At 65.3% G+C, this 54,270-nt stretch carries 61 protein-coding genes and 1 pseudogene (2 of these 62 only partly in view); 29 read left to right on the top strand and 33 right to left on the bottom strand.

The window, feature by feature from the left end:
- Positions 1-230: the 5' portion of a PepSY domain-containing protein gene (locus tag G333_RS0101905; protein WP_018938253.1), read on the bottom strand. The gene continues 100 nt to the left of window position 1, outside the view; the window shows 230 of its 330 coding nt (coding positions 1-230); it begins with the start codon at positions 228-230; its stop codon lies beyond the left edge, outside the window.
- 95 nt (positions 231-325) lie between these two features.
- On the opposite strand from G333_RS0101905, the gene G333_RS0101910 reads away from it, so the two are divergent.
- On the top strand, positions 326-637 hold the full coding sequence (locus G333_RS0101910) for a DUF2288 family protein (RefSeq protein ID WP_019593424.1): 312 nt from the start codon (positions 326-328) through the stop codon (positions 635-637).
- Entirely contained in the window at positions 638-1,030 is a 393-nt protein-coding gene (locus G333_RS0101915) for a DUF3775 domain-containing protein (RefSeq protein WP_019627516.1), read from the top strand.
- 16 nt (positions 1,031-1,046) lie between these two features.
- Here the strand turns inward: G333_RS0101915 and G333_RS0101920 are convergent, their stop codons facing one another.
- The gene (locus G333_RS0101920; protein ID WP_081624487.1) at positions 1,047-1,355 is read right to left on the bottom strand and encodes a PilZ domain-containing protein; all 309 of its coding nucleotides are present in this window, start codon (positions 1,353-1,355) and stop codon (positions 1,047-1,049) included.
- Positions 1,356-1,579: 224 nt separating this feature from the next.
- On the opposite strand from G333_RS0101920, the gene G333_RS0101925 reads away from it, so the two are divergent.
- Entirely contained in the window at positions 1,580-1,891 is a 312-nt protein-coding gene (locus tag G333_RS0101925) for a hypothetical protein (RefSeq protein WP_019627518.1), read from the top strand.
- A gap of 17 nt (positions 1,892-1,908) precedes the next feature.
- Positions 1,909-3,204 carry an FCSD flavin-binding domain-containing protein gene (locus G333_RS0101930; protein WP_019627519.1) on the top strand — a complete coding sequence of 432 codons (1,296 nt, stop codon included), beginning with the start codon at positions 1,909-1,911 and terminating at the stop codon, positions 3,202-3,204.
- Positions 3,205-3,527: 323 nt separating this feature from the next.
- Here the strand turns inward: G333_RS0101930 and G333_RS0101935 are convergent, their stop codons facing one another.
- Entirely contained in the window at positions 3,528-3,728 is a 201-nt protein-coding gene (locus G333_RS0101935) for a YdcH family protein (protein WP_018168326.1), read from the bottom strand.
- Between the two features lie 141 nt (positions 3,729-3,869).
- On the opposite strand from G333_RS0101935, the gene G333_RS0101940 reads away from it, so the two are divergent.
- Positions 3,870-4,640, top strand: a complete 771-nt coding sequence (locus tag G333_RS0101940; protein ID WP_019568107.1) for a S9 family peptidase — start codon at positions 3,870-3,872, stop codon at positions 4,638-4,640.
- Positions 4,641-4,760: 120 nt separating this feature from the next.
- Here G333_RS0101940 and G333_RS0101945 read toward each other — a convergent pair whose 3' ends face one another.
- Positions 4,761-5,501 (bottom strand): ferredoxin--NADP reductase, encoded by a 741-nt coding sequence (locus G333_RS0101945; RefSeq protein WP_018952240.1) that lies wholly within the window; start codon positions 5,499-5,501, stop codon positions 4,761-4,763.
- A 115-nt stretch (positions 5,502-5,616) separates the two neighbouring features.
- Between G333_RS0101945 and G333_RS0101950 the strand changes: the two genes are divergently transcribed.
- Positions 5,617-6,198 (top strand): thioredoxin family protein, encoded by a 582-nt coding sequence (locus tag G333_RS0101950; protein ID WP_018952239.1) that lies wholly within the window; start codon positions 5,617-5,619, stop codon positions 6,196-6,198.
- A 175-nt stretch (positions 6,199-6,373) separates the two neighbouring features.
- Positions 6,374-6,904 carry a hypothetical protein gene (locus G333_RS0101955; RefSeq protein WP_018952238.1) on the top strand — a complete coding sequence of 177 codons (531 nt, stop codon included), beginning with the start codon at positions 6,374-6,376 and terminating at the stop codon, positions 6,902-6,904.
- A gap of 297 nt (positions 6,905-7,201) precedes the next feature.
- Here the strand turns inward: G333_RS0101955 and G333_RS0101960 are convergent, their stop codons facing one another.
- Positions 7,202-7,558, bottom strand: a complete 357-nt coding sequence (locus tag G333_RS0101960) for a hypothetical protein (protein ID WP_018168331.1) — start codon at positions 7,556-7,558, stop codon at positions 7,202-7,204.
- Between the two features lie 98 nt (positions 7,559-7,656).
- Here G333_RS0101960 and G333_RS0101965 point away from each other — a divergent pair, with 98 nt between their 5' ends.
- On the top strand, positions 7,657-7,863 hold the full coding sequence (locus G333_RS0101965) for a hypothetical protein (RefSeq protein WP_018144602.1): 207 nt from the start codon (positions 7,657-7,659) through the stop codon (positions 7,861-7,863).
- Between the two features lie 76 nt (positions 7,864-7,939).
- Here the strand turns inward: G333_RS0101965 and G333_RS0101970 are convergent, their stop codons facing one another.
- The 3 genes from G333_RS0101970 to nadA are packed head-to-tail and all read right to left on the bottom strand — an operon-like array spanning position 7,940 to position 9,723.
- A complete protein-coding gene (locus G333_RS0101970; protein ID WP_019627520.1) occupies positions 7,940-8,281 on the bottom strand; it encodes a DUF86 domain-containing protein in 342 nt (113 codons plus the stop codon).
- 4 nt (positions 8,282-8,285) lie between these two features.
- Positions 8,286-8,597: a nucleotidyltransferase family protein gene (locus tag G333_RS0101975; protein ID WP_019627521.1), complete on the bottom strand. Its 312-nt coding sequence runs from the start codon at positions 8,595-8,597 to the stop codon at positions 8,286-8,288.
- 43 nt (positions 8,598-8,640) lie between these two features.
- A complete protein-coding gene (gene nadA / locus G333_RS0101980; RefSeq protein WP_018144605.1) occupies positions 8,641-9,723 on the bottom strand; it encodes a quinolinate synthase NadA in 1,083 nt (360 codons plus the stop codon).
- Between the two features lie 134 nt (positions 9,724-9,857).
- On the opposite strand from nadA, the gene G333_RS0101985 reads away from it, so the two are divergent.
- Positions 9,858-10,289, top strand: coding sequence for a hypothetical protein (locus G333_RS0101985; RefSeq protein ID WP_018168333.1), 432 nt, complete (start codon positions 9,858-9,860; stop codon positions 10,287-10,289).
- Entirely contained in the window at positions 10,286-10,825 is a 540-nt protein-coding gene (locus tag G333_RS0101990; protein ID WP_019627522.1) for a protein disulfide oxidoreductase, read from the top strand. The genes G333_RS0101985 and G333_RS0101990 overlap by 4 nt, the downstream gene beginning before the upstream one ends.
- A gap of 59 nt (positions 10,826-10,884) precedes the next feature.
- Here G333_RS0101990 and G333_RS0101995 read toward each other — a convergent pair whose 3' ends face one another.
- Together G333_RS0101995 and G333_RS14535 are read right to left on the bottom strand one after the other, a co-directional pair.
- Entirely contained in the window at positions 10,885-11,184 is a 300-nt protein-coding gene (locus tag G333_RS0101995) for a HigA family addiction module antitoxin (protein WP_018144608.1), read from the bottom strand.
- Between the two features lie 379 nt (positions 11,185-11,563).
- Positions 11,564-11,773, bottom strand: a pseudogene (locus G333_RS14535) (type II toxin-antitoxin system RelE/ParE family toxin); the annotation flags it as partial.
- Between the two features lie 219 nt (positions 11,774-11,992).
- Here G333_RS14535 and G333_RS0102000 point away from each other — a divergent pair.
- Both G333_RS0102000 and G333_RS0102005 read left to right on the top strand, forming a co-directional pair.
- Positions 11,993-12,235, top strand: coding sequence for a type II toxin-antitoxin system Phd/YefM family antitoxin (locus G333_RS0102000; protein WP_019627523.1), 243 nt, complete (start codon positions 11,993-11,995; stop codon positions 12,233-12,235).
- Positions 12,235-12,615, top strand: a complete 381-nt coding sequence (locus tag G333_RS0102005; protein WP_018938263.1) for a type II toxin-antitoxin system VapC family toxin — start codon at positions 12,235-12,237, stop codon at positions 12,613-12,615. The genes G333_RS0102000 and G333_RS0102005 overlap by 1 nt, the downstream gene beginning before the upstream one ends.
- A gap of 109 nt (positions 12,616-12,724) precedes the next feature.
- Here the strand turns inward: G333_RS0102005 and G333_RS0102010 are convergent, their stop codons facing one another.
- The gene (locus tag G333_RS0102010) at positions 12,725-13,591 is read right to left on the bottom strand and encodes an SUMF1/EgtB/PvdO family nonheme iron enzyme (protein ID WP_019627524.1); all 867 of its coding nucleotides are present in this window, start codon (positions 13,589-13,591) and stop codon (positions 12,725-12,727) included.
- Between the two features lie 333 nt (positions 13,592-13,924).
- Between G333_RS0102010 and G333_RS0102015 the strand changes: the two genes are divergently transcribed.
- The 8 genes from G333_RS0102015 (at position 13,925) to G333_RS0102050 (ending at position 22,364) form a co-directional block, all read left to right on the top strand.
- Positions 13,925-14,449: a GspH/FimT family pseudopilin gene (locus G333_RS0102015; protein WP_017942645.1), complete on the top strand. Its 525-nt coding sequence runs from the start codon at positions 13,925-13,927 to the stop codon at positions 14,447-14,449.
- 158 nt (positions 14,450-14,607) lie between these two features.
- On the top strand, positions 14,608-15,141 hold the full coding sequence (locus tag G333_RS0102020; RefSeq protein ID WP_081624488.1) for a GspH/FimT family pseudopilin: 534 nt from the start codon (positions 14,608-14,610) through the stop codon (positions 15,139-15,141).
- Positions 15,138-15,605, top strand: coding sequence for a type IV pilus modification protein PilV (gene pilV, locus G333_RS0102025; protein WP_017942643.1), 468 nt, complete (start codon positions 15,138-15,140; stop codon positions 15,603-15,605). Before G333_RS0102020 ends, pilV begins: the two co-directional genes overlap by 4 nt.
- On the top strand, positions 15,602-16,636 hold the full coding sequence (locus tag G333_RS0102030; RefSeq protein ID WP_017942642.1) for a PilW family protein: 1,035 nt from the start codon (positions 15,602-15,604) through the stop codon (positions 16,634-16,636). Before pilV ends, G333_RS0102030 begins: the two co-directional genes overlap by 4 nt.
- Positions 16,633-17,211, top strand: a complete 579-nt coding sequence (locus tag G333_RS0102035) for a PilX N-terminal domain-containing pilus assembly protein (protein ID WP_019627526.1) — start codon at positions 16,633-16,635, stop codon at positions 17,209-17,211. The genes G333_RS0102030 and G333_RS0102035 overlap by 4 nt, the downstream gene beginning before the upstream one ends.
- A 31-nt stretch (positions 17,212-17,242) precedes the next feature.
- Positions 17,243-20,482: a pilus assembly protein gene (locus G333_RS0102040; protein ID WP_019627527.1), complete on the top strand. Its 3,240-nt coding sequence runs from the start codon at positions 17,243-17,245 to the stop codon at positions 20,480-20,482.
- Between the two features lie 73 nt (positions 20,483-20,555).
- A complete protein-coding gene (locus G333_RS0102045; protein ID WP_019627528.1) occupies positions 20,556-20,993 on the top strand; it encodes a type IV pilin protein in 438 nt (145 codons plus the stop codon).
- A 564-nt stretch (positions 20,994-21,557) separates the two neighbouring features.
- On the top strand, positions 21,558-22,364 hold the full coding sequence (locus G333_RS0102050) for an NF038132 family protein (protein ID WP_019568124.1): 807 nt from the start codon (positions 21,558-21,560) through the stop codon (positions 22,362-22,364).
- A gap of 376 nt (positions 22,365-22,740) precedes the next feature.
- Here G333_RS0102050 and typA read toward each other — a convergent pair whose 3' ends face one another.
- From typA to speA, 3 genes are all read right to left on the bottom strand, one after another.
- Entirely contained in the window at positions 22,741-24,558 is a 1,818-nt protein-coding gene (typA, locus tag G333_RS0102055; protein WP_018168341.1) for a translational GTPase TypA, read from the bottom strand.
- Positions 24,559-25,017: 459 nt separating this feature from the next.
- Positions 25,018-25,260, bottom strand: a complete 243-nt coding sequence (locus G333_RS0102060; RefSeq protein ID WP_018144623.1) for a YcgL domain-containing protein — start codon at positions 25,258-25,260, stop codon at positions 25,018-25,020.
- A gap of 4 nt (positions 25,261-25,264) precedes the next feature.
- Positions 25,265-27,169, bottom strand: a complete 1,905-nt coding sequence (gene speA, locus G333_RS0102065) for a biosynthetic arginine decarboxylase (protein WP_019627529.1) — start codon at positions 27,167-27,169, stop codon at positions 25,265-25,267.
- A 315-nt stretch (positions 27,170-27,484) separates the two neighbouring features.
- Here speA and speE point away from each other — a divergent pair, with 315 nt between their 5' ends.
- From speE to G333_RS0102085, 3 genes are all read left to right on the top strand, one after another.
- The gene (speE, locus tag G333_RS0102075; RefSeq protein WP_019627530.1) at positions 27,485-28,336 is read left to right on the top strand and encodes a polyamine aminopropyltransferase; all 852 of its coding nucleotides are present in this window, start codon (positions 27,485-27,487) and stop codon (positions 28,334-28,336) included.
- A 335-nt stretch (positions 28,337-28,671) separates the two neighbouring features.
- A complete protein-coding gene (locus G333_RS0102080) occupies positions 28,672-28,899 on the top strand; it encodes a ParD-like family protein (protein WP_018144627.1) in 228 nt (75 codons plus the stop codon).
- Positions 28,899-29,183 (top strand): type II toxin-antitoxin system RelE/ParE family toxin, encoded by a 285-nt coding sequence (locus G333_RS0102085; RefSeq protein ID WP_018176237.1) that lies wholly within the window; start codon positions 28,899-28,901, stop codon positions 29,181-29,183. Before G333_RS0102080 ends, G333_RS0102085 begins: the two co-directional genes overlap by 1 nt.
- A gap of 138 nt (positions 29,184-29,321) precedes the next feature.
- Here G333_RS0102085 and fetB read toward each other — a convergent pair whose 3' ends face one another.
- From fetB to folB, 6 genes are all read right to left on the bottom strand, one after another.
- Positions 29,322-30,128 (bottom strand): iron export ABC transporter permease subunit FetB, encoded by an 807-nt coding sequence (gene fetB / locus G333_RS0102090; RefSeq protein ID WP_018176238.1) that lies wholly within the window; start codon positions 30,126-30,128, stop codon positions 29,322-29,324.
- The gene (locus tag G333_RS0102095) at positions 30,119-30,739 is read right to left on the bottom strand and encodes an ATP-binding cassette domain-containing protein (protein WP_019627531.1); all 621 of its coding nucleotides are present in this window, start codon (positions 30,737-30,739) and stop codon (positions 30,119-30,121) included. The genes fetB and G333_RS0102095 overlap by 10 nt, the downstream gene beginning before the upstream one ends.
- Positions 30,740-31,071: 332 nt before the next feature.
- On the bottom strand, positions 31,072-32,325 hold the full coding sequence (locus G333_RS0102100) for an ammonium transporter (RefSeq protein ID WP_019627532.1): 1,254 nt from the start codon (positions 32,323-32,325) through the stop codon (positions 31,072-31,074).
- Positions 32,326-32,359: 34 nt separating this feature from the next.
- A complete protein-coding gene (locus G333_RS0102105; RefSeq protein ID WP_012981610.1) occupies positions 32,360-32,698 on the bottom strand; it encodes a P-II family nitrogen regulator in 339 nt (112 codons plus the stop codon).
- Between the two features lie 68 nt (positions 32,699-32,766).
- Positions 32,767-33,501 carry a TorF family putative porin gene (locus tag G333_RS0102110; protein WP_026340858.1) on the bottom strand — a complete coding sequence of 245 codons (735 nt, stop codon included), beginning with the start codon at positions 33,499-33,501 and terminating at the stop codon, positions 32,767-32,769.
- A gap of 280 nt (positions 33,502-33,781) precedes the next feature.
- On the bottom strand, positions 33,782-34,147 hold the full coding sequence (gene folB / locus G333_RS0102115) for a dihydroneopterin aldolase (protein WP_019627534.1): 366 nt from the start codon (positions 34,145-34,147) through the stop codon (positions 33,782-33,784).
- A 73-nt stretch (positions 34,148-34,220) separates the two neighbouring features.
- Between folB and G333_RS0102120 the strand changes: the two genes are divergently transcribed.
- Both G333_RS0102120 and G333_RS0102125 read left to right on the top strand, forming a co-directional pair.
- Positions 34,221-35,246, top strand: coding sequence for an amidoligase family protein (locus G333_RS0102120; protein WP_019627535.1), 1,026 nt, complete (start codon positions 34,221-34,223; stop codon positions 35,244-35,246).
- A gap of 49 nt (positions 35,247-35,295) precedes the next feature.
- Entirely contained in the window at positions 35,296-36,063 is a 768-nt protein-coding gene (locus tag G333_RS0102125; protein ID WP_019627536.1) for a gamma-glutamyl-gamma-aminobutyrate hydrolase family protein, read from the top strand.
- Between the two features lie 48 nt (positions 36,064-36,111).
- Here G333_RS0102125 and msrA read toward each other — a convergent pair whose 3' ends face one another.
- The 13 genes from msrA to def all read right to left on the bottom strand — a co-directional run bounded on the left by msrA (position 36,112) and on the right by def (position 50,607).
- Positions 36,112-36,744, bottom strand: coding sequence for a peptide-methionine (S)-S-oxide reductase MsrA (gene msrA / locus G333_RS0102130; RefSeq protein WP_019627537.1), 633 nt, complete (start codon positions 36,742-36,744; stop codon positions 36,112-36,114).
- Positions 36,745-36,755: 11 nt separating this feature from the next.
- A complete protein-coding gene (locus tag G333_RS0102135) occupies positions 36,756-37,916 on the bottom strand; it encodes a PQQ-dependent sugar dehydrogenase (protein ID WP_019627538.1) in 1,161 nt (386 codons plus the stop codon).
- 42 nt (positions 37,917-37,958) lie between these two features.
- Positions 37,959-38,786 (bottom strand): DNA-formamidopyrimidine glycosylase family protein, encoded by an 828-nt coding sequence (locus tag G333_RS0102140; RefSeq protein WP_018176244.1) that lies wholly within the window; start codon positions 38,784-38,786, stop codon positions 37,959-37,961.
- Between the two features lie 265 nt (positions 38,787-39,051).
- Complete coding sequence (locus G333_RS0102145; protein ID WP_019627539.1) at positions 39,052-40,044, bottom strand: lysophospholipid acyltransferase family protein; 993 nt, start codon at positions 40,042-40,044, stop codon at positions 39,052-39,054.
- Positions 40,041-40,400 carry a tetratricopeptide repeat protein gene (locus G333_RS0102150; protein ID WP_018144640.1) on the bottom strand — a complete coding sequence of 120 codons (360 nt, stop codon included), beginning with the start codon at positions 40,398-40,400 and terminating at the stop codon, positions 40,041-40,043. The genes G333_RS0102145 and G333_RS0102150 overlap by 4 nt, the downstream gene beginning before the upstream one ends.
- 40 nt (positions 40,401-40,440) lie before the next feature.
- Positions 40,441-41,895 (bottom strand): TrkH family potassium uptake protein, encoded by a 1,455-nt coding sequence (locus G333_RS0102155; RefSeq protein ID WP_018168356.1) that lies wholly within the window; start codon positions 41,893-41,895, stop codon positions 40,441-40,443.
- A gap of 13 nt (positions 41,896-41,908) precedes the next feature.
- Positions 41,909-43,288: a Trk system potassium transporter TrkA gene (trkA, locus tag G333_RS0102160; protein ID WP_018144642.1), complete on the bottom strand. Its 1,380-nt coding sequence runs from the start codon at positions 43,286-43,288 to the stop codon at positions 41,909-41,911.
- A gap of 23 nt (positions 43,289-43,311) precedes the next feature.
- Positions 43,312-44,691, bottom strand: a complete 1,380-nt coding sequence (locus G333_RS0102165) for a sigma-54 dependent transcriptional regulator (protein WP_018168357.1) — start codon at positions 44,689-44,691, stop codon at positions 43,312-43,314.
- Entirely contained in the window at positions 44,688-46,892 is a 2,205-nt protein-coding gene (locus G333_RS0102170) for an ATP-binding protein (RefSeq protein WP_018176246.1), read from the bottom strand. The genes G333_RS0102165 and G333_RS0102170 overlap by 4 nt, the downstream gene beginning before the upstream one ends.
- A gap of 280 nt (positions 46,893-47,172) precedes the next feature.
- On the bottom strand, positions 47,173-47,751 hold the full coding sequence (locus tag G333_RS0102175; RefSeq protein WP_018168358.1) for a DUF4390 domain-containing protein: 579 nt from the start codon (positions 47,749-47,751) through the stop codon (positions 47,173-47,175).
- Positions 47,751-49,109 (bottom strand): 16S rRNA (cytosine(967)-C(5))-methyltransferase RsmB, encoded by a 1,359-nt coding sequence (gene rsmB, locus G333_RS0102180; protein ID WP_018938924.1) that lies wholly within the window; start codon positions 49,107-49,109, stop codon positions 47,751-47,753. Before rsmB ends, G333_RS0102175 begins: the two co-directional genes overlap by 1 nt.
- Entirely contained in the window at positions 49,109-50,074 is a 966-nt protein-coding gene (fmt, locus tag G333_RS0102185) for a methionyl-tRNA formyltransferase (RefSeq protein ID WP_019627540.1), read from the bottom strand. Before fmt ends, rsmB begins: the two co-directional genes overlap by 1 nt.
- On the bottom strand, positions 50,074-50,607 hold the full coding sequence (gene def / locus G333_RS0102190) for a peptide deformylase (RefSeq protein ID WP_019568137.1): 534 nt from the start codon (positions 50,605-50,607) through the stop codon (positions 50,074-50,076). The genes fmt and def overlap by 1 nt, the downstream gene beginning before the upstream one ends.
- 142 nt (positions 50,608-50,749) lie before the next feature.
- Here def and G333_RS0102195 point away from each other — a divergent pair, with 142 nt between their 5' ends.
- The 4 genes from G333_RS0102195 to G333_RS0102210 form a co-directional block, all read left to right on the top strand.
- Complete coding sequence (locus G333_RS0102195) at positions 50,750-51,910, top strand: LysM peptidoglycan-binding domain-containing protein (RefSeq protein ID WP_018938921.1); 1,161 nt, start codon at positions 50,750-50,752, stop codon at positions 51,908-51,910.
- 21 nt (positions 51,911-51,931) lie between these two features.
- Positions 51,932-53,071 (top strand): DNA-processing protein DprA, encoded by a 1,140-nt coding sequence (gene dprA / locus G333_RS0102200; RefSeq protein ID WP_019627541.1) that lies wholly within the window; start codon positions 51,932-51,934, stop codon positions 53,069-53,071.
- Positions 53,068-53,553: a DUF494 family protein gene (locus G333_RS0102205; RefSeq protein WP_019627542.1), complete on the top strand. Its 486-nt coding sequence runs from the start codon at positions 53,068-53,070 to the stop codon at positions 53,551-53,553. The genes dprA and G333_RS0102205 overlap by 4 nt, the downstream gene beginning before the upstream one ends.
- A gap of 141 nt (positions 53,554-53,694) precedes the next feature.
- Positions 53,695-54,270, top strand: the start of a protein-coding gene (locus tag G333_RS0102210) for a DNA topoisomerase I (RefSeq protein WP_019627543.1). Its footprint extends 1,959 nt past the window's final position; 576 of the gene's 2,535 nt are visible here — the first part of the coding sequence; it begins with the start codon at positions 53,695-53,697; its stop codon lies beyond the right edge, outside the window.

Here is a 54,270-nt window from a genome sequence, read left to right on the forward strand (position 1 = left end):
TGGCTCACATCCTCGCGCGCGTGGAGCACCCGGCCGGGGTAGTGCGCCTCGATCTGGGCAACGGCCTCGTCGAGATCCCAGACGGCGGCCTCGGGGTCATCCGTGTTGAACTGGCCTTGCGCCGGAAGCGCCACGAAGAGCAGCGTCGCCAGCACCAGTGCGTGGCCCGCGCGGGGCCGCGTCAGGTCCCGCCCGCGGTGTCCGGGCTGGAGATCCGGCGTGGGTCGCATATCGGTGCATTCTCCGGACGCGTGCGTGGGCAGATGTTGAAGATACAAGGGTATCGGCCTAGCCTGAACGATATCTGAAACCGACTGGAACCGTCATGCACGAGGCCTCTGCCGAACAACCCGAAGTCCCACTGGAAGAACAGGCCGGCCCGCTGCCGTGGAAAGACCTGATGCCGCATTTCGCGCGCGGCGTGGTGATCCGCGTGGCGCCGGAGCTGGATCTGATCGAGGTCGCTCGCGCCATCCGCGACGATGCGACCCACCAGGTCAGCGAATGGCTGGCCAACGACCAGGTCGCGCGGGCCTCGGATGACGATGCCCGCCGCTGGGCCGCGAACGACCCGATCTTCACCGCGATCGTGGCCGCCCCCTGGGTCCTGGCCCAGGAACGGACGCCGGCCCACTAGATGGCCATCTCCCTCGGCATCACCGGCGAGACGATGGAGCGGTTAATCCAGGCCGCGCGGGAATTCCATGCCAAAGAGGATGTGGTCTTCCCGGATACCGGAAACGAGGGTAGCGACAACGACTGGGCGATGCAGATCCTGGCTGATCACGCCAGCGACCTGACCCTGCAGGAACTGGAGGGCACGCTGCGCGACCTGGGTCCGGACCAACAGGCGGAGCTGCAGGCCCTCAGCACCCTGGGGCGCGGGGATTACACGGCAGCAGACTGGGAGATCGCCCTGCAGGACGCGCAGGATGACTGGAGCCCGGACACCGTGAACTGGCTGCTGACCAATCCGCTGATCGCCGACGAATGGGCCGCAGGGCTGGAACAGATCGAGCGCGAGGCGTAACGCCCGTTCCCGGTGGCTATTCCAGCTCTTCGGGGTCAAAGCGCACCGCAATACCCCCGTCCATCACCCGCACCACCTGGGCCTTGACCCGCGGCGCCTCGCCGCCGTCCCCCAGCATGCCGAATACCTGCAGCATCAGTTCGTCGTCCGAGGCGAGCTTCATCAGGTGCCCCACGCAGGCATTTTCCGGGTCTTCCCACTCGAGGAAGGCCCCCCCGCCGGAGATATCGTTCGTGGTCAGGGTGACCGCATCCCCGCTCTCGCACTCGGCCACGACCTCGACCGTCATCGGGATCCTTGGATGACGACGTCGTTCTCCTGTCATGGCACTCCTCCTGGCGGCATATGCCTTTGCAATGCATCGAAAAGGCGTTTTTTCTGTGCTATACGAGGTTCATGATCGTTGGTTTTCGCGATCAGGCGCAACTACCGGGCTCGAACCCGGTGGCGTAATCACAACCCGGATCTTCACACCGGGCCAAAGGATGAAGGCAGTACGTCATAGCTGTCGCTCGCAAAAAGCCACTTCTTACGGAGGAGTCCGTTTCAATGAAGAAATCGCACTTGTACCTGGTGGGGCTTGTCGCCTCGCTGGCGATGGCGGGCACTGCTACCCAGGCCCTCGCCGACGACGAAATCACCCGGGGCCAGCTCATGGCCGCCTCCTGCAAGGCCTGCCACAACGCGGCCGCTGAAGATGATGGTGTGCTGAAACTGAACCGCATTCCTGCTGACGTCATCGTGAGCCAGATGAAGGCATTCCGCGACGGTGACCGCGACGCGACGATCATGGATCGTCACGCCAAGGGCTACACCGACGAGGAAATCGAATCGATGGCCGGCTACTTCAGCCGCTTCTGATCAGGGGGAAACGAATCATGCATGACTTTAATCGACGTAATTTCCTGAAGGTCGCGGGCATCAGCAGCGCCGCGGCCCTCACCGGTATCGGCTGTGCCGCCAATGGCATGCGCGGGGCCGAAAAGGCCCACATTGTGGTCGTCGGCGGCGGCTCCGGCGGCGCGACCACCGCGAAATACATCAAGCAGTTCTCGCCCGACATGCGCGTAACGCTGATCGAGCCCAACGCCACCTACTACACCTGCTACGGCAGTAACTGGGTGATCGGCGGCTTCGCTGGCATGGACGACATCGCCCAGGGCTACGACACCCTGCGCGATGAATACGGCATCGAGATCATCGAGGACCGCGTCACCGCGGTGGACGCCGATGCGCGCAGCGTGCGCCTGAGCGGAGGCGACCGCGTGAGCTACGACAAGCTCGTGATATCACCGGGCATCGACTTCCGCTACGACGACATGCCGGGCATCTCCGAGTCCGATGCCGAGCGCATCCCGCATGCCTGGAAGGCCGGTTCGCAGACCGAACTGCTGCGCTCCCAGCTGCAGGACATGCCGAACGGCGGCGTATTCGTCATGGTCGCCCCGCCCAACCCGTTCCGCTGCCCGCCGGGGCCGTACGAACGGGTATCGCTGGTCGCGAACTACTTCAAGCAGGAGAAGCCACGTTCCAAGATCATCATCCTCGACCCGAAGGATGGCTTCTCCAAGCAGGGCCTGTTCGAGGAAGGCTGGGCCGAGCATTATGGCGACATGATCGAGTGGCGGGCCGGCTCATCGGGCGGACGCGCCGAGGAGATCGACGTCTCCAACATGACCGTACTGGCCGACAGCGGCTTCGAACGCGTCCGCGCCGACGTGCTGAACTTCATCCCGGCCCAGCACGCCGGTCAGATCGCCCATGACGTCGGACTGACCGACGACGCCGGTTGGGTGCCGGTAGACCAGCTGACCTTCAAGTCGGAGATGGACGACAACATCTACGTCCTGGGGGATGCCAGCGTGGCGGGCGCCATGCCGAAGTCCGGCCACTCGGCCAACAACCAGGGCAAGATCGTGGCGGCCGCCATCGTCCGCGAACTGGCGGGGCAGGAGCCCATCAACCCCTCGTCCGCCAACACCTGCTACAGCCTGGTGACCCCCGATTACGCGGTCAGCGTAGCCGCGGTCTACCAGTACCAGGACGGTGCGATGGCCGGGGTATCCGGTGCCGGTGGGGTCAGCCCGTCGGGTGCCAGCACCAGCTTCCGTCGCCGCGAGGCGGAATACACCCGCGCCTGGTACAACGGCATCACCCACGACATCTGGGGCTAAACCCCGGAGTTCCACTATGGAACACACTCAAACGGCGCCTCCGGGCGCCGTTTTTTGTTGGCCACCACGAACACGAAGAAGGGCGATTTGCACCACAGAGGTCAGCAATGAAACCGGAGATGACATACAGGAAGGGTAGGATGCGGATGAGCGCAGCGAATCGCATCGGCTCTGCGGAACGGCCGGCCCCTGATGCGTTTCGCATGGCTCAACGCATCCTACCCGCTGCCCTTCTCCGTGACCTCTGTGCCCTCTGTGGTTCAACCGATCTTGACCCTGCCCTTCTTCGTGCCTTCATCCGCTTCGTGATGAATGCACCCGGGTCAGGCGTTGAGGTCGGGGATCAGGCGGCTGCGCAGGCGCTGGATAGAGTCCTTCAACTGCAGCTTGCGCTTCTTCAGGCGCTGAATGGCGAAGATGTCCGGTGCGGCCTGCTCGTGCATCACGCCGATCGCGGAATCCAGAGCCCGGTGCTCGGCCTCCAGCTCGGCCAGGCGTGCGCGAATCTGACTCTCGGTTTCCAAGCCGTCCCCCAGTGGTCCCGTGAAGTGGTGGCCGCATACCGGGAGACACCCCGCGTGGCCATTCGGATCATCAAACCCGTATGATCGCAGACCGTCCCCGGTGGGACCATAGCGAATACCATTCATCCGGAGCCCCCCCCGATGGCGACCCACAACACGCCGCTGACCATTCAGACCCCGCGCGGCGTCCGCCTCGGCGGCGTGATCGTCGCGCCCGAGGCGGATGCCATCCGCGGCCAGGCCTGCATTGCCCACTGTTTCGCCTGCTCCAAGGACTTCCCCGCCACGGTGCGCCTGGCGCGCGCCCTGGCCGCGGAAGGCATCGCCACCCTGCGCTTCGACTTCATGGGGCTGGGCGACTCCGAAGGGGAGTTTCGCGACAGCACGCTTGCAACCTACTGCGAGGATCTGCACTCCGCCATCGAGGCGCTGGAGACCTACACGGGGCGGCATACCAACCTGCTGATCGGCCATAGCTTCGGCGGCGCCATGGCGATCTATGTGGGGGCGCAGCGCGAGTCACTGGACGGCATCGTGACCATCGCCGCCCCCAGCCGCCCCGGCCATGTCGCCCACCTGTTCGGCGATACCGCGGAGGAGATTCGGCGCGAGGGTTCGGCCCGCATCAGCATCGGCGGGCGCCCGGTGGAAATCGGCCACGCCTTTATCGAGTCGATCGAGGAGCCGACCCTGGATGCCGCACTGGAGACCCTGGAGCAGCCACTCCTGCTGCTGCATGCACCGGGCGACACCGTGGTCAGCGTCGACCACGCCCGCAAGATTTTCCAGCAGGCCCACCACCCGAAGAGCTTCGTCGCCCTGCACCAGACCGACCACCTGCTCTCGCGCCCGGAACACACCCGCTATGTCGCCGGCCTGATCCGCGCCTGGTCGGCGAACCTGCTGGACTAGCGCCAGGGCCCGCCCCGGGGGCTTGATACTCGCAGGAGCGTGCTTGCACGCGAAGCCCCTGCCCACTTCCGACTTTGGCAGGGGCTTCGCGTGCAAGCACGCTCCTGCATATCCGGGGACCTACCAGTAGTTCTCGGTCGTGATCTGCCCCGGCTTGCGTCGGCGGTTCTTCTCCAGGCCGCGCTCGCGCAGGATCGCGGCGGTATCCTTCACCATGTCCGGGTTGCCGCACAGCATGACCTGGGAGTGCTCCGGCGTGATCTTCAGGCCCGCGTGATGCTCCAGGCGGCCCTCGGCAATCGCGGCCGGTACCCGGCCCTCGAGCCCACCCGGACACGGTTCCCGGCTGACAAACGGGATGTACTTGAACCGTTTCGAATCACGTTCCTGGAACTGCCGGATCGTGTCCTGATAGGTCAGTTCTTCGGCCTTGCGCGCCGCGTGGATCAGGCGGATGTTCTCGAAGCGTTCCCAGGGGGTATCGGTCTTCAGCATGGACAGGAACGGCCCCAGCGCAGTGCCCGTGGAGAGCAGCCACAGGTCGCGGCTGTCCGGTAGCTCATCCAGGGTGAAAAAGCCGGTCGCGCGCGGCATCAGCTCCACCGTGTCGCCCGGCTCCAACTGCACCAGACGATTGGACAGCGGTCCATCCGGAACGGTGATCAGATAGAAGTCCAGCGGCGTTTCGCCCGGCGCATTCACATAGGAATACGGCCGCGCCACCGGCTCGCCGTCGATCTCCAGACGCAGGCGGTTGAACTGCCCGGCCTTGAACAGCTCAACCTCGGCATCCACCCGCAGCGAGAACAGTCGATCCGTCCACTGCTTGCGCTCCTGTACGACACCGGTCACCCAGCCCATATTCCTTACTCCATTGCTCGGGTATTATCTCGAAGAGTGCTGGCGGGGCCGGAAGGTTTCAAGCACCCCCGGCCAACGCCGTATAATTGTCGCAAATCCGAACACTGGAGCAGTCATGGCCCGCACCCCCTCGCAGATGATCGAACTCGGCACCGAGGCACCCCGCTTTTCCCTTCCGGACGTCGTCTCCGGCGAGACCATCAGCCTCGACAGCTTCCCCGACGCGAAAGGCTACATGATCGCCTTTATCTGCAATCACTGCCCGTTCGTGCAGCTCATCCGTCACGAATTCGCCCGCTACGGCCGCGAGTATTCGAACAAGGGCATCGCGGTCATCGCGATCAACTCCAACGACATCCAGGCCGTGCCGGACGACGCCCCGGACAAGATGAAAGACGACGCCCGCCGCTTCGGCTACAACTTCCCCTACTGCCTGGACGAGGACCAGTCCGTCGCCAAGGCCTATCACGCCGCCTGCACGCCGGACTTCTACCTGTTCGACGCCGAACGCAAGCTCTACTATCGCGGCCAGTTCGACGAGACCCGCCCGGGATCCGACGTCCCGGTGACCGGACGTGACCTGCGCGCCGCCAGCGACGCACTCCTGGCCGGCAAGCCGGCACCCGAGCCCCAGCACCCGAGCCTCGGCTGCAACATCAAGTGGCGCCCGGGAAACGAGCCCGACTACTTCGGCTGAACCGGGCACTCCTGTTCAAACAAGGCTTTGTGGGAATCGCCCTGTGGGAGCGAGTCTGCCCGCGAATGCCCCTGCCCGCGCCCAATCCTGGCCGCGGCATTCGCCCGCGGGCCATCCCCAACAAGCCCCTCGCCGCGCCGTATACTGACCCCATCTATTTTCCGGGGAGCGCCGCATGCCGCCCAATAACGTAATCGACGGCCCGCGAGTCTCAACATGGCGCTGCCCCTCCTGCCAGGAGTCGGTCCCGCGCCTGCTTCCGAACGGCAAGACCAACCGCATCCCGGTCGCCCCGGAACGCATGGCGCTGCCAGACGGAACGGTGCGTCAAGCCTGTGCGCGCGTGCAGGGCCTGCGTGCACCGGAAATCTGCTATGCCTGTGACCAGGCCTATCAGGAGCTGTTGGGCACGCTGGTGCGCCCCCCCGCCGAGCTGGGCGATGCCCGCAGCGACCCCGGGCTGAACGACACCGGCCTCATCGGCGCCCTGCTGCCCATCGCCGACCAGGGTACGCAGATCCTCATCTTCAACGTGATCAACGAGGAACTGCGCTGCACCGAGATCGAGCGCCTGATCACCTTCAACCCCGACCGCCTCACCTACCCCGGCTCGCGCGGCGCCATCGCCCCACGCATCTGGGCGCTCTACGAAGACCACCTGGCCCAGCTCCACGCCCGCGCACCCGTCCCCTACCACCCGGAGTAGAAGCACCTCAGCCCCCGGTGGAGCCCCCCACGACGGATTGATGGGTACGTCATCGCGAGGCGCGCCGCGCCGTGGCGACCTCCGCGGACAGCCCGAACGCCACCCCCTCACCCGCGAGCATCGGGGTTTCGGATGGATATTGCCACGGCCCCTCGCGGGGCCTCGCAATGACGGAGGATATCGCCGTCCCGGCGAAGCGGAGCGTAGAGCCGGGATCTCGCCGGAATGGGGACAGGGTCAAGAGATCCCGGATAACTGCTACCCGGTTTCCGGGATGACGAACGTGGAGAGGATGCGTCAGGCGTCGTCTTCGGCGTCCACGCGCGCGAGCATGCGCATCCCCCCAACCATGCAACGCAGCGCCTCCAGGGTCTGCAGGTCGAACGCCGCCCCGGTCTCGCCCGGCAGCGTCCAGTACTTCGGGCGGCAGGTGGCCGGGCGTTCGGCGGGCATCGCGCGGGCGGCCGCCGCGTCGACCGCCACGAGCAGATCGGCCCACGCCAGATCCTCTGCCGTGACCCCGCCCATGATCCGCGCCGGGCGCACCTCGATCCAGTCCTCGAACTCCGCTGCTGCGCCCAGCTCCGCCACGCGTGCAGCACGCCCGTCGGCCCGCTCGGCCGCCACCAGCAGGCGCGCCCGCCGCTTAAACATGTCCGATACCCCGCAAGCCCATTTGTCCAGCCACCGAGGTCAACGCCAAGCTATATTCAGAGACACGAATTACCCACCCCATATGGAGAACGGACACCATGGCCCACCTCGACTGGTCGCATTATCCGGTGAATGAACTGAAGCTCGTCTACAGCACGCTGCACGCGCAACTGACGCTGGAGCCCGAGCTGATGGATTCCGAACTGATGGCCGACCTGCAGACCCACCTGCAGCAGGAAGCAAAGGCTGCCGGCGTGGACGCCTCCACCCACTCGCAGTGGGCCGCGTGGCTTAACGACCGATAGAAACCTATGGAACACATGTCCCACGCAGCTAGCGGCGGACGTCGAAGCCCGACAGGCGGCCAAAAAACCCTAGCCCCTACAACTCCTGGCGCATCTTCTCGAGACCGCTGACCAAATCTGGAAGGTGCTCGTCCACCAAATTCCAGATCGTGTCGCTGTCGATACCCAGATAGGCGTGGATCAACCGATTGCGGGTAGCAACGATCATGCGCCAGGGAATATCCGGATGTGCCTCCCGGACCTCGGGGGGCACATGACTGGAAGCCTCGCCGATCAGCTCGAGGTTACGGAGTACGGCGTCGAAGACGAGCTCATTCTGTACGAACATGTCGCGATCAAGACCATCCGTATAGGCCATCGCCTTGCGAGCGAACCGAATCATGTCGTCCAGATAGAAACGCCACTCGCGCCCGGCCATGGACTCAGACACGGATCGCCTCGCGCTCGACGAATGGACGAAGTTCGGCGCGCAGAGCTTTTTCCGAGACCAGATCCACCGGATACCCCAGAAGATCCTCGAGGTAAAACTGGACACCGAAATACTGTTGTGCGGAGGCCGGGCCGTCGTAACCCACCAGGATATCGACGTCACTCTGCTCTCCGGCCTCGTCGCGGGCCAGCGAGCCAAACAGCGCCAGGCCGCACACGCCGAATTCGCGTTCGAGATACGCACGGTGATCTCTGAGCGCCTTCAAGACGCCGGTACGGTCCAGCCTGCGAGACATTTGGCCCATTACATCGTCCTGTTAATGCCCGTCGGTCATCCCGGCAAAGTGCTCAGGCGTCGCCTTCGGTGGCCTTGCGGTGTTCGGCGGCGAAGTCGAGCATGCGCTGGGTGGCGACCAGGGCCTTCTGGCGCGCGGTCTCGTCGACGAAGATCTCGTTCTTCGCCGGCTCGTTGGTGTCTTCCAGCGTCTCGGCCAGCGAGACCAGGTCGTTCATCGCCATCCACGGGCAGTGCGCGCAACTGGTGCAGGTGGCGCTGTGGCCACCAGTGGGTGCCTCGATCAGCTTCTTGTCCGGCGCGGCCTGCTGCATCTTGTAGAAGATGCCCTTGTCCGTCGCGACGATGAATTCCTGTTCCGGGCGGTCCTTCACGGCCGCGATCAGCTGGCTGGTGGACCCCACCACATCCGCCTGGTGGATCACCTCGCGCGGGGATTCCGGGTGGACCAGCACGGCGGCGCCGGGATGGCGCCCGCGCAGATCTTCCAGCGCCCAGGAGCGGAACTCGTCGTGCACCACGCAGGAGCCGTCCCAAAGCACCATGTCGGCGCCGGTGGTACGGCGGATGTAATCGCCCAGGTGCTTGTCCGGGGCCCAGAGAACCTTCTTGCCCTGGTCGCGCAGGTGCTCGACCAACGGCACGGCGATGCTGGAGGTGACGACGTAATCGGCCTGCGCCTTCACGTCCACCGAGGTATTCGAATACACGACGACCGTGTGATCCGGATACTGCGCGCGGAACTTCGCGAACTCGTCCGCCGGACAGCCCAGGTCCAGCGAGCACTCCGCCTCCAGCGTCGGCATCAGCACGCGCTTTTCCGGGCTCAGGATCTTGGCGGTCTCGCCCATGAAGCGCACGCCGGCCACCACCAGCGTCTCGGCCGGGTGCTCCTTGCCGAAGCGCGCCATCTCCAGGGAGTCGGACACACAGCCGCCGGTCTCGTCCGCCAGGCGCTGCAGGGATTCGTCCACGTAGTAATGCGCAACCAGCACCGCGTTGCGCTCGATCAGCAAGCGCTTGATGCGGCGCACCAGCTCGTCGCGCTGAGTGTCGGTCAACGCGTGCAGCGAGGCCGTCACATGGTCCGTGCGCGGCACGTGGAAAATCGGTTTTTCGGCCACCGGTGCGTTCATCTGCCCTCTCACCCCAGGATCCGGGGTAGATCATCGTCTTCTAATAGTACGACAGGGCCCCGGCCGCTGTCGTTCCTGCACATTGTGGGGTCGTATCCGCGCATCCCAACCGGCCCGCCTATAATGTCGCGGCAATGACCGAACTGAAGCAGCAATACAAGGCGATGACGTTCGAGGAACGCATGGACCTTGCCCTGTCCGCGGACCTTGAGGACCAGTGGCGCCCGCTACTGGTACGCGACCAGCACGCCCAGGTGAAGGCGTATTTCTCGCGGCGCATGGACCTGACGCCGGAAGAGGTCGTCCTCCTACTGGCCGACCCGAACCAGACCGTGCGCCTCAACTGCGCCAAGCGCCCGGACCTGACCCCGGACCAGGTGGAGGCTTGCGTAAACGACCGCGACCCCAACCTGCGCTACTTCGTCGCGCGCAATCCGCTGTTGACCGAGGCACAGAGGGAACGCCTGATGAAAGACGAGGACGAACTGGTACGCATCGCCGTGCGCAAGGGCCCGAAGACCCGCGGCACCCGCGCACGCCCTGGACAAGCCGAGATGATCCGTTGACCGAGACCCCGCCAGAAACGCCGAAACGCCCCAAGCCCTCGCGGCGCCGCCGCGCGCTCAGCTGGGGCATCCAGATCGGGCTCGCGCTCGTGATCTTCCTGGCGGTGCGCGCCTGGATGGCGCGCGACATGGTCGAGGGCCCGGCGCCTCAATTCGAGGCCCTTTTGCTGGACGGCACACCCGTGTCGCTTGCGGACTACGCGGACGAACCCATGCTGCTGCACTTCTGGGCCACCTGGTGCCCGATCTGCCGCCTGGAGGCAGGCGAGATCGTGCGCCTGTCGCAAGGCCACCCGGTTCTGACGGTCGCCATGCAGTCCGGCGTGGACGAAGAGCTGCTCGAACACATGACCGAACAGGAGCGCGAACTCGCCGTGATCAACGACCCGGAGGGCGCCCTCGCCGCGCGCTACAACGTGCGCGGCGTCCCGGCCAGCTTCATCATCACACCCGACGGCGAAATCGTCTTCCGCAAGCAGGGCTACGCCCCGCCGCTCGAACTGCGCCTGCGCCTCTGGCTCGCCCGCTGGCTGTAGCGGCACCGCCCGACACGGTGCAGCTCGCTTCGCTCAGTGCACCCTACGTCCAACCGTGATCACGCGGCGCGGGGTTCGATCTCGCTACGCACGCGGTCGGCGAGTTCGATCTGGGCACGCCGCAATTCGTATTCAACCTGGAGGTTCAGCCAGAAACGCTCGGAAGTACCGAAATAACGCGCCAGCCTCATAGCCGTGTCGGCGGAGACGCCCCGGCGCTCGCGCACAATGTCATTCATGCGCGTCGTCGGCACGTGCAATGCCCCGGCAAGCGCGTTCACACTAAGCCCTAGCGGAGCAAGAAACTCCTCGCGCAGGACCTCGCCTGGATGGATGGGCCGCATACCGTTTGTAGTCATGCTCTAACCTCCTTCGGGAACCCTTCAGTGGTAATCGACGATCTCCACGTCCTCGGCACCCTCGTCCGTCCACCGGAAACAAATGCGCCACCAGGGAAACACTGATCAATGTACGCACTCGCGCTCGAGTCGCTTTTGCACGCGAACAAGGCGCGGCGACTTCCGTGCAGTCACTCTGCACAAGGGAGCCGCAACGCAGTGCGCGCGCCCGTTTTCGTCAACAACGGGCGGCCGAGCCCCTGTGGGGTTGGTGCCCCCTGTTCCCCGACCCGGCGTTACGCCGCTTGGCCGTAGAATGACTACGGCACTGCGCGACGCGCCTTGTCTCGGAAAACAGGGGGCACCAACGCGAGCGCGTACATTGATCAGTGTTTCCCTAGGCATTGATGCGAATGCTGTGCTGTCCCACGCGGTCACCAGACAGGGCCTCCAGCCGGTTCCCCGGCGGTGACCGCAAATCCTGCAGCGTCTCCGCCGCTTGAAGCTGAATCAGCTTGCGTTCCGCGATCGTTCGGACGCTTGACCAACGTCGACTCCTGCCCGTTTCGAACAGCGCCCGGGTTTCCCTACACCGAAAGCTTCTGATCATGGGCACATGATATAACGCTTAACGGTAAGCAGCAAACCAGTGGCGCAGCTCGCTTCGCTCAGTGCACCCTACACCCAGCCAGCCAGCCAGCCAGCCAGCCCCGCGTAGGATGCTGTTGAGCGAAGCGAAACGCATCAAAATGGCCGTTGCCAGCAACCCAGCTTCTTGACCCCCAACGCGCACAAGTTACACTTCAAAGTGTAACCAAGGGAGGCCGCCATGGAAGCCACCACCAAGGACATGCGCCTGCACAGCCGCGAACTGCTCGCCGCCGTGGACCGGGGCGAGGAGATCGAGATCACGTATCGAGGCCGCTTGCGCGCCAAATTAGTCCCATACCGGAGCGCCGCGGCCCCGCAAACACGCGCCGCCCACAATCCTCTGTTTGGACTCTGGCGGGACCAGCAAGGCTCGGTTGACGACTACGTCCGACGAATCCGGCAACCGAGGAAATTCAAGTAATGCTAGTGGACACGGATGTCCTGATCTGGAATCTGCGCGGGAATCAGAAAGCCGGCGAATGGCTCGACCGCTCGCCCGGATTCACGGTGTCCGCCGTAACGTACATGGAGCTCATCCAGGGCCTGCGCGACCAGACCGAATTCCGCGCGCTGCGCCAAGCCGTCCAGTACTGGGATGCCCGCATCCAACCGGTAAGCGAAGCCATCTCGAACCGCGCAACCTTCCTTGTCGAGACCTACGCTCTCAGCCACAACATGCAGATGGCCGATGCGCTGATCGCGGCGACCGCCACACAGCTGGGCCTGCCACTCGTCACGGCCAACGATCGGCACTATCGGCACATTGAGGGCTTGGAAATACACCTGTTTCGACCTGAATAACGGATCGGTGCAGTTCGCTTCGCTCAGTGCACCCTACGCACTCGATCATTACCCGAACGCCGAAGGATGCGTTGAGCGCAGCGAAACGCATCGCCCCCGGGCGAAGCGACTAATCGTCCAACTCGCGCAGGACGCGGAAGCCCAGGTTGGTGTCCATCTCGTCGATGTTGCGGCGGCGCCGGGCGGCGCTGCGCGTGTTCACGGCAGGGTCGAACCAGGAGCCACCCTTGGTCACCAGCCACTCGTTTTCCGGGTCTCGGCGATAGACGCCGTCACGCGGCAGCGACTGGTGTCCGTCGTGCCAAGGGGTGGAGGTGAACTCCTGCACGTTCCCGTGCATGTCGTACAGCCCCCAGAGGTTCGGCTGGAAGCTGCCCACATCCAGCGGCCGCGACAACGGGAAACACGCCGGGATATACCACCTGCGCCGCTGGCGCCGTTCCTCGTACGGAAACAGCGAATTGAAGTGCACGTCGCGGCACCCCACCACCTCGCCAAAGGCGAACGGCGTGCGCGTGCCCGCCCGACAGGCGTATTCCCACTCCGCCTCGGTCGGCAGACGATAGCGCTTGCCCGTTTCCTCGCTCAGCCAGTCGAGATACTGCTGGATGCTGTCCGGCTTGATGTTAAAGATCGGCATGCGCGGGGTGCTGGGCCACACCAGCCACTCCCAGGGTTCCCAGCCGGTCGCGGTCTGGAAGGCCTCCCACTCCTCGCGCGTGATCGCGTAGCGCCCCAGGGCAAAGGACCGCTCCAGCGCCACGAAGCGCCGCGGTGCCTCGTGTGGCTGATGGCCATACTCCGAGGCATCCGAACCCATCTCGAACTCCCCGGCCGGGATCACCTGCAGCTCCGGCGTCGGCGCACCGGAGCGCGCCTCGTCACGAAACCCGACCGCCACGCCCGCCTGGCGCGCCGCCTGCTGCTGCAGATCCAGCAAATCCGCCTGATCCAACCGCTGAACGTCCTTCACCATGGGCCTGCTCACCTCCAACACCTTCAATCTCGCAGCAGACGCAACATCCCGTCACTGCCAGCCCTACCCTGTCATTGCCATCCCCACTCCGTCATTGCGAGCGAAGCGAAGCAATCGCCTGCCTGAACCCAGGCGCTTCTTCGCCACCCATCCCAACCGGCGGTTCGAACTACCCGGCAATGCAGACAACACGATAGCGCCGCCTGCCACCTGCGCCGCCTTCCTGTAGGCAAGCGCCAACGCCCGAGGTTCGCCCCGACACGCCTTCACTTGCAGGCTCTGCAACGCCATTTTACGCTTCGGATCTTGTTTGGACTCAGGGAGGAGTCAAACATGCCGCATATGCGTGGCTTCACGCTCGTGGAGCTGATGGTTACCCTCTTGGTGGCGTCGATCCTGCTCGGCATCGGAGTCCCTGCCTTCAGCAACCTCGCTGAACAGACCCGTCTCACCACCACGACCAACCAGTTCCTGACCAACCTGCACATGACCCGCAGCGAGGCCATCCGCCGTGGCGCCCTGGTCACGCTGTGCACCTCCACCGACGGCGCCACCTGCACCGACACAAACTGGGACGCTGGCTGGATCCTGTTCGCCAATCCGGGCCGCTCCAACCAGCCAACTGACCCTGACAGCATCTTGCGCGTGGGCAACGCCTGGACCGACCCGAGCATCGCGGTAACCGGCAATCAGCCCGTCAGCCAACACATCTCCTACAATCCCCTCGGCCAATCCGAACGACTTTCCGGCGCCCTGCTCATGGGCACCGTCACCATCTGCGCCACAGGAGCCGAAGGCCGGGCCATCGTCATCAGCAGCGCCGGCCGCCCTCGCGTCGCCACTACCGACTGCACCTGAGTAAGGGCTGCTTGCCGATACACCACCGGTAACGCCTCCGCAGCCGTGTCGGCAACCGCTCATCAGCGCGATTCGACCACTAACCCGGCCACCGCTTGCAGTGCATACGCGGCGTGCTTATCACTAGGGTTACGGAAACCCCGAACGGCTGACGCCCAATGACCCGACCCCACGGATTCACGCTCGTAGAGCTAATGATCACCATCGCAGTGGCCGCCATCCTGATGGCAATCGCGGTCCCCAGCTTTATGAATCTACGCATCAGCAACGGCCTGACCACGCAGGCTAACGAACTGATTACAGCCGTAAGCATCGCGCGCTCGGAGGCGATCAAGCGCAACCGCAGCGTTCGGTTTTGCCGCACGACCAGCTCCACCGCCACCCAATGCGCAGGCAACTCGGGCGCATGGACCGACTGGGCCGTGTTAACCAATACCACCGCCGGCGGGACCGAGGTCATCCGTCGGGGAACCGTCAGCGATTTCGGCGGGCGCTTCACGACGACCTCCGATCTCTCTTCCGACGAGATGCTGATCCGCGGGGACGGTCTGACCTACGACGGCGACAACCTCATTCAGGATCGATATATCCAGGTGCAATCCAACACGGGCCCGTCGGAGAACACCCGTTGCATCAACCTGGGCGCCGGCAGCCGCATCTCGATCGCCCGCCAGTCGGGGGACTGTTCATGAATTCGACCGCTAACCGCAGCCATCGGCTGAACCCCGCACACATTCGGGGGGTCGGCCTCATTGAAATACTGATCGCAGTGCTTGTGCTCTCCATTGGTCTGCTGGGTCTGGCCGCGCTGCAAACCCGCGCCCTTGCCAACAACGAATCGGCATTCCAGCGCAGCGTCGCGGTGATGGAGAGCTACTCCATCGCCGACGCCCTTCGGGCCAACCCCGCTGGCCAGCCCCTCTCTTCGTTCGAGATCGGCATCGACGATGACGCCCCCACGGGTAGCAGCTTCGCCGCGACGGCGGTCAGCTCCTGGCGCCAAAACCTCCAGGCCCTGCTGGGCGAGGAAGCGACCGGGTCGATCAACTGCCAGAACGAACGCTGCACCATCTCCACCCGCTGGAACCAGGCACGTGCCACGCAAAGCGCTGACGACGACGAATTGCAGACTCTGACAATCGAGGTCCGGATATGAACAAGCGTCATTCCAGCAAGCGGATGTCGTCCCGCACCCTCCATGGTTTCACCCTGGTGGAGTTGATGATCGCGATGGTGCTCGGGCTGCTTGTGGTCGGCGCAACCATCGGCGTCTTCCTCTCCAACCAGCAGACCTACCGCATCAACGAAGGCCTTTCACAGATCCAGGAAAGCGCCCGAACCTCGTTTGAAATTTTGGGTCGCGAACTTCGCCAGGCGGCCGGAAATGCCTGCGGAGACAGCACCCGGGTCGCGAACGTCCTGAACAATGCGGGTAGCGACGAATGGGCCACCTGGGCCGGCATCCGCGCTTATGAAGGGGACGAGGCAACGGGCATGGCTCCGTTCGGCACTGATCCCGGCGATCGTGTGCAGGGCACCCATGCGGTACACATCCAAGGTACGGATGGCCTCGGGGTTGGATTGGCCGACCGTCAGTCCGCCGCACAGTCAGCGAACCTCTTCCTGAATCTCCCGACCGACGAGTTCGAAGCCGGTGACATCTTGATGGTGTGCGACCCCAATCAGGCAACGATTTTTCAGGTCACTAACTACCAGCAACAGAACACCACAGTCGTCGCCAATTCCGGTGCCGGAAACCCAGGGAATTGCTCTACAGGACAAGGCTACCCAACCGTTTGTCAGAACCCCGGGACCCCCTACATCTACGACACAAACGCCACCGTCGCCTACTTCAAATCTGTCACTTGGTACATCGGCCATAACGGACGCGACGACGAAGGCGGATTCTCGCTCTACCGCGCACGCGTGAATCAGGGAAATGTTGTCCGCGAGGAGGTTGTAGCGGGCGTTAGCGACATGACCATCCGGGCCCACCGCAGTGGCATGGACGGCTGGGATAACCCCAGCGCACTGAATGCCACGGCGTGGGAACAGGTCGACGCCCTTGAACTGACCTTGAGCTTCCTGAGCGCTGCCGATCGAATTACCACCAACCCCAACCAGGACGATGGCCGTCTGTCGCGCGACGTCACCCACGTGATCGCCCTGAGGAACCGTCTGCCATGAATAACCACCCTTACCCCCTGGGCAGCCGACACTTCTCCCTACCGCGCCACCAGCATGGTGTCGCGCTCGTGGTCACTCTGGTCCTGCTGGTCATCATCACGCTGGTGGGTGTTGCCGGCATGCAAGGCGTTACGCTCCAGGAGCGCATGAGCGGCAACCAGTACGACCGAAGCCTGGCCTTCCAGGCCGCCGAAGCCGCGCTCCGTGCTGGCGAGGATGCAATCCGGAGTGACCCGGATCTGCAGTCGCTGACCCACGAAGACTGCCGCCCCGGTGAGCTTTGCGACGTGGTGCCGATGGGAACCGGCGGTGTATGGCAAAACGTCGGGGGCAATTTCATCGTCAATACCGCCCTGACCGACACCACTGCCCAGTACTATGTTCAGTTCCTTGGGGTTGGCTCCGGCGAAAGTGACCTGGGGCAGGACCGCAGCGCAGGTGCCCAACAGTATGGCGCGACCGATGGCACCGCCATCGCCAACTTCTTCCGCGTCACCGCGCGCAACCGCGCACCCAATGTCGACGAAGACCGCTCCTATGTGGTCTTACAGAGCACCATCAAGGTCGCGAACTAGATCTCGGGCCAACCGCCCCGGAGCCAACATCATGAAACCTATCCATCGCTCGACCATCAAGACAAAAGCCCTCATGGCCTTGGCCCTGGCCATTGCGACCTTCACCTGGGGCACTACCGCTCAGGCGAATGTCGACGTGGCACAACAACCATTGATCGTCGCTCCGGCGATTCCCCCGAACATCCTGTTTATCCTGGATGATTCTGGGTCCATGCAATGGTCTTTCATTCCGGATGGGATATTCGGTGCCCGTACCACGGACCGCGCCAAGTCTTCCACATTCAATGCCCAGTATTACGACCCTGAGTACACGTATCAGCCGCCGGTTGATGCCGACGGAGAATCCCTGGGTGATGCCGACTTCACCGCCGCATGGACGAATGGGTATGCCGAAAACCGTGATAACAGTACGGTGGATTTAAGTGCCGACTTCCGGCCTACCTGGTACTACTCTGGGACTGCCCAAGCCTATGCAGGCCCCGAGGAGCCCGCCTACTACTTCGAATACGCCCCCAGCTGCGGCAACGTGAATGATGATGCCTGCTACAGCAAAGTTCAGGTAAGCGCCACATCCGGACCCGGCGGCGCGGACGAACGGACGAATTTCGCCAACTGGTACAGCTATTACCGGACACGACTCATGTCCGCCAAGGCCAGCATGACGATCGCCTTTTCGGAATTTGGCCTAGCGTCAGATGGCACGACAGAGATCGGGCAGGATATCCAGCTCGGATGGGGGAGAATCAACCAAAGCCCATCCGTGGAAGAAGACTTAGCCCAATTCGGGGGCACACACCGCCAGAACTTTTTTCAATGGATCTTCGACACGCCTGCTTCGGGCAGCACGCCCCTACGCCGCGCACTTTATCAAGCAGGCGAATACTATGAAGAGAATGCCTGGGACGATGGCGTATCGTGCCGCCAGTCCTACACCATCCTGAATACGGACGGGTTCTGGAACGGGAATTTCTCGGGACTAGGGAACGCGGATGGACAGGGCGGGGGCGAAATCACCGGCCCATCCGGGCGCGCGTTCCAGTACCAACCTGGACCTCCGTTCGCAGCCGATGACTCCGACATGCTGGCCGATATTGCCATGCACTTCTGGAAAAGGGACCTGAAACCGGACCTGACCAACAACGTCCCAACTAACCGGGAAAATCCAGCATTCTGGCAACACATGGTCACCATCGGCCTCGGCTTGGGGGTAGAACCGGCAGGATTACCGTCTGGCTGGGACGTTGATCGCATCTTCGCGTCCATTCTCGATGACGATGACGAGTTTCCCGAGGATGGCTGGCCCACTCCGGTCGCGAATACAGCAACAACGATCACCGACTTAGCTCACGCGGCGGTCAACAGCCGGGGGCAATTCTATGCCACTCAAAGCCCGGAAGAGTTCGCGGACGGCATCCGCGAAGCCGTTCGCAGAGCAACCGAACGGGTTGGCGCGAGCTCGTCGGTTGCCGCGAACTCTACCGAACTGGAGACGGACTCGCGCATCTATCAGGCCCAGTACGTCAGCGGAACGTGGGCAGGGGATCTGCGCGCATTTGATCTGGACCCGGATACCGGAGTCGCATCGGACAACCCCGTGTGGTCGGCTTCCGAAGAACTCCCCCTCCCGAATGATCGAGGGATTTACTCTACCCGGGTCCAAGGGAATTCCCTGCTGCTGGAGCCTTTTGAGTGGCCGGAATTCAGCGAGGTTGGCTCCGAAGCGGTTCTCGACTACATCCGGGGCGACCAGTCGTTAGAGCAGCAAAACGGCGTCGGCGATTTCCGGGACCGAGAATCGGTTCTCGGATCTCTTATCAACTCTCAACCCGTCTTCGTTGGTGCACCGTCGCTAACACGCTTTCTTGGTGCGGGGTTCTCCGGCTCGGACGACTACCAGCAGTTTGCGGAAGACAACATCGGCCGCACACCGGTAGTTTACATTGGGGGCAATGACGGCATGCTTCACGGATTCAATGCCGACACGGGTGAAGAGCTTTTTGCGTTTATTCCGCGATTCCTCGTGAACGACCTGGCCGCCCTGGCGGATCCCGCCTACGAACACCAGTACTTCGTCGACGGCGAGCTCACTGTGGCGGACGTCTACCTTCCCGGAGGGCAGGGAGGCTGGAAAACGATACTCGTCGGGACCCTGGGCCGCGGTGGCCCAGGAGCTTTCGCGCTCGACGTAACCGATCCCAACGATATCGAAATCCTGTGGGAACTCGACGGCGATGCCTTTGGCGACGAGTTGGGGCAAAACCTCGGCAAGCCGATCATCGCGCAAGTAGCCGATGGTGATTGGCGCGTACTAATGGGCAACGGAGCAAACGCTTCCGACGGCGGTGCCCGACTGGTCTCGGTCGGCATCGACGATGGCGACATCACCACCATCCTGGCGGAAACGGGTGACTCCAACGCGCTTGCCGGCATCGCGGCATGGGATGCCGAAGGCGACGGCTTCACCGACACGGTCTACGCCGGCGACATGGAAGGCAACGTCTGGCGGTTTGATCTGGACAACAACAGCCGGGAACTGCTGTTCGCTGCCGAAGACAGCAGCGGCAACCCTCAGCCCATCACCGCCGCCCCGCTGGTCGGAATTGACCCGCAAACCGGCCGCACCTGGGTGTTCGTGGGGACCGGCCGCTACCTGGGCGAGAGCGATCTCGACGACACCAGCGTGCAGACCTGGTATGGCCTGATCGACGACGGCTCCACAATCGACGACCGCGATGATCTGGTAGAACGCCAGATCGAAGCACAAACCACAGTCAGCGGACGCGAAGTGAGGACTATCGAGGATGGTTCGGCCTCGGACTTCGAAGACGCCACCACTGGAGAACAGCGTCGCGGCTGGTACATCGACCTGGTCGCCAACAGCAATCCCGAGGGCGAGCGCATGGTGACCCCCAATCAGTTCCGCGGAAACGTGCTGGTCGGGCAAACCCGCACTCCCGACGGGAGTGACCCCTGCGAACCGACAGGGCGCGGATTTATCTACGCCATCAATCCGTTTACCGGCGCACGTCTCCCGTTCACATTCTTCGACGTGGATGGCGACGGCGACTTCACCGACGCCGACATGATGGACGTCAACGGCGAACTGGTACCTGTATCCGCCATCGGCACGGTGAGCAGCCCGAACCAGCCAACGTTCGTTGGGGATTCCATGCAGGTCAGCACCGAGGACGGCCAGATCGAATCGGTACGCACGCAAACCGTGGGGACCGACACCGGCCGCATGTCCTGGCGCGAGATCATCATGCAATAGTCGCCCGGGCCTGGGCGGGGCGTTCTGCCTCGCCCGTAACTTGCTGGCTTCACGAGCAAAACAGGATGACACCATGAACCAACACATGCGGAAGGCGAGTCACACACCCGGTCAGCACAAGGGTTTCACCCTCATTGAGGTCATGATCGTGGTCGCAATCATCGCGATCCTGGCCGCCATCGCCTGGCCCGCCTACCAGAACCACGTGACAACATCGAACCGGGCCGCCGCCACGGCCTGCCTGACCGAGCACGCTCAGTTCATGGAGCGCTACCATACGAGCAACCTCACCTACGAGAACGCTGACCCAACCCTGGGTTGCGCTTCCGAAGGCCGAATGGATGATCTGTACGAGTTCAACGTGAACAACGCGGCGCGAAGCAGCTTTGACCTCACGGCTGTTCCGCAAGGCGTCCAGGCAACACGGGATACCCGCTGCGGCACGCTGTCCCTGGATCACACCGGGGAGCGCGGAGTCAGTGGAACCGGCGACGTCGCCAGCTGTTGGTAACACACGGCTCCGTCTTCAACCCGTGCTTGTTGCGTAACCACCACCTCCGGGGCGCACTATGCCCCCTCCCGGGATAATCGCTTAGCGGTTTCCGGGAGGGCGAGGCCTGAATCTTCGGAGTCGCTACACAAAAAAGGGTCCGGCGGATGATCTGACCGGGCACTGTTCTTTACCCTGGCCCCCGGGAAGGGCGTTGGCGCTAACGGTTTCGCCAATGCTCAGCTACGCAGCTACGGGGTCAAACCTTGCCTTTTGCCCCATTACCTCTGCGGTGCACACACCAGTCCGCCGGATCCCCGTTCGGCCTTAACACGCCCCTTGAGCGTCAACGACGCTTCGCAAGGACCAAAGCGAGTTCATCTCTCCCATTCCCCGGGCGGGCAGCGCCGGAATAGCTTGTCAGGTTTTTTTGCACTCGACCGATGCCAAAGCACCCCCGGAACAATAAACGTCTCTCTTTTCATTGGCCTACGAGTTCTGGCGCCAAAATTGCTGGGGCCTCAAGTAGCGGAACCAACCCGTTCGTGGACCGAGGCTCTAGCAACGTCAAAGGGAGAGACGGTAATGAAACGATCCATAAAGTACCTGGCTTTGGTTAGCGCCCTGGGCGCATTTGGCTGGATGCAACCAGCACACAGCGCGCCAATCGACATTTCCAGCTGGACCTGTGTCGGGTCATGCGGCACGTCCACTGCGGATGGGGACGTCACGCTTTCGCCCTTCGGGAGTTCCGAATATGGGTGGATATCGACCAGCAATGGCCCGTCGATCGACGGCCTGGACGTCGGATCGGAAACGACCGGATCCACGATTACCTCGCCCCTGTTCAGCGCCAACGAAGGCGACGAGTTGAGCTTCTTCTTCAATTACGTCACATCGGATGGAGGCACCTTCACCGACTATGCCTGGGCATTGCTCCTGGATAGCAACCTGAACCCGGCGCTCCAGCTGTTCACAGCCCGCACGACACCAGATGGTGACACCGTGCCGGGTTTCAACCTTCCTGAACCGGATGCCGAAGTATCGCTCGACCCATCCGAAACCCCGGTCATTGCCGGCGCCCCGGACTGGTCCCCTCTGGGAGACAGCTCAGGGACTTGCTGGTCGGGTGGCTGTGGCTACACCGGCTGGATCAACAGCAGCTTTAGTTTCCTGGAGACCGGGAACTACGCCCTGCAGTTCGGCGTAGTGAACTGGTCGGATACGGCATACCAGTCGGGACTGGCGTTCGACGGCGCCACGATTGCGGGAGAGGCGATTGGCGGTAACGGACCGCCGAACGAAATCCCTGTTCCGGCGACACTCGCTCTGTTCTTCACTGGCCTGGTCGCGCTGGTTGGAATTCGTCGGAAGGATCTCCAGGCATCGTAACCACACCACATATCAATTCATGTGCACCACACGGCTACAGGGTCAAACCTTCCTTTTGCTCCGAGCGACTGCTAGCCGGACAGCGCGAGTCAAAAGGCATATTGTCGGTGACGTGACGCTGGATCCCGCGCGCGCTGCACGCCTTCATCCCCGGGCCGCGAAACGGTGAACCGGGGTCTCTTTCAGTAGGACGCCTTTCCTACCCTGCCCCCGGGCGGGGCGCCCTATGGAGATCCCGGATAATCGCGCTGCGATTTCCGGGATGACGTAGGCGTTGTTTGCAGCGGCTCGATGCACAAACAAAAAGCGCCCGGCGGCTGAACCGACCGGGCGCTTTTCTTTGCCTTGGCCCCTGGAGGGGCGTCGGCGCTAGCGGTTACGCCGAGGCGCGGGAGGCCTTCTTGCGCTCGTGTTCCACCAGGAACTTCTTGCGGATGCGGAGGCTCTCCGGGGTAACCTCGACCAGCTCATCTTCGTCGATGAACTCGATGGCCTGCTCCAGCGTCATGCGGATCGGCGGGGTGAGCTGGATGTTCTCGTCGGTGCCGGACGCGCGGACGTTGGTGAGCTGCTTGGCCTTGAGCGCATTCACGACCAGGTCGTTTTCGCGCGAGTGCAGCCCGATGACCATGCCCTCGTAGACCTCTTCGCCGGGGCCGATGAACATCTTGCCGCGATCCTGCAGGTTAAACAGGGCAAAGCCCAGCGCCTTGCCGGTGGCGTTGGCGATCAGCACGCCGTTCTGGCGCGAGGCGACCGAACCGGGCTGGTACGGGCCGTAGTGATCGAAAATGTGGTGCAGGATGCCGGTGCCGGAGGTCGCGGTCATGAACTCGGTCTGGAAGCCGATCAGCCCGCGCGACGGGATGATGAAGTCCAGGCGCACGCGGCCCTTGCCGTCGGGGACCATGTTGGTCATGTCGCCGCGGCGTTCGCCGAGCTTCTCCATGATCGTGCCCTGGTGCTGCTCCTCGACATCCACGGTGACGGCTTCGTAGGGCTCCTGCCGCACGCCGTCGACTTCCTTGATGACCACCTCGGGACGCGCAACGGAGAGCTCGTAGCCCTCGCGACGCATGTTCTCGATCAGGATGCCCAGATGCAGCTCGCCGCGGCCGGAGACCTTGAACTTGTCCGGGTCCTCGCCCTCTTCGACGCGCAGCGCCACGTTGTGCTTGAGCTCTTCCTGCAGGCGATCGCGCAGCACGCGCGAGGTGACGTACTTGCCTTCGCGCCCGGCGAACGGAGAGGAGTTGACCTGGAAGGTCATGCTCACGGTCGGCTCGTCGACGGTGAGCGGTTCCATCGCCTCGACGTGGTTCGGATCACACAGGGTGTCGGAGATGAACAGCTTGTCCATCCCGGTAAAGGTGATGATGTCGCCGGCGCGGGCCTCTTCGACCTCCACGCGCTCCAGGCCGTGGAAACCCATGATCTGCAGCATGCGACCATTGCGCACGCCGCCTTCGCGGTCCACCACTTTCACCGGGCTGTTCGGCTTGATGTGCCCGCGCTTCACGCGGCCGATGCCGATCAGACCCTGGTAGCTGTTGTAGTCCAGCGAGGAGACCTGCATCTGGAACGGGCCTTCCGCATCGACGTTCGGCGGGGACACATGCTCGACGATGGTCTCCAGCAGGCAGGTCATGTCGCCTTCGGTGACGCTGGAATCCATGCCGGCAAAGCCGTTCAGCGCGGAGGCGAACACGATCGGGAAGTCCAGCTGCTCGTCGGTCGCGCCCAGGCGATCGAACAGGTCGAAGACCTGATCCACGGCCCAGTCGGGGCGCGCGCCGGGGCGGTCCACCTTGTTGATCACCACGATCGGCTTGAAGCCCATGGCGAAGGCCTTCTGGGTGACAAAGCGGGTCTGCGGCATCGGGCCGTCCACCGCGTCCACCAGCAGCAGCACCGAGTCGACCATCGACAGCACGCGCTCGACCTCGCCACCGAAGTCGGCGTGTCCGGGGGTGTCGACGATGTTGATACGGTAGTCCTTCCACTCGATGGAAGTGTTCTTGGCGAGGATGGTGATCCCGCGTTCCTTCTCGATGGCGTTGGAGTCCATGATCCGCTCGCCGTGATCGCCACGCTTGTCGAGGGTGCCGGACTGGCGCAGGAGCTGGTCGACCAGCGTGGTCTTGCCATGATCAACGTGGGCGATGATGGCGATATTGCGAAGCTTCTCGGTCATGGAATGCAAACTCTAGATACTGGCAAAAGGGCCGACACTATACAGAGTTATGCGTTGGCGCGCTGAGACTTCCACGTTTTCAGCGTAGGCTCCGCGCGCTTGCACCCGTCATCCCGACCAAAGTGGCGCAGTTCGCCCCGACAATGCCGAGCGACCTCGTCATCCCGGACACCGCTCGCCGCGACCATGCGGTGCTCCCATGTCGTCATCCCGGCCGCAGCGCAACGAAGAGCCGGGATCTCCCACGTCGGATACCCCCAAGGCCTGGCCAGACCACGGCGCACAAGATCCCGGATCACCGCTGCGCGGTGTCCGGGATGACGGGGGGGAGAGGCCGGTGCCCAGGACACCGAAGAGGGCGCCAGCGGCAGGGTGACGACGATATGCAACGATCCGGGGTGACGGAGAGGGCCCTGCCCCCCCCGGTCGACGGAAAGGGCGCGCGCAGATGGGTCAGGGCTAGCGGTCTTCTTCCGGAGGCGGGAACTGGAGGTGGAAGCCCTGCTCATCGAGGTTGGCGAGGACCTTCTGCGGGTCTTCCTGGGCCAGGGTGCGTTCCGGGGTCAACTCGAATTCCAGAGCGAACTCCAGGCGACCGAGCGCCCGAACCACGCCCTCGGGGAGTTCGGAGAAATCATCCTTCTCCGGGAGATACACATAGGTATCGGCACGCTTGGTCGCGCGGTAGACGTAACACTGCATGGGTTCAGTCCTCGAGATAGGTGTAGCCGGTCAGGCCGTGCTCCAGTTCCGCCAGCAGGCGCCCGGCGGCCTCGCCGCGCAGGCCGATGGCATCGATCTTGGCGCGGAAGGCGCGGCGCAGGTCGTCCGGGGCAAAGTGCACGTAGGAGAGCAGCTCGTCCACGGTGTCGCCGCGCTCGGGGTTCAGCAGGCGGTAGCCGCCCTGCTCGGTCAGCTCCACGTTCACCGTGTCGGTGTCGCCGAACAGGTTGTGCAGGTCGCCGAGGATCTCCTGGTAGGCCCCGACCAGGAAGATGCCGAGATAGTAGGCCTCGCCCGTTTTCCACGGGTGCAGCGCCAGGGTGGTGTGCGTACCCTCGCGCTCCACGTAGTGCTCGATGTGGCCGTCGGAGTCACAGGTCAGGTCCTGCAACACGGCGCGCCGGGTCGGGGCTTCGTCCAGGCGGTGCAGCGGCATGATGGGGAAGATCTGGTTGATCGCCCAGGTATCCGGGATCGACTGGAACACGGAGAAATTGCAGAAAACCTTGTCCGCCAGCTTGTCCGTCAGCTCGGCTCGGATCTCCGCCGGCAGCGCCTCCGGCTGTGCCAGCAGGCGCTGGCACAGGGCGAAATAGATCGCCTCGGCGCGCGCCCGGTCCGCCAGCGACAGCATTCCGCGTGCGAAACGCGCCTGCAGGTCGGACAGGCCGAAGGCCGCATCGTGGTAGATCTCGGACGCCGGGCGCTCGCGCTCGTCCAGCAGGGCGCGCATCGCGGCGATCTCGGGCAGCTCGTCATCCGGCGCGGGCGGCACATCACCATCCCCGGGGGCCGGTTCGCAGTCGATCACGTTGGTGATCAGCACCGCGTGATGCGCGGTCAGGGCCCGCCCGGACTCGCTGAACACCTCGGGCATGGCGAGATCATGCTCCTCGCAGATGCGCTTGAGCGGGCGCAGGATGTTCAGCGCGTACTCCTCCACCGAGTAGTTGATGGAGCATTCGTTGCGCGAGCGCGATCCCTCGTAGTCGATACCCAGGCCGCCGCCGACATCCACCACCTGAAGCGCGGCACCCGCTTCAGTCAGCGCGGCGAAGTAGCTGGCCGCCTCGCCCATGCCGTTCTGGATGTCGCGGATGTTCGCGATCTGCGAGCCCATGTGGAAGTGCAGCAGCTGCAGCCGATCCAGCCAGCCGAGGCCGCGCAGGCGCTCGAGGATGCCCAGCACATCCGCCGCGGACAGACCGAACTTGGCCTTCTCGCCACCGGTGTTCTGCCACTTGCCCTTGCCAATCGACGCCAGGCGCACGCGCAGCCCCAGCAGGGGCGCGATATCCATGTGCTCGGCCTGGCGGATGACCTCCTCCAGCTCCGAGGGCTTCTCGATCACGATGTACACGCGATGCCCGAGCTGGCGCCCGATCAACGCCAGGCGCACGTATTCGCGGTCCTTGTAGCCGTTGCAGATGATCGCGGCTCCCGGGCGCGACTGCGCGAGCACAGCCATCAGTTCCGGCTTGCTGCCCGCCTCCAGCCCCACCCGTGGGGTAAAGCCATCGGCATCCGGCGTGTCGCCCGCCGCCAGGATCTGATCCACCACGCTGCGCTGCTGGTTCACCTTGATCGGATAGATCGCCGTGAACGCGCCCTGGTAGTCCAGCTCGCGTGCGGCCGCATCGAAGGCCCGCGCCAGGCGGCGCACACGCCCGTCCAGCACATCCTGGAAACGCACCAGCACCGGCGGCCCGATATGCTCCTCGCGCAGCCGCCCGGCCAGCTCATGCAGATCGACACCCGGGTGATCCGGCCAATCCGGTCGCCGCATCACCACATGGCCAGCGTCGTTCAGATCGAAAAAGCCACCATTCCAGTGGTCGATCCCGTAGGTGGCGCGGGCCTCATCCAGATTCCAGGGCGTGACAGACATGGCGGTTCCGGGTTTCACAGCGGGTATATCCCCGTCATTGCGAGGAGCGAAGCGACGCGGCAATCGCCTTCCATGTCCACCGGAACGTCCAGGGCGAGCAGCGCAACCAAACGCACTGCCCTCGTTCAGGAGATTACTCGCTACGCTCGCCCTTCGGGCCGGCCGGCGGCCGTTCAACGCAGCTAAGCTGCTTTTGTGCTTCGTCGCCTACGGCTCCTCGCAATGACGGGGAGGTTCAGAGTTGCCCGCAGGATACAGGGGACTATCATAGCGGCGCATCATACCGTCCACCGCATCCGCAAGGGGAGCCGCCCAATGGCACTCGACGACAACTGGTTCAGCGAACCGCACGAAGACATGGCGCTGTCCCTGCGCATCAAACAGAAGCTGCACGAAGAACAGACCCCGTACCAGAAGATCGAGATCTACGAGACCGAGGCCTTCGGCAACCTGATGGTGATCGACGGCTGCGTGATGCTCACCGGGCGCGACAACTTCATCTACCACGAGATGATGTCGCATCCGGTCCTCTACTCGCACAGCGCCCCGAAGAACGTGGTCATTATTGGCGGCGGCGACTGCGGCACCCTGCGCGAAGTACTCAAGCACGACGAGGTGCAAAAGGCCGTGCAGGTAGATATCGACGAGCGCGTCACCCGCTTGGCCGAGCAGTACTTCCCGGAACTGTGCGACGCCAACGACGACCCGCGCGCCCAGCTCCTGTTCGACGACGGCGTGCAGCACCTGCAGGACGCCACGCCCGGCTCCGTCGACGTAATCATCGTCGACTCCACCGATCCGGTGGGCCCGGCCGAAGGCCTGTTCTCCACCGCCTTCTACAAGGACTGCGTGAAGGCCCTGGGCCCGGATGGCCTGCTGGTACAGCAAAGCGAATCGCCGCTATTGCATACCGAGAGCATCATCCGCCCGATGCACGACAGCCTGCGCGCGGCCGGCTTCATCGATGCATTGACGATGCACTTCCCACAACCCACCTATCCCTCCGGCTGGTGGACCTGCACCATCGCGGCGAAGGACGCCCCGGTGTCCTTCCTGCGCGAGGAAGCAGCCGAGGAGGCGACGTTTGTCACCCACTACTACAACGCCGCCATCCACCGCGCCGCCGGGGCCACGCCCGAGTTCTTCCGCCGCAAGCTGTTCGCCTGATCCCGGCCAAACTCCCCTTAGCGCGGTGCCATCGTCGGGAGATTGCTTCGCTGCGCTCGCAATGACGGGATTCCCTTCCTGTCATTGCGAGGCGCCGAAGGGGCCGTGGCACAAAAGCGCGAAGCGCGTTGAACGGCCGCAGGCCGGCCCGAAGGGCGAGCGCAGCGAGTAACCTCCCGACGCAACCCCGACGTTTGCCCGGGCCGGCGCTGGGGCGCCCACGGAGATCGCCACGTCGCTGCGCTCCTCGCGATGACGGTGCTTGCTGGCCCCGTCATTGCGAACCATGCAGGGCCGCGCTAATCTGACTACATTTGTAGTAGAGGAGGCACGCCATGAGTTTGCCCGTCCGCATTGATGAAACGCTGTATCAGCAGGCCCGGGCCCACGCCAAGGCCGAGCACCGGACCATCGCCGGTCAGATCGAGTTCTGGGCCGAAGTGGGGCGCACCGCCATGGACAACCCGGACCTGCCCATCGACTTCGTCTGCGAACTGCTGATCGCTCGCGCCGAGGGCCGGGAACTCGCCACCCCGTTCACCCCCGAGGGCAAACGCGACTAATGGCCGCGGACGTGGAGGTGCTGCAAAGCACTCGCTTCCGGCGCGCCTACAAGCGCCTCCATCCCGCCCAGAAGACCGACGTGGACGAAGCGGTTGCCGAGATCGTCCGCAACCCCGAGATCGGCACCAGCAAGAAAGGCGATCTGGCCGGGGTCATGGTCTACAAGTTCAAGTCGCGCGAGCAACTGATGCTGCTCGCCTACGAGTACGACCCCACCACCCGCCTCCTGCTACTACTGGGCACACACGAAAACTTCTACCGAGATTTGAAACGCGGCTCGTAGGGTCTGCACGCGCAGGGGGTCGCGAAACACACGCCATGTGATGCGGTTCGCTGCGCTCAGCGCATCCTACGAGGGCTCGGCCGCGCGTCGCAGGGCGCATTGAGCGAATGCGAAATGCACCGTTCGTGGTCGATATGGCTACGTGTGGCGGCCCGGCTTGAGGCGGTCGAGGCGCAGGCGTTCGCGGGTGTCGAACAGGCGGCGGGAGGCGAACCAGACCGCGCCGAGGGTGCCGAAGCCGGTGCCGGCAGTGATCAGGAACATGATCAGGATCTGGTACTTGACCGCCTCCACCGGCGGGGCACCGGCGAGGATCTGGCCCGTCATCATGCCCGGCAGGCTGACGATGCCGGCCGCGGCCATGGCATTGATGGTCGGCATCAGACCGGAGCGAGCAGCTTCGCGGCGCATGGTGGCGACGGCCTCGCTCCAACCCGAGCCCAGCGCCAGCCGGGCCTCGATGGTGCGGCGCTCGCGCCAGACCGTCTGGGTCAGGCGGTCCAGCCCCAGCGCGATGCCGGTCATGGTGTTGCCCAGCAGCATCCCCAGCAGCGGGATGGCGTACTGCGGCTCCCACCAGGGCGAGGGTCCCACCATCGTGGTCAGCGCGAGCACGGTGACGGCAAAAGCCGAAACGAACATGGTGACCGCACCGATCCCGTAGCCCCACAGCCCGGCAAAACGGCGCTGCTGACGCGCCATCACCTCGTAGCCGGCGATCGACACCATGACCAGCGCCATCAGCGCCACCCAGCCCAGGTGCGCGTGGTCGAACAGCGTCTGCAACACCAGGCCGATCAGCAGCAGCTGTATGACGGTGCGCGCCCCGGCGATCAGCAGACTGCGCCCCAGCCCCATGCGCGCCCAGATGGTCAGGCCAGCCAGGGCCACGACCAGCAGCGCCGCCAACGTCAGATCCAGCGCGGAAAGCGAGATCAGCTCCATGCCGTGTTCTCCAGCTGCCCTTCGTGGATGGTGAGGATGCGCCCGCCCAGGCGTTGACGCTGCAGCGTGTCGTGGCTGACCCACAGCGCCGCCGCATCTTCCTCGGCGAGATACGCCCGCACCGCGCGTTCGATGCGCTTGGTGTTCTCCTGGTCCAGGTTGGCGGTGGGCTCGTCCAGCAGCAGGACGCGGGGCCGGTTCAGCAGCGCGCGCACCAGACCCAGGCGCTGCTTCTCGCCGCTGGAGAGACGCTCGACCTCCCACCCCAGCGAGGCCTCCGGCAACGCGACCTGTTCCAGCAGGTGCAGGGCCGCCTCGCGCGAGAAATCCGCCGGCAGGTGTTCGTCCACGCGCTCGCCCCACCATGCGGTCTCGGCCGGCACATAGGCCACGCGCCGGCGCCACTGGACCGGCAGCATGGCGTCGCGCGCCTCGCGGTTCAGCATCACCTCCCCCGTGTTGGGGTCGAGATCCGCCAGAGCGCGCAACAGCAGGGACTTGCCGGCACCCGAGGCGCCGGTGACCTGCACCAGTTCGCCCGGCTGAACCGCCAGGTCCAGCGGGCCCAGCTGTGGCGTTTGCAGTTGTCGAACGTCCAGCAGGCGATCCATGCGACAGGGTTCCGGTGCGGCGAAAACGGGATCGTAACCGAAGCCGGGGTACGGGGATGAATGGCCCGACCGGGAGACCCTGCTTGCTGGGGAGAGAGCCGGCCGGGGTGTTAGTAGCCCGCGGGCATCAGTCGCAAGAACCGCCGCGGGCGGGGGCTTCGCGGGCAAGCCCGCTCCCACAGGGTGAGTCGAACAAAAAAGGGCGCCCGATAAAGGGGCGCCCAAATGCCAACATCCAAGTCCTGGGAGACTGTCTTGTCGGCGTCGGAGGAGACGATGTATCGGGATCGAGCCGGGTTACGGCCCGACCCCGGTTTCAGGTTAACGAGGCTTTATTGCTTCCCGGTGAACTCCGGGTAGGCCTCGAGACCGCACTCGGCGATATCGGCGCCCATGGCCTCGTCCTCTTCGCTCAGGCGGATGCCCATCACCGCCTTGAGGATCGCCCAGACAATCAGGCTGGCCACGAAGACGAACACGAAGATGGCGAGCAGGCCCACGATCTGGCCGAAGAAGGTCGCGTCCGGGTTGGACAGCAGCACCGCCATCACACCCCAGATACCGGCGGTACCGTGCGCGGAGATCGCACCAACCGGGTCGTCGATCTTCAGCTTGTCGAGGGCGACGATCGAGAACACCACGATCACACCACCCACGGCACCGATGATCATCGCCAGGACCGGGCTGGGCATCAGCGGCTCGGCGGTGATGGACACCAGGCCTGCAACCGCTCCGTTCAGGGCCATAGTCAGGTCGGCCTTGCCGAAGATCAGACGGGTGGTGATCAGCGCGGCCACCACACCCCCGGCCGCGGCCAGGTTGGTGTTGGCGAACACGGCGGCCACGGCATTGGCGGACTCGATGTCCGACACCTTCAGCTCGGACCCGCCATTAAAGCCGAACCAACCCAGCCACAGGATCAGCACACCCAGCGTGGCCAGCGGCATGTTGGAACCCGGAATGGCGTTGACCTTGCCATCCGCGCCGTACTTGCCCTTGCGCGCCCCGAGGAGCAACACACCGGCCAGCGCCGCAGCGGCACCCGTGAAGTGGACGATGCCGGAACCGGCGTAGTCCAGGTAGCCGATCTGGTCGAGGATACCGCCACCCCAGCTCCAGAAGCCCTGGATCGGGTAGATGAAGCCGGTCAGCACAACCGCAAAGGCCAGGAAGGCCCACAGCTTCATGCGTTCGGCCACGGCGCCCGAGACGATGGACATCGCGGTGGCCACGAACACGACCTGGAAGAAAAAGTCGGCACGATCGGAGTAGTAGATGTCGCCACCGCTACCCAGCACGTCCGCGACTGCGTTGTCGCCGCTGATCAGGAAGCCCAGCCCCGGGATAATGGAGCTGAGACCATCGCTGTACATAATGTTGTAGCCGATCAGCATGTACATGATGCTGGCGATCGAATACAGGGCGATATTCTTGGTTGCGATTTCGGCCACACTCTTGGTGCGCACCATACCGGCCTCGAGCATGGTAAAGCCCGCGGCCATCCACATCACCAGTGCACCGGCCACCAGAAAGTAAAAGGTGTCCATCGCGTAGGCGAGTTCGACAACTTGCTGTTCAATTTCCATGATTGAAATTCCTCATTCGCTGGAAGGCAAAGGTTTAAAGCGCTTCCGGTCCGGTTTCGCCCGTGCGAATGCGCACGACCTGCTCCACCGGCGTAATAAAGATCTTGCCGTCGCCAATCTTGCCCGTGCTGGCGGACTTTGAAATGGCCTCGACCACCTGATCCACCAGGTTTTCGTCAACAGCCACTTCAAGCTTCACCTTGGGCAGAAAATCGACTACATACTCGGCACCGCGATACAACTCGGTATGACCGCGCTGGCGACCAAAACCCTTCACTTCGGTCATGGTCATGCCCTGCACGCCGATCTCCGAGATCGCCTCGCGAACATCATCAAGCTTGAACGGCTTGATCACGGCGGTAATCATCTTCATGTCAGACTCCTGTGGGCGGGTCCGCTGATCCACGGACCCGCCTTTGCATTAAGAGGTAATAGCCGGCTTCAGAACGTCTTGGACCAGCCCACCCAGGCGCCGAGGTCCTCGTCGGACTCGTCGACGTACTCGAGGTTAAGACTGAACTCGCCCCAGTCCCCGGCGTCGCGCGCCAGGCTGGCGGTGTAGTGGGTGTAGTTTTCGGCATCGGAATCGTCGAAGCGGGTACGACCGACGAGGAACCCGGCGCTGTAGACATCCATGAACGGGATATCCAGACCGGCGTAGAAGTACATGTCGTCATCCTGCAAGGCCGAGTCATCACTGTCGTGAACAACATAGGCCATGCCGCCATAGAGACCGACCGGCCCCGTATCGAAGCTGACTTCACCGTAGATCTCGCCAAAATCGGCGCTCAGCGAACCGGTATCATTTCGGGCGTCAGGGTAGGCGTAGTAGATATACCCCACGTCGTAGCCAAATCCATTATCGAGTTCGTCGGCGAACCCAAGGTAAAGATCCATTTCATAGCTTGTTAGATCTTCCACTCCGTCGTCATCGAAGCCAAAGTCGACGTTCGAGACCCAGGTACCGGCGTAGAATCCGGAGGCGTGCTCGTAATCAATGCCACCCTGAATGGCTGCGCCGTCATTACTTTCGGAAAAGCCACGGAAGTAGTAATTGGACACCGCGCCGATGTTCACGGACAGCTCCGCGGCGGCGGTGGAGGTAAACGCGACGCCACCGGTGGAGCCTACGGTGAGGACAGCAGCGGCCAGGGCGGAACGGGTGAACTTCTTCATGTTGGTCATCTCCCAGATTGGTCAATCGAGTGTCGCGTAGTCGACACCCGGTCCTTGCACGGGCTGTGCCAAGTACCAAAAGGGAGCAAAATCGGCTTTTCACAACACGTGTTGCGGCCGAACCACGAGGTTTTGCCTCTGGATGGTGCGCACTAAAAGTGCACACGCACCAAAAGAGTGCAATCAACAAAAAGTGTGAACACGGTCCGGCGTCCGCACGGGGCAGACGCGGAACAAGAGACAGGAAAGCGGGCCGGAAGGGCCCGTAGGAGAAGAGGGGCTAGTCGGACGTCGCGAGGGTGCCGCGTTCGATCTCGATGCCGACCTCGCGCACACCGGGGACGGCTCCGGGCTTGCCCAGTTTGATGCGCACCCAAGGGGTGCCGAACTGGGCCATCAGGGTCTCGGCGATCTCTTCGGCCAGGGATTCCAGCAGCGCGTGCGGCTCGCGCGTGACGATGGCACGCACCGCGTTGGCCACCGCCTCGTAATCGACGGTATCGCCGATCTCGCCGGAATAGGCGGCGATGCGGGTATCCGCCGCCAGTTCGATGTCGAATCGCAGGCGGCGCTGGATCCGCTGTTCCCAGTCGTAGACACCGACAACGGCATCAATTTCGAGGTCGCGCAGATAGATTCGATCCATGGGCTCGGCGGGCTCCTGTAGGTCGGCGCCTATCCTACTGCCCGGGCCGCACGAGGTACACCGAGCCGTTATCATGGAGCCCTCCTTGCACGGCTTCGAGACACGCATGAGCGAGCCTTTCCACGACCTCCCGTGGCCCGACAGCCCCGAGGGCGAACCGCGTCGCATCGGGGTAGAGATCGAGATGGCCGGGGTCTCGCTGGAAATTATGGCCGAAGCAGTAAAGGCCGAATTCGGAGGGCAGATCGAACCGGACAATGCGTTCGTCGCCCGCGTGCGCGATACCGACGTCGGCGACTTCCAGCTGGAACTGGACGCCCGGGTGCTGAAGGACCGTGCCTACCGCGAGCATCTCGCGCGCCTGGGCATCTCGCTGGACGACTCCGACAAGGCGGCGCTGGATCGCTGGCTGGCCGACGCCGCCGGCCGCCTGGTGCCGCATGAAATCGTGGCCCCGCCGATCCCGGTGGCCGACCTGCCCCGCCTGGACCGGGTACGCGCGGCCCTGCAAGAGGCCGGCGCCCAGGGCACCGAACGCTCGTTTCTCTACGCCTTCGGGTTGCAGATCAATATCGAGATCCACCGCACCGATGCCGAGTGGCTGCTGGCGATCCTGCGCAGCTTCCTGCTGATGGCCGAGGCCCTCACCGCGGCCGGCGCAATCGACCTGGCACGGCGACTGTCGCCCTACATTCGCGCGTTTCCCGGGCCCTTTGTACGCCACATGCTGGACCCGGACTTCCAACCCGATCAGGCCGGCCTGATCGATGCCTACCTGGCGCACAGCCCAACCCGCAACCGACCACTGGACTTGTTGCCCTTGTTTACCCACCTGGACCCGAAACGGGTCAACGCCGCACCGGTGGAACACGACTTGATCAAACCGCGCCCGGCCTTCCATTACCGCCTGCCGAACTGCGAGATCGACGACCCGGACTGGAGCCTGGCGCGACCGTTCAATGGCTGGGTCGAGGTGGAACGCCTGGCGGCAGATCCGGAACGCCTGGAACGCCTGTCGCGGGAATACCTGGACCGCCCCGGCCAGGCCCTCGGCCGCTGGGCCGACGACTGGAGCCAGCGCCTTCGTGACTGGTTCTGACTCGGCTCCCCATGCAACCAGCCGGGTCACGCCCCAAGCCCGTCGCCCGGTGATCGCGATCACCGGGCCGGACCAGGGCGGGGGTCCGGCCTGGCTGTTCACCGCCCTGGCGGTGTGGCGCGCGGGAGGCCGCCCTTTGCGGTTGCGCCCGGGCCGACCGCGCGGCCGTTGCCCGTTCGACGGACTGATCGTGGGCGGCGGGGCGGATGTCGACCCCGAGCTCTACGGCGAGACCCTGCCCGATGGACCGGATGCGGCCGCCATCCGCCAGGCGGAGCGCCGCCTCTCGCAGCGCCTGATCGGCTATCTCTTCTACCCGGCCCTGTGGCTGCTGCGCCGGCTGTTCCAGTCGCACGGCGGCGTACTGGACGTCGACCGTGACCGCCTAGAGAAGGCCCTGATCCATCGCGCCCTGGACGACCATCGCCCGATCCTCGGCATCTGCCGCGGCATGCAACTGGTCAACGTAGTCCGCGGCGGCTCGCTGCAGCGCGATCTGGCCGAGTTCTACGTGGAAACGCCACAGGCCCGCAGCCTGTTGCCGGTCAAGCCAGTACAGCTGGAGCCACGCAGCCGCCTGGCGGACATCTTGGGCGACGCCACGCTGCACGTGAACGCCCTGCACAATCAGGCGGTGGATGGCCTGGGTCGCGGGCTAAGGGTCGCCGGCCGCGAGAGCAGCGGCGTGGTGCAGGCGATCGAGGCCGACCGCGGCTGGTGCATCGGCGTGCAGTGGCACCCGGAATACCTGCCCCAGAAGCGCCGCCACCAGCGTCTGTTCCACGCCCTCGTCCGGGCCGCCGCCAATACAGGCTAAAACCCGATTCACCACCAAGCGCACGAAGACACGAAGAAGGGCAGGCGCTTAGACCGGGTACGGCACGGAGAGGCCGCCGAGGCCGCAGTAGCCGTGGGGGACCTTGGCCAGGTATTGCTGGTGATCCTCTTCGGCGAAATAGAACGCCGGCCCTTCGACGATCTCGGTGCTGATCGTTCCGCCCCGAGCCTTGTCCAGCGCGGCCTGGAAGCGTTGGCGGCTGGTCTCGGCGGCCGCCAGCTGGTCCGCATCGGTGGTATAGATCGCGGAGCGGTACTGGGTACCGACGTCGTTGCCCTGGCGCATGCCCTGGGTCGGGTCGTGGCCTTCCCAGAAGGTGCGGAACAGCGCATCCAGGTCGACTCGCCGCGGATCGAATACCACACGCACCAGTTCGGTGTGCCCGGTCTGGCCGCTGCATACCTCGCGATAGGTCGGATTCGGGGTATAGCCCCCACCGTAACCGACGCTGGTGGAGTACACCCCGTCCAGCTGCCAGAACAGGCGCTCGGCGCCCCAGAAGCAGCCCATGCCGAACTGAATCAACTGCATGCCCTCGGGGTACGGCGGTGCCAATGGAGTTCCCAGCACCATGTGGCGCCCGGGCACCGGCATCGGCTCCTCGCGCCCGGGCAAGGCCTGCTCGGGCGCAGGCATGCGCGGCTCGGAAAATGCGAACATCGGCGACTCCATCAGTCAGCCGGGGTGAGCCGGATCAGCTCCCCCGGGTTGTGGTCGGTAAGTACGTAGATTGCGCCTTCGTGCACGCGCACGTCGCGCACACGGCGATCCAGATCCGGCAGCACCTCGGACTCATTGACCAGGTCGCGCCCGTCGAAGGTCAGGCGGCGCAGCGTCTGGTGCGCCAGTCCGCCGACCAGCAGGTCACCATCCCAGTCGGCAAAGGCCGGATCGCGCAGGATCGCCATGCCGGACGGGGCAATGGAAGGCGTCCAGTGATGCAGCGGTGACTCCATCCCCTCCTTCTCGGTCAGGCCCTCGCCCACCTGGCCGCCACGGTATTCCTCGCCGTGGGTAATGACCGGCCAGCCGTAATTCAGGCCAGGTTCGATGATGTTGACCTCGTCACCCCCGCGCGGGCCATGCTCGTTCTGCCAGAAGGTGCCGGTCTCGGGGTCCATTACCATGCCCTGCGGGTTGCGCACACCCCAGGCCCAGATCTCCGGGCGGGCGTCGGGTTCATCCACCAGCGGGTTGTCATCCGGCACCGAACCATCGTCATGCAGCCGGATGATGCTGCCGATATGGGTGGAGGTGTCCTGCGCATGATCGCGATCGCCGCGGTCACCCACGCTGATGTACACGTACCCGGCCTGGTCAAACACGATGCGGCTGCCGAAGTGCCGGCCGCCGCTGACACCCGGCTCGGCGGTGAACAGTGTCTCCACGTCCTGCAGCTCGCCATCCTGGAAGCGCCCACGCGCCAGGCGGGTCGTCAGTCCGCCCTCCACGCTCGCCGAGTAGGTGAAGTACAGCCAGCGGTTGTCGGCGAAATTGGGGTGCAGCGCAAGATCCAGCAGCCCGCCCTGGTTGCGCGCCTGCAGGTCGTCCGGCAACCCCGGGACCAGCGCGCCCCGCCCGTCGAAGGCCTCGGCGTCCTCGAACCAGCGCAGGGTGCCCGGGCGCTCGCTGATCAGTGCACCGCCTTCGGGCAGGAAGGCGATGGCCCAGGGGTGATTCAGTTCCTCGTGCAGCACGCTGACCTGCAGATCCTGCTGCCCGCCCTCCAGGCCCTCGGCCGAGACCCCGGAGGACCCGGTGCATGCCACCAGAAGGCCCACGGTCATGGGAACCACCGTTACACGTCCCAGGATATGCTTGCGCTTGCTCATGGCTCGCTCCTTGTTCGGTCCGATGTCCATTGGTACCTGCGTTCAGGCGGCGGGTTCCCTCGGCTGGCAGACAGGGCACCAGTACGTCGAGCGGCCGTGTTCGCCCAGCAGGGCATATTCGACCGGTACGCCGCACTGTCGGCAGGGCTCGCCACGGCGGCCATAGACGTTCAGGAACGCCCCCTCCTCCGCGCGCTCGCGGGTGATGCGCGGACCCGGCTTCAAGTTGCGCCGCAGCAACCGCTCGGCATCGCGGTACAGCCCCGCCAGCACTCGCTGCGACACCTGCCCGAGAGGCCACAGCGGGTGACAGCCTTGCAGGAACAGTACCTCTGACTTGTAGATGTTTCCGATGCCCGCCGCCAGCGACTGATCCAGCAGCACATCCAGGATCGGGCGCGCCGGGTCCGCGACGGTCCGCACCCGCATGACCACGGCATCCAGGTCGATCGCCGGGTCCAGCAGATCAGGGCCGACACGGGCATCCAGACGCGGGACATCCGCCGCACCCGCCGTGCGCGGGCGCCACTGCAGCTCGCGAGGATGAAAGCAGACCAGTACCCGCTCCGGGAGGCTGAGGACGGCCCAGGCACTGGAGGCCGGCTTGTGCCAGGCGACACCCGGGGCGTACTGATGCCAGGTCCCGTACATGCCCAGGTGGGTGCGCAACTGCCACGGCCGGCCATCCGCAGCTGCAAGATCCAGCAACAAGTGCTTGCCCCGGGCCTGCACGGTCCCGGCGGTCATCGCGCCATGCTCGAGCAACGGATCGCCGCGCCGGGTGCGGGTCGCTACCGCAGTCAGCGTTGCGCCCTCCAGTACCGGCCGCAACGCGGCGGCCAGCTTGTGGATCGTGTCGCCCTCGGGCATGGCCGGCGGAGTTAGGGAAACACTGATTAATGCACGCGCTCGCGCTCGAGTCGCTTTTGCGTGCGAACAAGGCGCGGTGACTGCCGTGCAGTCATTCTGCACAAGGGAGCCGCAACGCCGTGCGCGCGCAAAAGCGGCCGAGCCCCGTGGGGTTGGCACCCCAGGTTCCCCGATCCTGCGTTGCGCCGCTTGCGGGTAGAACCACTACCCGCTGCACGACGCGCCTTGTCTCGGAAAACCTGGGGTGCCAACGCGAGTGTGTGCATTAATCAGTGTTTCCCTTGCGCTCGCGCGCGGGGTACAGGCGCGGCTCGCCCTCGGGCCGGGTGCGGAACAGGCGCATGGACCACAGGTACTGCGCCGGGGCCTGCTCGATGCCACGCTCGATGGCGGCGTTCATCTGCCGCGCATCGACGGCATCATCCCCCGAGGGATAGTCTTCCAGAGGCGGCCACAGGCGCATCACGTACTGGTCCGCCGCCGCGTCATACCAGGCGAAGCTGGGCAGGACCGCCGCCTTCGACATGCGCGCCAGGCGCGCCAGCGCGGTCAGCGTGGCCTTCTGAACACCGAAGAAATCCACGAATACCGCGCCCTCGGCGCCCAGGTCCTCGTCCGGCAGGTAATAGAAGAAGCGACCGCGCTTGAGCTGGCGAATGGCCGGGCGCAGGCCCTGGTCGCGGGCGAAGATATCGCCGGAATAGCGCGTGCGGCTGCGGTGGTTGATCCACTCCAGCACCGGGTTCTTCAGCGGCTTGGCGAAGGACACGCCGTCGAACATCTGGCTCATGCGCACGCCGCCATAATCCAGCCCCAGGGAATGCGGCGCCAGGATGATCACTGGCGTCCCGCCGGAGCGCAGGCGCTCGTAGTGCTCCAGACCCTCGATGCGAATGCGGGCGGCGTGCTGGCCGGGCTTGCCGAACCACAGCAGCCCGTAGTCCAGCGCCGTCTGCGCCTGGTAGCGGTAATAGGCCTCCAGGCGCTGGGCGCGCTCCGCAGCGGTCATCGCCGGGAAGCACAGCTCCAGGTTGCGCTCGACCACCGCCCGACTGCGCCCGGCCAGCCGGCGAATCAGCCGGCCCAACCCGCCGGCGAGACCGCGCACGGCCGGGCGCGGCAACTCCTGCAGCACCCAGGCCAGGCCCAGCAACAGCCAGCTGCCCCAGTAACGCGGGGCGAAGTGCGCGGCGGTCAGCGGGGCCTGGTAGGCACCAGCGTCCTCGCGCCGCCCGGTTTCGTCGTCGACAGCGCTCATGCGCCCCCGGCACCGTCGGTGGGCCCGTCCGTGGCGGCCTGCTGCTTGCGGGCGCGCTTGGCGTAGACCTCCATCTCCTTCGCGGCCTGCAGATCACCCTTCTCGGTGGCCACGCGGATACCGCGCTCGCAGGTGGACAGGGCCGACTCGGGGCGCTCCAGCTCCACCAGCGTCTTCGCCAGCAGCTTCCAGGCCGCGGAATAACCGCCGTCCAGATCCAGCGCCCGCTGCAGATGGGGCACTGCGGCCTCCAGCTGGCCATCGGTCGCCAGGGCATTGCCCAGCGAGAAACGCAGCATGGCGGAATCCTGACCGCCGTCGAGCATATTCTGGAAGCGTTCGATCATGTCGCTCATGGGGTACCTCCCTCGGCGCGTGCCGATACGTACAGTCAGGCTAACGCCGCCAGAAGGCGGGCGACAGAAGCACCAGCACGGTAAAGATTTCCAGGCGCCCCATCAGCATCGCAACCACCAGGACCCACTTGCTGAAATCGTTGATCGACTGGAAGTTGGGCCCGACCTCGCCCAGACCGGGGCCCAGGTTGTTCAGCGAAGCGGCCACTGCCGAGAACGCGGTCACCTGATCCAGACCGGATGCCATCAGCCCCAGCATCATCACTACGAACACCATCACGTAGGCCGCCAGGAAGCCCCACACCGCCTGCACGACGCGATCCGGGGCCTCCTTCCCGTTGACCTTCACGGCGATCCGCGCGTGCGGGTGGATCAGACGCTTGATCTCGCGCAGCCCCTGCTTCACCAGCAACAGCACGCGCACCACCTTCATGCCACCACCGGTGGAACCGGTACAGCCACCGATGAACGACAGGAGGATCAACAACACAGGCAGGAAACCGGGCCACAGGTAGAAGCTGTCTGTGGCATAGCCCGTCGTGGTCGCAATGGACACGACATGGAAGACCCCGCGGCGCAATGCATCCCCGAACTGATCGGTAAACCCGCTCCAGAGCATGAAACCGACCACCAGGACGATCGCCGAGCCGAGCACCAGGAGGTAGGCGCGTAACTCCTCGTCCCGCCGGTAAGGCTTCCAGGTCGCGCGGTGCAGCACCAGAAAGTGGAGAGCAAAGTTCATCCCGCCCAGAACCATGAACGCGATGGCGACCATCTCGATCGCCACGGAGTCGAAATGACCGATGCTGGCGTCATAGGTCGAAAAGCCACCAATCGCCACGGTGGTGAAGGAGTGCGCGATCGCATCGAAGGCATCCATGCCGGCGGCCCAGTAGGCCAGCGCGCAGGCCACGGTCAGGCCCAGGTAGATGTACCAGAGGTTGCGCGCGGTCTCGGCGATACGCGGCGTCAGCTTGTTGTCGCGGATCGGCCCCGGAGTCTCGGCCTTGAACAGCTGCATGCCGCCCACGCCCAGCAGCGGCAGGATGGCCACCGCGAGCACGATGATCCCCATGCCGCCCATCCATTGCAGCTGCTGGCGATACCACAGCAGCGCCCGCGGCAGATCATCCAGCCCGGTCAGCACGGTGGCGCCGGTCGTGGTCAGGCCGGACATCGACTCGAAGGCGGCATCGGTGAAGGACACCTGCAGGCTCGGGTCGAGGTACAGCGGTGTCGCCCCGGCGATCCCCAGCCCCAGCCAGAACAGCACCACCAGGATGAAGCCGTCGCGCGCCTGCAGCTCCTGGCGCATGCGGTACAACGGCGCCCACAGCAGCCCGCCCATCAGCAACAGGAGGGCGAAGGCCTGCAGGAACACGTACGCGGTGGACTCCCCGTACAGAAAGCCGATGGCCGCCGGCGGCAGCATCGCCAGACTGAACAGCGTCAGCAGGACACCCAGCAGCCGGGCCGTAGAGGCGAGATGGAGCATCCGCGCGCTGCGCCTAGAAGAACAGCGCCGTGGGCTGGAACAGGCGCTGCACCTGCTTCACCTTGCGCCGATCGGTCACGAACAGAATCACGTGGTCGCCGGCCTCGATGACCGTGTCGCGATGGGGGATGATGACCTCCTCGCCCCGCACCACCGCGCCGACGCGAGTGCCCTCGGGAAAGTCGATCTCGTCGATCCGGCGGCTGACCACCTGCGACGTCCGGGCATCGCCGTTGACCACGGTCTCGATCGCCTCGGCTGCACCGCGGCGCAGGGCATGCACGGTGGCGGTTCCGCCCTCGCGCACCCGCGCCAGCAGCGCACCGATGGTCGCCTGCTGTGGCGAGATCGCGACATCGATCGTCCCGCTTTGCAGCAGGTCCACGTAACTCGGCCGATTGATCAGCGACATCACCTTGCGCACGCCCCAGCGCTTGGCCAGCATCCCGGCGAAGATGTTCGCCTGGTCGTCGTTGGTGACCGCGCAGAACACGTCGCTGTGCTCGACGTTGATGGATTCGAGGAAGCGGTCATCCGAGCTGTCCCCGTGCAGCACCAGCACATTGCTGGGTAGCGTCCGCGCCAGATGATCGGCACGTTCGGAATCGCGTTCGATCACCTTGACCCGGTAGCGCTTGCTAAGCGTCTCGGCCAGGCGCTCGCCGATGTTGCCGCCACCGGCCACCATGATCCGCTTGTAGGGCTTTTCCAGCTTGCGCAGCTCCGAGGTCACCGCGCGGATGTTCTTCTTCGCCGCGACGAAGAACACCTCGTCATCGGCCTCGATCACCGTGGAACCATCCGGCTGGATCGAGCGATCCTTGCGGAAGATCGCGGCCACCCGGGTCTGGATGCCCGGCATGTCGTTTTGCAGATTCTTCAGCTCGTGCCCGACCAGCGGGCCACCGTAGTAGGCGCGCACCCCCACCAGCGAAACTCGGCCCTCGGCGAATTCCAGCACCTGGAGCGAACCGGGGTGCTCGATCAGGCGCTGGATGTGGCTGGTCACGATCGCCTCGGGCGAGATCAGCATGTCCACCGGCATCGCGTCCTGGGCAAACAGCGCCGGGGTCTCGTGGTAGTCACGGGCCCGCACCCGGGCGATCTTGGTCTCGATATTGAACAGCGTGGAGGCCACCTGGCAGGCGACCATGTTGGTCTCGTCCGAGTTGGTGACCGCGATCAGCATGGACGCGTCCTGCGCACCGGCTGCCTCCAGCACCGAGGGGTGCGCGGCAAAGCCGTGCACGGTCTTGATGTCGAAACGATCCTCCAGCTCCGCCAGCATCTCGGCGCGGTAATCGACCACCGTAATGTCGATCCCGTCGGCGCTCAGCGCCTCCGCCAGCGACTGACCGACCTGCCCGGCCCCGAGGATGATGATGTGCTTCATGCGTCTCCCGTCCCGGAGCAGGTTCAGCTATCGGATTTCACGCGCTTGGGGTCGATCCCCAGCGCCTTGAACTTGCGGTACAGGTGCGTGCGCTCCAGCCCCACCCGTTCCGCCAGGCGCGTCATGTTGCCCTCGGAGCGCTCCAGCTGTTGCTGCAGGTATTCGCGCTCGAACTGTTCGCGCGCCTCGCGCAGCGGCAGATCGGGGATGGCGACCGTCCCCTCGCCGCCCTCCTCGGCGCGCTGCGGCTGCCCGCTAAGGGTACGTTCCACCTCGTCGCGGGTGATCTCGTCGCCGGAGCCCAAAATCATCAGCCGCTGCACCAGGTTGCGCAGTTCGCGCACGTTGCCCGGCCAGTGGTACTGCTGCAGCCGTTCCAGGGCCGGACGCTGGAAGGCGCGCGGCGGCAGCCCCTCCTGCTGGTGCAGGTGGCGCATATGACACTCCAGCAGTTCCGGGATGTCTTCGGGGTGCTCGCGCAGGGGCGGGATGGTCAGTGGCAGGACATTCAACCGGTAGTACAGGTCCTCGCGGAAGTGGCCCTGCTTGACCGCCTCGGCCAGGTCGTACTGGCTCCCTGCGATCACGCGCACGTTCACGCTGATGGGCTGGTTGCCGCCGATGCGGGTGATGCGCTGGGTATCCAGCGCATGCAGCAACCGCCCCTGGGTCTGCAGATCCATCTCCGCGACCTCGTCCAGGAACAGCACGCCACCCGCCGCCTGCTCCAGCAGGCCATAGCGCACATGTTCTCCCTGCTCGCTGCCGAACAGCTCGGCGATCGCCTCCTCGCCCGAGAGCGACCCCACCGAGACCACGATGAACGGGCTTTCGCGGCGCGCGCTGCGCGCATGCAGCAGCCGCGCGAAGGTCTGCTTGCCAACGCCTGGCTCACCGGTGATCAGCACCCAGGTATCGTGCTGCGCCATGCGCTGCACCTGGTCGCGCAGGTTCACCATGGTGGCGCTGTCGCCCACCGGGTCGGCCACCGTACCGGCGTGGCGCTTCAGGCCCACGTTCTCGCGCTGCAGGCGTGCGGCCTCCAGGGCATTGTTCAGGGTGATCAGCAGCTTGTCGATGGACAACGGCTTCTCGATGAAGTCGTAGGCGCCCAGGCGCGTGGCATCCACAGCGGTCTCGACGTTGCCGTGACCGGAGATCATCACCACCGGGCAGGGCAGCCCCTCGTCATCGCCCCACTCCTTGAGCAGGGAGATCCCGTCACCGTCCGGCATCCAGACATCCAGCAGGATCAGGTCCGGGCGGCGACTGCGACGCTGTGCCTTGGCCTCGGCCACGGAGCCGGCGAGTGCTACCTGATAGCCCTCGTCCTCCAGCACATCCTGCAGCAGCATGCGGATGTCCGGCTCGTCGTCGACTACGAGTATGTAGGCTTCGCTCATTCGGGCTCCTCGTGAACCACCGGACCATGCTCCACCGGGATGCGGATGCGGAAGACCGCCCCGCCCGGCCCGGACTCTGCATTATGGCACTCAATCATGCCGCCATGCTCCTCCACGATCTTCTGCGCGACGGCCAGACCGAGACCGGTTCCACGCGGCTTGTCGGTGGTGTAAGGCTCGAAGATACGCTCGAGGAACTCCGGCTTGATGCCCGGGCCGGTGTCGATCACGCGCAATTCGATATGCGGCCCGGCCGAGTCGTCGAGATACGCCGTGGCGACATGCACCTCCATGTCCTCGTGGCCCTCGCCCGCCTCCAGGGCGTTCTTGATCAGGTTGTGCAGCAACTGGCGCAGACGCCCGGCGTCGCCATGGATTCGCGGCAGGGACGCATCCAGCGTGACATCGACGCGCGAGCGCCCGTCCTGGTCCAGGTACAACTCGCAGACGTCCCGGATCAGCTGGTTCAGATCCACCGACGCGCGCTCCAGCTGCGGGGCCTGGGCATAGTCGCGGAAGGCGTTGACCAGGGTCTTCATCGCCTCCACCTGCTGCACGATGGTACCGGTGGCGCGATCCAGCACCTCGCGATCCGCCCCCTCCAGCACCTTGCCCAGACGCCGCGACAGGCGCTCGGCGGACAGCTGGATCGGGGTCAGCGGGTTCTTGATCTCGTGCGCCAGGCGGCGCGCCACCTCGCCCCAGGCGGCGTCACGCTGGGCCTTCAGGAACTCGGTCATGTCGTCGAACACGATCGCGTGCAGACCGCGGCTGGACCCCGAGGTCGGCAGCCACACGGCACGGGTCATCAGCACCTTGCGCCCGCTACGGGTAAACACCACCACCTGGCGCGACCATTCTTCTTCCTGGCGCACCAGGGCATCGCTGATCGCCTCGAAAAACTGCGCCACCAGCGGGCACTCGGCGCCCACCTCCGACATCACCCGGGTGCGCGCCCGCTGCAGGTCGCACTCCAGGATCTCGCTGGCCGCGGCGTTCGCGGTACGCAGGCGCAGGCTGCCATCCAGCGCCAGCACGCCGGAGCGCAAGTGTTGCAGCACGCTCTCCAGATAGGCGCGCTCGGCGTCCAGCAGGCGGCGGTTGCGTTCCGCCTCGTCGCGCGCCTCGTTCAGGGTGCGCGTCATGGTATTGAACGACTGCACCAGGAAACCCAGCTCGTCGGCGCGCTGCACCGCCAGGCGGGTGCTGTAGTCGCCCTGGGCGACCATGCGTGTGCCCTGCACCAGGTCGGAGATCGGGCGCACCATGCGCCGCGCCACCAGCAGCCCGGCCCAGAGCGCGGCCATCAGCGAGATCGCCAGCGCCAGTGACAGGGTGAACACAAAGCCCTGGATCATCGGCCCGCGCAGGTAGGCGAATTCGCGATAGTCGGCGAAAGCGTCCTGCACCCGTAGCGACAACGCGCTCATGCGCGGGTCCACGGGATAGATGCCCTGCAGGATACGGTTCTCCGAGCCCGGGCGGCGGCTGCTGGTGGTGGCCACCACGCGGATGATCAGCGAGCCGTCGGGCTGCGGCTCCAGCCGCGAATACGGCTGTTCCGGGCGTACCCGCATCAGAATGTCGGACCCGGGCGGGGTCGGCAGACGACGGATTGGGCTGTCGGTGCTGGAGGCGATAATGCGGTTGTTGGAGCCGACCAGGGTCAGCTCCTGCGCCCCGACCTGGCGGCGATAGTCGTTCAGGGCCAGCGGCACCAGCCCCTCCGAGACCCCCTCGAGATCGCTCATCAGTTCCTGGGTCTCGTTCGCCAGCTGGCGCACCCGCAGATCCAGCGACGAGCGCGACAGCTCCAGCGCATCCTCCAGCGCCGACTCCACGCGCACGTCGAACCAGGAATCCACGCCCTCGTTCAGGAACTTGAAGGAGAAGTAATAGACAACGGACACCGGCAGCACCGCCACCAGCATGAACACCGCAACCAGGCGCAGCGTCAACCGGCTGCCGGGGACCCCGCGGCGATACTGGATCGCCATGCGCGCGACCTGATAGATGATCAGCCCGCCCAGCGCCACCAGCACGGCGACGTGGAACACCAGCAGCCACAGAAACAGCTGCTCGAAGCGCGCCTGGTTCTGCGCGGCATCGCCCATCACCACCAGCGAGGTCAGCAGCAGCACGAACAGGAGCCCGATGCCGAACAGCCCCCACGGGAAGCCCCTTAGGGAAACGCTGATCAACGTACACCCTCGCGTTGGTAACCCAGGTTTTCCGAAACAAGGCGCGGTCCGCAGCCGGTAGCCATTCTACCGGCAAGGGCCGCAACGCCGGATCGGAGAACCTGGGTTACCAACCCCACGAACCATTGAAAGCAGGGGCTCGGCCGCCCGTTGTGATCAAAAACGGGCCTGCGCACGGCGTTGCGGCTCCCTTGTGCAGAATGACTGCACGGCAGTCGCCGCGCCTTGTTCGCACGCAAAAGCGACTCGAGCGCGAGCGTGTACGTTGACCAGCGTTTCCCTAATCCAGCGACCATCGCCGCCACTCCTGTCGTGTCGTCAGATCACCGCGCAACCCGGCATCCAGCTGCAGGGGCAGAGGCAGCGCCGAGTACACCAGCATCAGGCGTGCCGCCAGGTCGAACTCCCCGGGATTCGGGCGCGCCGAAGCGGGAATGCCGTCCAGGCGCAGCCGGCCCAGCCGCCGGGCGACCTGGTCCAGGGCATCCCCCAGGGTCGGTTTCAGATCCATGCGCTCGTCGGTCACCGCGGTTACCAGGTAATGCCGGTTCAGCGCAAAATATTGCAGCTGGACCCGGCGGGTCTCGCTCGCCAGGGTGTCGCGCCCCACCCGGCGACCGCGCTCCAGACGGGTTTCCGCCTCGAACTCCAGGGTCACGCCGTTGGCCAGGGCAGCTTCCAGCACGGCGGGCAGACGCATGTCGATATCGAGACGCACCAGCACGGTGGTGTCGTCCAGCCACAGGTGATTGGCGCCGCGGATCTCCACCGCCGCGGCCGGCACAGGCAGCGCCAGCAGAGCAAACAGGCAGCACAGCGCCACGAAGGGCCCGCGCCACGGGGAGGCGCCGCTCGGCATCAGGGGGCCTGCTTCTCCAGGAGCGCATAGTAGAAGCCATCACCGCCCTCGAGACCCAGCGGCAGCGACACGCCGACCTCGCGCGGCCGGCCTCCGGGGATCCCCGCATCGCCGTTCACGGGAAGCACCCGCGCATCCGCGGTCGCGGCCACGAACGGGGCCACAACGGCCTCGTTTTCCGGCGACAGCAACGAGCAGGTGGCATACAGCAGCCGCCCGCCCGGGCGCAGCAGCTGCCAGGCGCCGGCCAGCAGGCGGGCCTGCTCCGCCGCCAGGCGCGGGATGTCCTCGGCTCGACGCAGGGTCTTGATATCCGGATGACGCCGGATCACGCCGGTGGCAGAACAAGGCACGTCCAGCAGGATCGCGTCGAAGGCCTGGCCGTCCCACCAGTCGTCGGCGGCCTCCAGGTCGGCGGCGACCAGCCGGGCGTCGAAGCCCAGCCGGTCGAGATTCTCGCGCACCTGCTCCAGGCGTTCCGGGTCGTTGTCCAGCGCGGTGAGGTCCAGTTGGCCACCGGCGCGCTCCAGAAGGTGCCCGGTCTTGCCGCCCGGAGCCGCACAGGCATCCAGCACCCGCTCGCCCGGCTGCGGATCCAGCAGGTGCCCGGCCCATTGCGCCGAGGCGTCCTGGACCGACAGCGCCCCGTCGGCAAACCCCGGCAGCGCCCCGACGTCGACCGGATTTTCCAGGGTCAGCGCGCTGGCGAGCACCGGGTGCGGCCGCGCCGGCGTCCCCGCAGCGGCCAGCGCCTCCAGCGCCGCCTCGCGGCTGTCACGGTGCAGGTTCACACGCAGGGTCATCGGAGCCGGCAGCGTCGAGGCCTCCAGCAACGCCTCCCAGTCCTCGGGCCAGGCGTCGCGAATCGCCTCCAGCAACCAGTCCGGGACCGCATAGCGCAGGCCCGGCTCCGCCTCGATCCGGGCGGCCAGCGCATCCTGCTCGCGCAGGGCGCGACGCAGAACCGCGTTGATCAGCCCCACCGCGCCGGGTCGATGGATCTCGCGCGCCAGCTCGGCCGTCTCGCGCACCGCCGCATGATCCCGCGTACCGAAATGCAGCACCTCGGCCAGGCCCTGCGCCAGCAGCACGCCGATCACGGCATCCTTCTTGCGCAGCGGCCGCTCGAGAAACCCGCCGACCAGGCCCTCCAGCTGCGGATACCAGCGCAGGGTGGTGTAGGCCAGGGCCTGCACCCAGGCGGCATCGCGCGGCGCGAGCCCCTCGGTCACCAGCTCCACCGCCCGGGTCAGCGACTGCCCCTGCAGCACCACGCGTTCGACCGCCTCCAGCGCACGCTGACGCGGTGAACGCGAATCCACCCGCGAGGGCACCACACGCTTTTGCTTGCCTGCCATCAGACCGCCCCCGTCAGGGTCTGGCCAACCAGGTCGGCATTACGAGCCCAGTCGGCCGCCGCGACCGGGCGACGTCCCGGCAGCTGCACCGTTTGCAGCCGCAGGATGCCGTCGCCCGTGGCCACGTCGACGCCGTCCACCCCAGTATTTCGAATCGTCCCCGGCGCCGCATCGGCCGGTTCGGCAAGAGGGGTCGCGGCATACACCCGCACCACCTGCCCCTGCCAGCCGGTCTGGGCCACCGGCCAGGGGTTGAAGGCACGTACCTGGCGATCCAGGGCGACGGCCGGTTGCGACCAGTCCATCCAGGCCTCCTGTTTCTCCAGCTTGCGGGCATAGGTGGCCTGCGCATCATCCTGCGGCAAGGGGGCGGACTCGCCAGCGGCAATCGCCGGGAGCTGCTCGACCAGCAGTTCGGCACCTTCACGGGCGAGAACGTCGTGCAGGCTTCCAGTGGTGGTCTCCGGTGTAATCGTCACACCCCGGCAGGCATGCACCGGGCCGGTATCCAGCCCCGGGGCCATCTGCATCAGGCAGACCCCGGTCTCGGAGTCCCCTGCGAGGATGGCACGATGAATCGGCGCCGCGCCGCGCCAGCGCGGCAGCAACGAGGCATGGATATTGAGACCGCCCAACGGCGGGATCGCGAGCACCGCGCGCGGCAGGATCAGCCCGTAGGCCGCCACGATCAGGATATCTGGGCGCCAGGCCGCGAGCGCCGCCTGGGCCTCAGGGGATTTGAGGCTCTCCGGCTGCACCACCGGCAGCCCCGCGGCCTCGGCGACCTGCTTGACCGGGCCGGGGCGCAACTTGCGTCCGCGCCCCGCCGGGCGGTCCGGCTGGGTGTAGACCGCGACCGGCGCATGCCCGCTCTCGATCAGGGCCTGCAGCGCCGGGACTGCAAAATCGGGCGTCCCGGCATAGACGATGCGCAGGGAGTCGACGTCCGTGTCCGCCACCCCCATCAGACCGCGGGGACCGCGGCCTTGTCACCCGCCCCGGTGCGGACGCCCTGCTTCTCCAGCTTCTTGCGAATGCGGCCGCGCTTCAGGCTGGACAGGTAATCGACGAACAGCTTGCCGTCGAGGTGGTCGATCTCGTGCTGGATGCACACCGCGAGCAGCCCGTCGATGTCCAGCTCGAAGGGCTGGCCATCGCGCCCCAGGGCGCGCACGCGGATGCGGTCGGCACGCTGCACCTTTTCGTAGAAACCGGGCACGGACAGGCAACCCTCGTCCATCTCCTCCTCGCCGGAGGTTTCCAGGATCTCGGGGTTGATCAGGGCATGCGGCGCGCTCTGATCATCGGAGATATCCGCCACCAGCACACGCTTTTGCACGTTGATCTGGGTGGCCGCCAGGCCGATGCCCGGGGCCTCGTACATGGTCTCGAACATGTCGTCCACCAGGGTACGAATCTCGTCATCCACCTCGGCGACCGGCTCGGCCTTCAGGCGCAGCCGGGGATCGGGGAAGTGCAGGATTTCACGCTTGGCCATGAAAAAACCTCAAACTTTGTACTGTACAGACGTCGCAATTCTGCTAACGTTGGACCGCAATATCCGCGGAGTTGCGTCATCCGAATGGGGCCGGGCCACAGGAAGGCTCGGGGAGCGCGCGGACCTGACAGGGGACACCAAAATGTACAAGACCAGGGCCACCACGACCTTCGTTCTGCCGGGCATTCTCTTCAGTGTAACGCTGTTGCTGAGCGCCTGCGCGGCCACGCCAGAGAATGGCAGCGCCGAAACGGCCGCATCCGGCACCAGCGAAACGCAAGCTGCCGCCCGCGAGTCGCGCAACGCACTGGAACAACGCAGCTCCGCCGAGGCCGAGCCGGAGATCCGCGAATCCGCGCCGGAACGCTACGTCGTCAAGAAGGGCGACACGCTCTGGGATATCTCCGCGATGTTCCTGCAGGACCCGTGGTACTGGCCGGAGATCTGGCTGGTCAACCCCGAGATCGAGAACCCCCACCTGATCTACCCGGGTGACGTGCTGAGCATTCATTACGTGGATGGCCAGCCGCGCATCATGGTCGACGGCGGCCCGCGCGTGCGCCCGACCCATCGCCTGTCACCCGAGGCCCGGGTGGTGGAGCGCGACGAGGACATCTCCCCCATCTCCACCCTGCAGTCGTTCATGTTCCGGCCGCAGGTGCTGGATGAAGAGACCCTGGAGAACGCGCCCTATGTCCTCGCCTCGCAGGACGAGCGCGTGATCTTCGGCCCCGGTGACCGCGTCTACGTGCGCAACGCCGAAGACACCGAACAGTACGAGCTCTACCACATCGTGCGCCACGACGGCATGCTGATCGACCCGGATACCGGCGAGGAGCTGGGCGTCGCGACCCTGCCGGTGGGCGAGGCGGAGATCATCGAGCCGGGCAACGTCGCCCGCGCCGATATCCGCAAGGGCGAACGCGAGGCGATCCGTGGCGACCGCCTGGTACCGTACGCCGAAGAGCAGGATCGGCTGTTCGACATTGGCCGCGCGCCGGCCGGCGCCGAGGGCACGATCATCTCGCTGTTCGACGCCATCAGCCAGATCGGCCAGCTCCAGGCCGCAATCATCAACCGCGGCGAGCGCGACGGCATCGAGAACGGTCAGGTCTTTGCGGCCTTCACCGCCGGACGCGAGGTCCGCGACCCGATCAGTGATCGCGCCAACGACGTCGTCACCCTGCCGGAAGAAGAAGTCGGCACTGTGATGGTCTTCCAGACCTTCGAGAAGGTCTCCTACGTGCTGGTAACCGAGGCCGAACGCACCCTGCGCGAGGGTGACAAGGTTCGCGCCCCCTGACCGGACTTGCGGCCCGGCTTCATGCGTGATGCCGGAACGGCGGCCGCTCCGCACCAGGACTGGCTACGCCTGATCAACACCCCTGGCCTCGGCCCGCGGCGCATGCTGCAACTGGTCGAGGCCTTCGGCACTCCGGGCCACGCCCTCGGCGCCCCGGCCGCCGAATGGCAGCGTGCGGGCATCGACCTCAAGCTGGACGATGCCGCGCGCCAGGCCCGCGACAAAGGGGCCGAAGCCGACCGGGCCTGGCTCGATGCCGATCCCCGGCATCACCTCCTGTGCCTCGACGACCCCGCCTATCCGCCCCTGCTGGCCGAGCTCCCCGACCCACCGCCGGTGCTGTACCTGAACGGCAACCCGGAACTTCTGCGCGCCCCGCAAGTGGGGATCGTCGGCAGCCGCGAGGCGACCCCGCAGGGCGAGCGCCTGGCCAGCGAATTCGCGCGCGAGCTGGCCACGGCCGGGCTCACGGTCACCAGCGGCCTGGCGCGCGGCATCGACGGCGCGGCCCACGAAGGCGCCCTGGCCGCGCCCGGCGGGCGCACCATCGCGGTGGTCGCCACCGGGCCCGACCGCATCTACCCTGCCCAGCACCGGCGACTGGCCCACCGCATCGCGGATCACGGCCTGGTGGTCTCGCTCTGGCCTACCGATACCCGCCCACTGGCGCGGAACTTCCCGCAGCGCAACCGGGTGATCAGCGGGCTTTCGCTGGCCACCCTGGTTGTCGAGGCGGCCCTGAAGAGCGGGTCGCTGATCACCGCGCGGCTGGCCGCCGAGCAGGGGCGCCAGGTCTATGCGGTCCCCGGCTCGGTGCTCAGCCCCGCCAGCCGCGGCTGCCACCAACTGATCCGCGACGGCGCCCAGCTGGTGGAGTCGGCCGACGAGATCCTCGACGACCTGGCGGATTGGCTGGGCGTGGCGCCCAACGCCCCTACAGCCCCGGCCGAACCCGCCGGCGAACCGCTGGACCCGGAGCAGGAACGCGTGCTGAACGCGATGGGTTTCGACCCGGTCCCGCTGGAAACCCTGCGCGAACGCACCAAATTGACCATCGAACAGCTTTCATCCATGCTGGTTTTGCTTGAACTTCATGGCCGCGTGGCCGCTCTCGACCACGGGCGTTACCAGCGCCTCGACGCAGGATCCCCCGAATCATGAACGAGAACGTGCTGGATGTGCTCATGTATCTCTTTGAGCACACCATCGACGAGGAATCCGACCAGGAGCCGGACCGCTCGGAACTGGAACGCCACCTGGTGGAGGCCGGTTTCGCCCGGCGCGAGATCGATCGCGCCCTCGGCTGGCTGGACCGCCTGATGAGCGAAGCCCCGTTGGCAGGCCGCGGCGGGGACAGTGCCGCCCAGCGGATCTACGCCCCCGAGGAGCGCAAGCGCCTGGACACCGAGTCTCACGGCTTCCTGCTGCACCTGGAGCAGAACGGCCTGCTGACGGCCGGCACCCGCGAGCTGGTGCTGGATCGCGTCATGGAGCTGGATGCCGAGGAGATCGACCTCGACCAGCTGCGCTGGGTGGTGTTGATGGTGCTGTTCAACCAGCCCGACGACGCGATCGCCTATTCCCGCCTGGAAGAGGTCATGCGCGACGACTCGGGCCCCAGTGCCGTGGATTATCTGCACTGATTTCGCCGTCTTTCGATGGTTACGCGGTAGCCACGGGCGTTTTCCTCATCTAGTCTTTAGCGCCCGTGAACCCGGTTGCATGCTTGCAACCGCCACCGCCCCGACACGGAACCCGCTGCCACGGAGACGGTCCCGAGCCACATGAGCAAGCACCTCGTCATTGTAGAGTCCCCCGCCAAGGGCAAGACCATCGAGAAGTACCTGGGTCCCGACTACCAGGTCCTCGCCTCGTATGGCCACGTACGCGATCTCGTACCCAAGGAGGGCGCGGTGGATCCGGAAGACGGCTTCCGGATGAAGTACGACATCATCGAGCGCAGCGAGAAACAGATCGAGGCGATCGCCAAGGCGCTGAAGAAGTCCGACGACCTGATCCTCGCGACTGACCCCGACCGTGAAGGCGAGGCGATCTCCTGGCACCTCCACGAGGTCCTGCGCGAACGCGGCCTGCTGGAAAACCGGGGCGTGCACCGGGTGGTGTTCCACGAGATCACCAAGAAGGCGATCCAGGAAGCCATCGAGCACCCGCGCGATCTGGCCCAGCCGCTGATCGATGCCCAGCAGGCGCGCCGCGCGCTGGACTACCTGGTCGGCTTCAACCTCTCGCCGCTGTTGTGGCGCAAGATCAAGCGCGGCCTGTCCGCCGGGCGCGTGCAGAGCCCGGCCCTGCGCATGATCGCCGAGCGCGAGAACGAGATCGAGGCCTTCGTCGCACGC

Source organism: Thioalkalivibrio sp. AKL10, from assembly GCF_000381845.1.
In the GTDB taxonomy this organism is placed as follows: Bacteria; Pseudomonadota; Gammaproteobacteria; order Ectothiorhodospirales; family Ectothiorhodospiraceae; genus Thioalkalivibrio; species Thioalkalivibrio versutus.

What these genes read in the sequence shown, in the direction of transcription:
- G333_RS0102140 (WP_018176244.1), bottom strand. Translation starts at nt 38,786, where the DNA reads ATGCCCGAGGGCGACACGATCCACAAGCTGGCCGCCGCGTTGCGGCCG.
- speE (WP_019627530.1), top strand. Translation starts at nt 27,485, where the DNA reads ATGGCACTCGACGACAACTGGTTCAGCGAACCGCACGAAGACATGGCG.
- G333_RS0102015 (WP_017942645.1), top strand. Translation starts at nt 13,925, where the DNA reads ATGCCGCATATGCGTGGCTTCACGCTCGTGGAGCTGATGGTTACCCTC.
- G333_RS0101950 (WP_018952239.1), top strand. Translation starts at nt 5,617, where the DNA reads ATGGCCCGCACCCCCTCGCAGATGATCGAACTCGGCACCGAGGCACCC.
- G333_RS0101945 (WP_018952240.1), bottom strand. Translation starts at nt 5,501, where the DNA reads ATGGGCTGGGTGACCGGTGTCGTACAGGAGCGCAAGCAGTGGACGGAT.
- G333_RS0102165 (WP_018168357.1), bottom strand. Translation starts at nt 44,691, where the DNA reads ATGAGCGAAGCCTACATACTCGTAGTCGACGACGAGCCGGACATCCGC.
- G333_RS0102020 (WP_081624488.1), top strand. Translation starts at nt 14,608, where the DNA reads ATGACCCGACCCCACGGATTCACGCTCGTAGAGCTAATGATCACCATC.
- rsmB (WP_018938924.1), bottom strand. Translation starts at nt 49,109, where the DNA reads ATGGCAGGCAAGCAAAAGCGTGTGGTGCCCTCGCGGGTGGATTCGCGT.
- pilV (WP_017942643.1), top strand. Translation starts at nt 15,138, where the DNA reads ATGAATTCGACCGCTAACCGCAGCCATCGGCTGAACCCCGCACACATT.
- G333_RS0101930 (WP_019627519.1), top strand. Translation starts at nt 1,909, where the DNA reads ATGCATGACTTTAATCGACGTAATTTCCTGAAGGTCGCGGGCATCAGC.
- G333_RS0102035 (WP_019627526.1), top strand. Translation starts at nt 16,633, where the DNA reads ATGAATAACCACCCTTACCCCCTGGGCAGCCGACACTTCTCCCTACCG.
- G333_RS0101965 (WP_018144602.1), top strand. Translation starts at nt 7,657, where the DNA reads ATGGCCCACCTCGACTGGTCGCATTATCCGGTGAATGAACTGAAGCTC.
- G333_RS0102145 (WP_019627539.1), bottom strand. Translation starts at nt 40,044, where the DNA reads ATGAGCGCTGTCGACGACGAAACCGGGCGGCGCGAGGACGCTGGTGCC.
- typA (WP_018168341.1), bottom strand. Translation starts at nt 24,558, where the DNA reads ATGACCGAGAAGCTTCGCAATATCGCCATCATCGCCCACGTTGATCAT.
- G333_RS0101925 (WP_019627518.1), top strand. Translation starts at nt 1,580, where the DNA reads ATGAAGAAATCGCACTTGTACCTGGTGGGGCTTGTCGCCTCGCTGGCG.
- G333_RS0101995 (WP_018144608.1), bottom strand. Translation starts at nt 11,184, where the DNA reads ATGACTACAAACGGTATGCGGCCCATCCATCCAGGCGAGGTCCTGCGC.
- G333_RS0102150 (WP_018144640.1), bottom strand. Translation starts at nt 40,400, where the DNA reads ATGAGCGACATGATCGAACGCTTCCAGAATATGCTCGACGGCGGTCAG.
- G333_RS0102085 (WP_018176237.1), top strand. Translation starts at nt 28,899, where the DNA reads ATGGCCGCGGACGTGGAGGTGCTGCAAAGCACTCGCTTCCGGCGCGCC.
- G333_RS0101920 (WP_081624487.1), bottom strand. Translation starts at nt 1,355, where the DNA reads ATGACAGGAGAACGACGTCGTCATCCAAGGATCCCGATGACGGTCGAG.
- dprA (WP_019627541.1), top strand. Translation starts at nt 51,932, where the DNA reads ATGCGTGATGCCGGAACGGCGGCCGCTCCGCACCAGGACTGGCTACGC.
- G333_RS0101975 (WP_019627521.1), bottom strand. Translation starts at nt 8,597, where the DNA reads ATGGGCCAAATGTCTCGCAGGCTGGACCGTACCGGCGTCTTGAAGGCG.
- G333_RS0102175 (WP_018168358.1), bottom strand. Translation starts at nt 47,751, where the DNA reads ATGCCGAGCGGCGCCTCCCCGTGGCGCGGGCCCTTCGTGGCGCTGTGC.
- G333_RS0102030 (WP_017942642.1), top strand. Translation starts at nt 15,602, where the DNA reads ATGAACAAGCGTCATTCCAGCAAGCGGATGTCGTCCCGCACCCTCCAT.
- G333_RS0102095 (WP_019627531.1), bottom strand. Translation starts at nt 30,739, where the DNA reads ATGGATCGCCTGCTGGACGTTCGACAACTGCAAACGCCACAGCTGGGC.
- msrA (WP_019627537.1), bottom strand. Translation starts at nt 36,744, where the DNA reads ATGTTCGCATTTTCCGAGCCGCGCATGCCTGCGCCCGAGCAGGCCTTG.
- nadA (WP_018144605.1), bottom strand. Translation starts at nt 9,723, where the DNA reads ATGAACGCACCGGTGGCCGAAAAACCGATTTTCCACGTGCCGCGCACG.
- G333_RS0102060 (WP_018144623.1), bottom strand. Translation starts at nt 25,260, where the DNA reads ATGCAGTGTTACGTCTACCGCGCGACCAAGCGTGCCGATACCTATGTG.
- G333_RS0102045 (WP_019627528.1), top strand. Translation starts at nt 20,556, where the DNA reads ATGAACCAACACATGCGGAAGGCGAGTCACACACCCGGTCAGCACAAG.
- trkA (WP_018144642.1), bottom strand. Translation starts at nt 43,288, where the DNA reads ATGAAGCACATCATCATCCTCGGGGCCGGGCAGGTCGGTCAGTCGCTG.
- G333_RS0101960 (WP_018168331.1), bottom strand. Translation starts at nt 7,558, where the DNA reads ATGTTTAAGCGGCGGGCGCGCCTGCTGGTGGCGGCCGAGCGGGCCGAC.
- G333_RS0101940 (WP_019568107.1), top strand. Translation starts at nt 3,870, where the DNA reads ATGGCGACCCACAACACGCCGCTGACCATTCAGACCCCGCGCGGCGTC.
- G333_RS0102205 (WP_019627542.1), top strand. Translation starts at nt 53,068, where the DNA reads ATGAACGAGAACGTGCTGGATGTGCTCATGTATCTCTTTGAGCACACC.
- G333_RS0102010 (WP_019627524.1), bottom strand. Translation starts at nt 13,591, where the DNA reads ATGGTGAAGGACGTTCAGCGGTTGGATCAGGCGGATTTGCTGGATCTG.
- G333_RS0102040 (WP_019627527.1), top strand. Translation starts at nt 17,243, where the DNA reads ATGAAACCTATCCATCGCTCGACCATCAAGACAAAAGCCCTCATGGCC.
- speA (WP_019627529.1), bottom strand. Translation starts at nt 27,169, where the DNA reads ATGTCTGTCACGCCCTGGAATCTGGATGAGGCCCGCGCCACCTACGGG.
- G333_RS0101970 (WP_019627520.1), bottom strand. Translation starts at nt 8,281, where the DNA reads ATGGCCGGGCGCGAGTGGCGTTTCTATCTGGACGACATGATTCGGTTC.
- G333_RS0101915 (WP_019627516.1), top strand. Translation starts at nt 638, where the DNA reads ATGGCCATCTCCCTCGGCATCACCGGCGAGACGATGGAGCGGTTAATC.
- G333_RS0101955 (WP_018952238.1), top strand. Translation starts at nt 6,374, where the DNA reads ATGCCGCCCAATAACGTAATCGACGGCCCGCGAGTCTCAACATGGCGC.
- folB (WP_019627534.1), bottom strand. Translation starts at nt 34,147, where the DNA reads ATGGATCGAATCTATCTGCGCGACCTCGAAATTGATGCCGTTGTCGGT.
- G333_RS0102110 (WP_026340858.1), bottom strand. Translation starts at nt 33,501, where the DNA reads ATGAAGAAGTTCACCCGTTCCGCCCTGGCCGCTGCTGTCCTCACCGTA.
- def (WP_019568137.1), bottom strand. Translation starts at nt 50,607, where the DNA reads ATGGCCAAGCGTGAAATCCTGCACTTCCCCGATCCCCGGCTGCGCCTG.
- G333_RS0102005 (WP_018938263.1), top strand. Translation starts at nt 12,235, where the DNA reads ATGCTAGTGGACACGGATGTCCTGATCTGGAATCTGCGCGGGAATCAG.
- G333_RS0101910 (WP_019593424.1), top strand. Translation starts at nt 326, where the DNA reads ATGCACGAGGCCTCTGCCGAACAACCCGAAGTCCCACTGGAAGAACAG.
- G333_RS0101985 (WP_018168333.1), top strand. Translation starts at nt 9,858, where the DNA reads ATGACCGAACTGAAGCAGCAATACAAGGCGATGACGTTCGAGGAACGC.
- G333_RS0102105 (WP_012981610.1), bottom strand. Translation starts at nt 32,698, where the DNA reads ATGAAGATGATTACCGCCGTGATCAAGCCGTTCAAGCTTGATGATGTT.
- fetB (WP_018176238.1), bottom strand. Translation starts at nt 30,128, where the DNA reads ATGGAGCTGATCTCGCTTTCCGCGCTGGATCTGACGTTGGCGGCGCTG.
- G333_RS0102000 (WP_019627523.1), top strand. Translation starts at nt 11,993, where the DNA reads ATGGAAGCCACCACCAAGGACATGCGCCTGCACAGCCGCGAACTGCTC.
- G333_RS0102155 (WP_018168356.1), bottom strand. Translation starts at nt 41,895, where the DNA reads ATGCTCCATCTCGCCTCTACGGCCCGGCTGCTGGGTGTCCTGCTGACG.
- G333_RS0102120 (WP_019627535.1), top strand. Translation starts at nt 34,221, where the DNA reads ATGGAGCCCTCCTTGCACGGCTTCGAGACACGCATGAGCGAGCCTTTC.
- G333_RS0102050 (WP_019568124.1), top strand. Translation starts at nt 21,558, where the DNA reads ATGAAACGATCCATAAAGTACCTGGCTTTGGTTAGCGCCCTGGGCGCA.
- G333_RS0102080 (WP_018144627.1), top strand. Translation starts at nt 28,672, where the DNA reads ATGAGTTTGCCCGTCCGCATTGATGAAACGCTGTATCAGCAGGCCCGG.
- G333_RS0102135 (WP_019627538.1), bottom strand. Translation starts at nt 37,916, where the DNA reads ATGAGCAAGCGCAAGCATATCCTGGGACGTGTAACGGTGGTTCCCATG.
- fmt (WP_019627540.1), bottom strand. Translation starts at nt 50,074, where the DNA reads ATGGGGGTGGCGGACACGGACGTCGACTCCCTGCGCATCGTCTATGCC.
- G333_RS0102195 (WP_018938921.1), top strand. Translation starts at nt 50,750, where the DNA reads ATGTACAAGACCAGGGCCACCACGACCTTCGTTCTGCCGGGCATTCTC.
- G333_RS0102100 (WP_019627532.1), bottom strand. Translation starts at nt 32,325, where the DNA reads ATGGAAATTGAACAGCAAGTTGTCGAACTCGCCTACGCGATGGACACC.